The sequence below is a fragment of the Helicobacter cetorum MIT 99-5656 genome (assembly GCF_000259275.1).
GTDB classification, from domain to species: Bacteria; Campylobacterota; Campylobacteria; order Campylobacterales; family Helicobacteraceae; genus Helicobacter; species Helicobacter cetorum.
On the sequence record NC_017735.1, the window covers coordinates 173,014 to 230,684 of the forward strand.

Below are 57,671 nucleotides of genomic sequence, written 5' to 3' on the forward strand. Positions count from 1 at the left end.
GCCTTTCATATAATGATTCTCATTTAGTGTTTTTAGAAGACCCCAACCATTTTAATGTGTTTTTTAATTATGGGTGGGTGTTCTAATTTCTTAGAACACTCCTTCTTAAAACGCTTCCTTAATTTCTAAATACCCCTTAATGGCTAAATACTTTTTCGCATGCCCTTTTGTCTTTATTCAATAAACATGCTCTTTGCAACGCTTCAAAACGCTCTTTTCTTTCTTTGTCTGTTTCATTATGAATGGCAAGGCTCGTTTTCTTGGGGGAAGTGTCTTCTAACTTGCTTGCAATATAAAACGCCACAGCAGCGATAAAGATAAATATCCAGTCCGTTTTTCTAACCTTAGGGCAAAATTTGCATGCCATCACTTAATCCTTGAAACATTTAAAGTATAATACACTCTTATTGTAAAAACCTTGAATCGTGGAAAAACTGCATGTTGAGTTTCATTCAAAAAATCTTTAAGGCTCTAGTGGTTATGCCTTTGGATTTTATTACGAAGTATTTTAAGTCGTTTGTGTTTTTGTTTGTGGTGCTACTCGTTTTTAGCACTAAAGAAAGCACCCCAAAGACGCCGCCTAATTTAGCCAGACTCTATTTAAACGGAGCGATTTTTAGCACAGAGAATTTTGAAAAAGAAGTCAATAAGATTTTAAAAACCCCTAGTATTAAGGGCGTTTTACTCTTGATTGATTCGCCAGGTGGAGCGGTTTCTGCGAGTGTGGAATTGAGTGAAAAAATCTTTGAGTTAAGGCAAAAAATACCTGTTCTAGCATATGCTAGGGGGATTATGGCAAGTGGGAGCTATTATGTGGGTATGCAAGCGAATGAAGTCTATGCTTCTAAAGCAAGCTTAATTGGCTCAATTGGTGTGATTTTCTCTGGTGCGAATGCGGAAAACTTGCTTAATAAAATAGGCTTAGGAACGCAAGGCGTGCATGCGGGTGAGTATAAAGAAATCGGCACTTTTACTAGGGCTTGGAAACCTAACGAAAAAGATTTTTTACAAAATTTAGTGAATGAGCAATACCAAATGTTTGTGAATGATGTCGCTAAAGCGAGAAATCTCAACGCTAACAACTATAAGAATTTTGCTGAAGGGAAGGTCTTTAACGCTCAAAGGGCTTTGGATTTAAGGCTCATTGATAGAATCAGCACTATCAAAGAAGCTCAAGCTCGTTTAATGGAGTTAAGCAAAGTTAAAGAAGTCCATTGGTTGGAAAAAAGCTCTATGGAGCGTTTTATTGAAAAAGCCACACAATCTGTTACAAGCATACTCACTCAAGCGTTTAGCTACCAATTATTAATGAGATGAAAATGTTAGAATTTATTTTAAAAGTTCAAGCTAAAGACGCTAGAGGTTTGGTGAGTGCCATTAGCACCACTATAGCTAACAAGGGCTATAACATTGTCAAAAATGATGAATTTGTAGAGCCGTTGAAGCAACGCTTTTTTATGCGCTTAAAAATCCAAAAAGAAATCACCCCCTTGAATGCTGAGATTAAGGAACAAGAGGAGCGAGATTTAAAAAACGCTCTTTTTAAGGCTTTAGAAAACTTTGAAGAGCTACTTGTTGAAGTTATCTTAGTGCGTAAAAAAAACATTGTTTTACTAGCCACTAAAGAGAGTCATTGTTTAGGGGATTTGCTTTTAAGGGTGTATGGCAAAGAATTAGATGCTCAAATTTTAGGCGTTATCGCAAACCATGAGACTTTAGCCCCCTTGGTAGAGAAATTTGATGTGCCTTATTTTCATGTGCCTTGCATAGATAAAGCTTCGCATGAAAAAGAAGTTTTAGAGGTTATCAAACGCCTAGAGCTAGAGCATAAAACAAGCATAGATTTGCTCGTTTTAGCCAAATACATGCGGATTTTGAGCCACGACTTTACGAAGCGTTATGAAAATCAAATTTTAAATATCCATCATAGTTTTTTGCCAGCATTCATTGGGGCTAACCCTTATCAACAAGCTTTTGAAAGGGGGGTAAAAGTTATCGGAGCTACGGCTCATTTTGTGAATGAGAGCTTAGATGCGGGGCCTATTATTTTACAAGATACCTTGCCTATCAACCACAATTACAGCGTAGAAAAAATGCGTTTGGTGGGTAAGGATATAGAAAAGCTGGTTCTGGCTAGGGCTTTAAAGCTTGTTTTAGAAGACAGGGTGTTTGTGTATGAAAATAAAACGGTGGTGTTTTAAAGGGCATTGTTTTAATTCTTTTGGCTATAAGAGCGTCAAGCTTTTTACAAGATTTCAAAAGGGCTTAAGGATTTGTGAAAGAGATAAGATATTTAAAAACCTAGCTTAACACATTAAATGCATGCCGACTTGTAGGGGCTTATAAGACTGATAAATCTTAACTACCGCAAGATTTTATAACCCTGTGTTGCCCTGCCCTTCCTTATTGGCATAATCTTTTAATTGCTTGTAGAGTAGAGATTGTAGGCGAATGAGAGCAAAATTCCTATTTTTTTCATGCACTTCAATAATTCTACTCAATAAAGGTGTGCCTTGACAATCGCTCACATCTATGCTAACTCTAATGCGTTCGTTATCATTCTCTTTTTCTGTAAAAATCTTATTTTTTACTTGGTAGAGTCCTTGTTCGTTGCTAGGGGTTAGCACTCTGGCGTATGCACTCATTAAAGCGTCTTCAATCTCTGTATCATTGCTATTCTCAAAAATAATTTGTGCCTTAGGTTTAAGGGCGTTTTGGTAATAGGTGTTTTCATAGGGCTGTAAAGAACTAATAGGGATAGAATACGCTTTTAAAATCCTTTCAATAGGCGTGATTTGTGCTAGTAATTCGCTCATGCTTTTGGCTTGTTGCAAGAAAATGCCCTTACAAGCCTTAGGCATTAAGGTTGCAAACTGCTTGTAAAGGGTGTGGTATTTATCTCTCAAGCCTTGCAAAAACAAATCTTTATTAATCCTTAATCTCGTGTAGTAAATCCCCTTTTGTGCTTCTTGTTTGACTATTTCTACATTATTCAACTCTAAATCATTAGTTCTTAAATTAATCGCTTCTGAATCGCTAGATTTTAGCTTGTTATCCACACGGCTTTTTTGAATATGGATTTGCGAATTGATATTCACACTAATTGAAGCCACTAAATCTGCTAATGCTTTTTGCTTAGAAGCTTCCTTAGATTTGGCCGAACCATTTCCATAAAGGTAGCCTTTTTGGATAGCCGATGAGTTGTATGCCTTGCTATACCATTTAGGCTCGGCACTCAAACAAGTCGCTAGGCATATAAGAATAATCTTTTTCATTGTTGTTCCTATTCTAAAAGGTCAAAATTGTTCCTTGAAGCCATTATTTATTCTATCAATTCAACTGGGTTACTTCCACAAGCACATAAACTTGACTAGCACCGATAAAGGTGGCTTTGATTTTGCTTGCTTTAATCTCTAATCTATCGCTATTAAGAGCGTTCATAATCTTTTCTAAAGCGTTATGCTTAGCTAAAGACAAACTATAATCCATATCTGATGATAACGCCTCACTCACCCCACATGCTAGGATTTTTCCTTTTTTAATCTGTGCTTCTTCAACCTGTATCTTTTGAGAGCAATTTCTTACCCATTTAGGCAACGCCCTCCCCCATGCAATTTGTAGCATTAAGATACAAGCAAACCCACAAACAAGGCGTTTCATAGGCTAATTATTTTTTCTTTTTAACCATACCTAGTTCAGCACGCACCTTTTCTACGATTTCTTTGTCTAAGCCCACTAAAACAAAAACTCTATCCTTACCTATATAACGAGCAAGCATTTTAGAAGCGACTAATTCCTTATCCACTAATTGAGAAATTTTTTCACTATCAGTGCCACTCATAGACCTTTTACCTTCGGAATCCATAGTTCTAGTTTTTTCGTTTTGCAAATCTCTTTGCAAAGTGGCCTTTAAATTTGCCGCTAAATTAGCCCTAGCCTTTGCTGTAGCTTGGTTAGTAGAATAATCTACATCATTACTTGTGATAATGTCTTCAGCCCTGCCTAAAAATACACTTGAATATTTTTCATACCCTGCTACTTTTTCCAAATCCCCCATAACCCAGTCAGGAGCTCCTTTAATCGCTTCTTTATACTCTTTATTACTCTTGCTAACGCCTGATTTTGGGGCATGGTTACAACCCACAACCATCATTGTCGCTACAACACTCAATCCTAAAAGCTTTTTGACTTGATTTTTCATTGCTTATCCTTTCAAAAATATAAGATTAAAACGCCACATGTTTGTTGCTGGCGTTTTTTACAATGGGCTTAACATCGCTCCACACTTCCACGCCTGTTTTTCTATCAGTCAAGCTAAGCGTAAAATTATAGTCTAATCGCTGCCTAGCCTTATCAATAGAAGCTGCATTGCTAGACACTTTACCACTTAAAGATAAATCAGCAGCTTTTAAAGTGCCTTTTTCCATAGTGGTGTCTTGGTTATATTCTTCGCTCTCTCTTTCTTTTTGACGCTGTTCTATAATCCTACTATCTGCCGCAATGCCACTCCCACCGCTTGCCCTAGTTACATTAAATTTTCCTTGAGAGCGTAATCTCAATTGCTGTGTGATTTTGGTGCTAAGCAAGTTCATATCCAAATTAGGCTGAGTGGTGTCATTGATAATATCAGACACTTCAATAAGTCGTTTGCCTTTAAGTTGCACAAAATTAGGGTCATTTAGCATGGATTCTATCATCGCATTAGCTGTTAGCAATAAATCTGTGCTATTAAGACTTGAAGTCGTGTTCTTAGTCATATCATTGACATTTTGATAGGTCGCTACCCCACCTGAGCAACCAACCCACAATAAAGCACTCAAAGCCACTGAACCTATGATTTTTAACTTTGTTAAGAATGCCATAGCATAACTCCCTACTTAAGCTTAATTCAGGTATATTCATTCCTGTTTGTAAAGTCCTAATAAACACAAGGTTTTTGTATCGCTATAGATTTTACCATTTTGTGCGTCTGTTTTTCACATTTTGTAGAATTTGATTCCACAAATTTAGCCCCATCAACATAAAATCCTAGATTCACTTGCTTTTAGTTTGGCAGTATAAATTTTCAAACACGCTTAGAACCATTTCATAGCCTTACCAAAAAGTTTTAACCCTAACACTAACAACCCTACAGCATCGCAAAAAACAAGCTTTTATCCAAATATGGTGAGTATCTCTTGCTTTTTCACGCTTTCTAAAATTTTTCGCAACTAGAAAGCTCGTTACAAACACTTTTAAATAAATAGCCTTTTATTCAGATTTATCATCGTTTAGCAAGACATTCCCAGCGGTCTGATTGAAGAATATTTTTTATCACCAAGGCATAGAAGTCAAAATCTTTCTATCTGTAGTCGCCTTTTCCTTAGAATTTGTTATCAAAACTTTCACAGCACGCTAAAAGCTTAGGATAGATTACTGATAAGCATTCACGCTATGTAATAAATCCCTAAAAAGTAGCTAAAATCTTATCGGCTCCAATCAGTTTCTTTTGGAATCTTCATTCTTACTTGATTGATACAGAGTTCAAAAAACGATTTTTTATTACAGAAATTGATATTTAAATGTAACTAGCTATACCAAAAACAAGTCAAAAAGAAAAACCCTATTGCAACACCCCCTACAACAAAAGGGGGTTTATCATGCTTAAGAAGTAATTTTAACTACAACAACGCCTTTATAGCGTCTTCAATAGGTTTTTGAGAACCGGGTTCTACAAGTCTTTCGCCCACTTCTTTGGCATCTTTGTAAAAAATCAAAGTAGGAATTTTACGAATACCTAAGCTCTCTTTCAAATCTTCGCTTTCATCAAAAGAAACCTTAAAAAATTGCACTTTCCCTTCATAAGCCTTGGCTAGATTATCCATAATCGGCTCAATCTTCCTACAATCCGGACACCAGCTCGCTCCAATATTAACTACCACCGCTCCTTGAGCGATTTTCTCTTCATAATTATTTCCATTAATAATTTCTAACATAGTAATCCTTTAGATTTAATTTCCCCCAACAAGAGAGTATAACACATAGACTTTAATCAAAATGTTTATGACTTAATCTTTTATGCTACACTTACTAGAAATCTAATAATTGAGGTTTAATTCAATGGTTATTCCCGTAATTACTACTTTTGACAACAATTATGTATTGCCTGCAAGCGTAGCGTTTAGCTCTTTTTTGCACTGCATGCATTTAAGCCATCCATCTGATATTCCCCATAATTCCGAGTGTTTGATTCAATTTATTGTCTTACACAATGGCATTTCTCAAAATTCACAAGATAAATTACGCCAAACTCTAGCCCCCTTCAGTCTCGCTCCATTCAATCTCTCGTTTTCTTTGAAATTTATAGATTTAAACGATAGATTTTTGAACGAATGGGAGCTGATTACAAGCAAGCATCACTTTAAAAAAGAAGTCTTTTATAAATTGCTTATCCCTAATTTGTTTAAAGAATACGATAAAGCGATTGTTACTGATGTAGATGTGCTATTCTGCCAAGATGTAAGAGAGTGCTTCATCAATTTTGATTGTGAGAGTTCTTATCTTTTAGCAGGTGTTAGAATTATTGATTATGAACGCTATTTTGGTTGGGAGGGCTATAAAAAATTTAGCGAAAGCGAAAGAGAAGCCCTACACGCCGGATTTGATGCAGGGTTCTATGTCGCTAATTTAAAACGCATGCGTGAGACAAAATTTGAAGAAAAATGCTTAAAATTTATGAGCGAAAACATTTCCAAATTGCAAATGTGTGAATTAGATGTTTTAAATATTTGCCTAGACAACGCTAAAACAAATAGCATTTACCCTTTACCCCTAAAACACATGGTGTGCTTTTATTACCATGACCTATATGGTAAAGAATTAGAGAATTTAAAACCCCATGTGTATAGCGCCAAAGAAATTAAAGAAGCAGCATTAAAACCCAGCATGATTCATTATAGCTCCAATGAAAAGCCATGGCTATCTTTTGAACCTAAAAAATTCGCTCTGTATTATAATGCGTTAGCTGGGCTTTTCAAACATCCATCGCCTTTTTTAGTAGATTTTTTGCAACATTTATGCCTTAGATTAAAATCAAATGATGAGCTAGCAAATCGTAATCTTGATTTGGAAAATCGTAATCTTGATTTGGAAAATCGTAATCTTGATTTGGAAAATCGTAATCTTGATTTGGAAAATCGTAATCTTGATTTGGAAAATCGTAATCTTGATTTGGAAAATCGTAATCTTGATTTGGAAAATCGTAATCTTGATTTGGAAAATCGTTTGATACGCCTAGATAACTTGGGACGCTTAGAAAAATTATTCGTCAAAATTTATAGAAGATGCAAAAGATACGCTAAAGCTTTATTTAGAAAATAGCCCCTAGTTTTTATAAAAAAGTGGAGCTTAATTTTTTAAGCCCCACTTATATGACAAGTAAAATAACTTGATTTTGAAGAAAAACAAAATTCAAAAAAGATTGAATCTAATAATATTCTTTTAATCATGTTTGAATGCCAATATTGTTTATAAGCAAAACCATTTGCAACCAAGGTTGATAAATTTACTCACCCATACAAACCCACAAAAGATGCCTAAATAAGGCGTTTTTAGTTTTGTTTGCTTGTCTCACTTAACAACACTTTTAAAAAGAACGCTTGAATTTTAGCTTTTTTTTGCTTATTTTGTCAAGTCCTTTTAAAATTTTTTAATACCACTCTAGCAACGCATACAAGGGCATTCTAGCACCATATACTACACCTAAAAAACACAGCCGACAGAGATTACTCGCGCTTGCATATGTGCGGCATGCAAGCGTTTTTACACAATTCTAATCACTCTAAAAAATGTTTTTGATTTTTAGCTAAATTAAAACACAAAATAAAACTATCAACAATTTTAATCTATCTCTTTAAAAAAAGGGGGGCATTATCATAGGGGTAAAAAAGGGGGGGCAAAGCGTTTGGGCGTTTAGTATTAGTGTAGTGTGATAAACAAATAAACATGCTATACTAAACAAAAAGGCGTTTTTAATGAATTTGTATAACAAGATACAAGAATTTTTAAGCACTTATGAAACCTTACAAACAACACAACAAAAAGCCGTTAACAACGCACAAGACAATTTAAAAGACTTCTTAAAACAAGAGCTAGACAAACAATGTCAAGCTTTAAAAAAAGAGATTACCCTCTACCAGCAAAACCAACTACAAGATGAATTTAAGCAAATCCCCCTTAAAATTTCTACTATAGAAACTGAGCTTTTACAAAAGACTGAGGAAAAAATACAATCACAAATAGAGCAAGAGCTAAACACAACTAAAATAAAACAAACCGAATTAAAAGCTGAGTTATATCTGCAGGCATTGCTAGAAATCAACAAAATTAAAACCCTTCAAAATGTATTCATGCAATGTCAATGTGAAGAATTAAACGCCCTTAAATTACAAAATTTAATCAATTATGAAAAAGAGCAGGCAAAGCTTTTGAAAGAAAATCCGATTCAACATATTTATTTAAACCATTAGAGAGCATAAGATGGAATACAAAAAAAGCAAAGAATACACAAGCGATTTTAGAAAAAAGGTGCAAGTATTTTATGAGAGCCATTGCTTATCACAGGCACAAGTGGCGCAAAAATTTAACATAAGCCGTTACACTCTTATTAAATGGATACAAGCAGGCGAATGGAAAGCTAAAAACAACAAGGATAGTGTGCGTGCTTATTATGAAACGCACCACATATCTTTTAGAGAATTAAGCGGCATGTTTAATGTAACTGAAGCTACTATTAAAAAGTGGGCGAAAGAGGGCAACTGGCAGGAGGCTAAAGTCTTTGACAAAGTAGAGCAAGAAGTCCTAAAAGATAAAATCACTGAAAAAAATATCGGTTTGTTTTTAGACACAAAAAAAGATGAAGTAAAACAAAGTTTAAGAGAGAGTTTAGAAGGCTTAGATTTAGACCCCATCGTGTTAGAGTGTATTGTAGAAACAAGTAGTGATGAATTGCTACTAAAAGCTATGAATACCGCTTACATAAAAAAGCAGATTCTATTTTGTGCCATTGTAGCAAGGGGGGAGCTAATTAAGATGTTAAAGCTAGGAAGCTATGAGCCAAAAGACATGGCGGCCATAATTGTCGCCGCAGAAAAAGTATCAAAGCTATTTATTGATGCCGGCGTGTCTTTATTCGGTAAAGAGCAAATACAAGTGAGAGAGGAAAATAGCCAACAAAAAGATTTTACTAAGCTAAACATGAACGAACTCATGGCACTAGCAAATGCTAATGTTGAAAATTAAAACGCCCCTAAAATATCCTTGAAGCTTTTTAACTCTTTTTCGCATGTGCTGTTATTTATAGGTATTTTAATATATTTATCTTGTATTTTAATAATGGTTTTTTGTTTTGTTTTTAGGTATTCTTGCCTTGATTGTTTTAATTTTTCTATGCTGTCATTTTGGAGTTTTATTGTGGCATTAGTTTGCGATAGCTTTTCTTTTAAAATAGCGTTGTGCGTTTTTAAATGTAAAACCATAAAAAACAAAACAAGAGCTACAATATAAGGCGCTAAAAATTTAAAAGCGTTTAAATAAATAGCCATTTACATTCTATTAGTAGGTATCAATAGCGAAGGCTTTGTGTCTTTATTAGTGGGGCTTACTTTAGCTAATGGTTTAAGTAGTTCCTCATAACGCTTGACCTCTAATTGATTAACTCTGTTTTGTAGATTAGATGCTTGTGTGCTGGCGTTGTAGTTATTCACTAGAGCTTGGGTTTTTAAATTGTCAAAGGCTTGTCTATTTTTAGCAAACTCCATCTGCTTATTTTGTAAATTCAAGGCATCGTTATAAGCCCTTTCTTCTTTGAAGGCTTTTAATGCGTCTTGTTGTTTTTGATAATTTAGGGCATCTTGTTTTAGTTTAGCGTTATCAATAAAAGCGCCCGAATTGCTTATGCTTTGACTTAGATTAGCGATAGAGTTGCTTAAATTAGCGTTTAAGTTTCTAAAATGATTTAAACTTTCATTATAAAGCGCTAGACCCCCTCTGCCTGCTGTTATATCTGGGTAATAGTTAGCCATTGCTTTTTCCTTTTATTGTCTGTTTACTGGGCTAGTAAATGGGATGTATTTTTTAGCTGCTACTTCTATGTCTTGCTGGTTTTTTAGCCTTTCGGCTTCTCGCTTTTCATAGCGTTCGTTCTCTTTTTGGTATTGCTGTTCTGCCATCTGCATGCTTTTTTTAGCTTGCTTTCTGTTCTCAAAAAAATTAGCTAAATCCACTCCTAAACCGACAAGCCCTGTTACACCACCTAAAAGCATGCCCGCCCCGCCATAACCGCCGATGCTATTCATAAAGCCTTTAAAACCGCCCTCTTGATTAGGGGTCTCTAATTGTGGGGCGTTCATGCTAGTTAGCATGGGCTGGTTTTTTATTTGAGTTGTAAGGGGCGTTTGCTGTTGTAATAAAGGTTTGTTAAAAAAGTCGCTTGTATTATAGAGAGTTGGCTGTGTGTAAATGCTTTTAATATCAAATTCCATTTAAAACCCTTTAAAAATATAAATGCCATGTTAAACATGCCATAAAAAAGCAAAGTGCAAGAATAATGACTTGATTATCCATCTCTCTTTCCTTTCTTATTCAAAGCCGTTTAAGTCTTTTTAATCATACTCCACTTGAATTTTTGAAGGTAAGAAATAACAAACCCTTAAAATAGCCTCGGCTTTGTTAGTTGCATCTGGATTTGTAATGTTTGCGTTTATGGTCTGCGTGGTAGGCATCTCATATAGAACATTACTTTCATTAAATTGTGAGTATTTTGGGTCTGTTTTTAAAACCTTAATGCCGTTTAAAAATAACGCATCGCTTCCTTTAATACCCACGCTTAATGTCGTTGTGCCACTCTCTAAAGGCGTAATTATTTCTACATTACACTTAACTATAACCGCCCCTTGCGGTATAGCTGCTAATTCAATTGTTGGCTTATTTAAAAAAAATCTACTTTCTACCATATAGCTAACATTTCTTACTAATTGCTTCATGTCTTGCTCCTTTATTTTTTAGCCGCTGCTTTGCTTGGCTCTTGCATATTAGTTACTAAACCGATAACGCTGAAGTCTTGGTTATTGTAAAGGTTATTAGCCGCATTGCCATTTCCTACAAACCTTGCCTTACTAACGCCCATAATACAATCAATTCCAACTAATGACTTACGCCCTGCATCTTGATTTTCATCTATGTAAAAAGTAATCTCTGGGCTGTGTGCCATTAGCACACTACTAGCTCCGATTAAGCAACCGATAGATATTTCACTCTCGCCCATCTCTGTTGCATTCTTTGTTTTTAATGTCGCTTTCAAATCAGATGGCGTTACAATGCTTTCTACATTAGCCTTATTGATATAAGAGCTAAACTCTTTCGCATCAATAGTAGAATTGGGCATGCCACTATTTAAAGAGGTCCAAATGCCTGCATCAATTATCACGCAATTATCTATCACGCCACAAAAGCCCTTATATAATAGCCCTCTGTCTAGCCCTGCATAGGCGTAAATCTTTTGAATGTCTTTAAACTCTGGGTCGGCTTTTAGCTGTGAGGCTTGATAGCTATCTAGTAGCACGATATAGGAGCTATTTTGTGCTATAACCCCCTTACCTGCATCTTCCATGCTTGCCATAATCGGCTTAATAGGGAAGGTCTTTGTGCCGTCTGCTTTTAGTCCGTTCCTTGCGTTAAAAATCGCCTTTCTAATCGTTGCCACATTCATTTGAGGCGTGTAAAGCACATTTGAGAAATCATTAGTCATGGCTGCGATGATTCGTTTATCTCTTTCAAGCCCCATCCAGTTTGACAAGCTGTCGCATGTTTCTTTGATAAAGTCAGTATTCTCTAAATCTTCATAAGCCTTAATTTTTGACTTCGCACTATTTCCAAACGCTTCGGGGTAAATGGTTTGACTTAGTATCTCTAAATTATCTAAATTAGCTATAAAATCAGTATTACCTACCACGCCCCTACCCATTAGCGGTGTTTTTAATCTAGGCACAAAGGGGTTCTGCGTTTTTGTGGTATAGGTTCGAATCGCTCTGTCTTCGCCCTTTCCTGTAATGCTTTCAAATAATGATTTTTTCCAACTCGCATTTTCAATTTGTAATGCAACTTCTCTACCGATTTGTGGGTTACTTGAAATGTTATTAAAATCTACTTGATTTAAATTTAACATGTTTTATCCTTTCTTAATATCTATTAACAACGCTACTATTTAATGCGCTGTTTGTGCTGGCTACGCCGTTTCCTTGTAGCTCTTTAGGAAGGGGCTGTTCTTTTTGTGGCTGTTTGTCTTGTTGCGCTGGCTCTTGTGTAGCTTCAAAGAGGGTTAAAATCGCTTCAAAAAACGCCTCGCCTTCTAAGGTGTCAATTTCTTTCTTATATTTAGGTGGGATTTCATTGTTATAAAATTCTATTAAATCCTCCATGTCTGCGTCCGGATGTTTTTTTAAAAACTCGGCTTTAGCGGTTTCTACTTCTTGCTTTTTCTTTGAAGTGTGTATTTCTTCGCTTAGGCTTTTGGCTTTATCCACTTTGTCTGTTAGGCGTTCTTTTAAGTAATTGTTTTGGCTTGTCAAAACATATTTATAAAAATCCACCTTACTTTCAAAAAATAGGTTCTCTAGCTTTTCATCGGTATGTTCTGCCATATACTCTGCAAAATCGTTCTCATAGCTATTAGCAACCTGTTCTATTTCTTTCTCTAGGGCTTCTAGTTCTATTTCTTTTTTTGTAGCTCTTTATCCATTATCCTGCCTTTAAAAAAATATTTCTTATTAAAGCAAAAAAACCATTTTAAAAAAATGGTTATATTGCTTTTTTAATTTACAGAGTCAAAAACCCATGATTTAATTGCTTGTTGTGTGGCGTTTATTTTTTGCTGGTTTAGATCTTTTTGGAATGGGTCAATAAGCTTGTCTACTTCTTGGTTAATCTCTTTTGTTATATTTTGGTTTTGTTGGTTTATGCTATTTTGCATGCGGTTTATTTCATTAGTTTGGCTATTTTCAATGCCTTGTGAGATTTTATAAGGGTCTTTGAATATCTTTAATTTTAAGCCATTAGCATAATAGCTCTGTTGCTTTAAAAATAAAAATTTGCTTCTTGCTTGCATATCGCTTTTAAATTGAAACACGACTTCATAGGGCTTTAACGCTTTATTAAAGCTTATGTTATTAAAATAGTTGAAACTATCATTACCGGCGAGTCTCTTGTGGAAGGTATTGTTTAGCATTTCATTAAAATAGTTAAATTTAAAATCGTTGTTAATACCTTTCATAGGGTTGTAAGCGTTTAAGGGGTCATAATTGTTGCCCCCTGGGTTAAAGTATTCATATATAACCCCCTTTGGGTATATCGCATAGGGGTTTGCTAGAAATACATCGCTCACTCTTATGTTGTTATGGTTAAACAAATTCTTAAAAGGCATGTTAGGGGCTTTTTCTTGCTTGGTAAGATTAAGCCCTAGGACTTTAAATTCTTTTTTAAAATGCTCTTTAGTCCTTTTGTTTTGTTGCTTTAATTCTTCTAGTCTTTTCAAGCTCCTTTTAATGTCTATGATTTCATTTCTTAAATTAGGGTTATTGTTAAAAATATCATTAATTAATTGTTGTTTAGACTCTTGTTGTTGTTGTGGCGTTAAGTGAATGCTATCTGGGTTAATAGAATTTGGGTTATAGTTTGGTGTGATGTTTGGTGTGATGTTTGGTGTGTCTGCATCAGGTGGTCTTGTGCTTTGATTAGGGTTTATGGTTTGAGGGTGGTAGCCTGTGGTGTTGTTGTTAGTTTTGTTGCTTCCGAAAATATCTAAAATGCCACTCCATAAATTTTCTAAAAATCCCATGCTTATTCCTTAATCTTTTATGTTTATTTTTATCTCTTTTTAGTATAATACTAATCCTCCCCTACATACAAAACTCATTAGAGAGATTTACTCCTTACTCTCTCTAACTCCTTTTAAATCACAAGTTCGCTTATTTTAAAGCTTTCTAATGTTGTTAAGTCGTTAATCTCTGCTAGTCGTAGTTTCTCTGCTCCATAAAAACTTAGTATGCCTTGCTTGTATCTTAAGCCATCGTTAAAGACTTGTTTTAGTTGCTCTTTGGTGTGTGGTTTATACATTTTAATGCCCACTTCGCCTTTAGCATTAAGCTCTGCACATCTATAAGGTGCATCAATATTTGCACTCACTAGGGCAATTAGGTTGCTTTGGTCTTCTAAGGTGGCATCGTAGTTGTGGTAACTCCCTAACGCATTACTAGAGCAACCTTTCAATAAATTGTGCTTACAAATAGCGTTAATCTCGTTTTCTATTTCTTGCTTTTTAGTTTTTAAAGCCACTTCTTTAAATTTAGCCATTAAGGCATCTTTAGTGGGTAGTTCAAGCGTTACTTCTTGCTTTTTAGTTTCATCGTAGGTGGTGGTATTTAGTTCTAGGTTAATATTGTTTTCTTCAACTCTAAAAGAGCCTAAAAGATGCAACTCCTCTAAAACTAAGATTAAATACTTTTGATACTTAGCCATGTTTTCTAAAATCATTTTTTTGTCCTTTTGTTTTTAACTTAAATACCATGTAAAATCTGCTTGTGTTATGTTATAGGAATGTGGAAAGAAAGTCCCATTATTTGCTGGCATAACGAATACATAGTCTGTAATAGGCGGTATTTCTCTTATAATGGTGGTTATTCTTTTAGTGCTAAAACTCGCACTACTCCCATAACTAACCCCATACCATACATTGATATAGCCCTTAAAATACTTACCCCATAATTCTAAGTCCCCGCTTATTCCTGTAGCTAAAAATTTCACATGATAGATTTGGGTTTGTTGGGGGGCGGTGGTGGTGGTAAAACTTGGCATAATAAAGCCTTGGTCGCATCTTAAAGCTAAGGAGCTTTGAGGATTTACATTACTATCGGCGTTGTTGTATTGAAAAAAGACTTCTATTTCATAGGACTTCGTGCTATTCATTACAAAGTTACCACTGCTAGTGCTGGATAATTTAGTGATAAAATTCTGCCCCCCTGTGCTTACATAGAATTGTCCTAAAACATAATAAACTATAGAACGATAATTTTTTAAAGTATTGAGTTCGCTTTGTAGGGTTATATTCTGTTGTTTTAATGCTTGTATCTCTTTGACTTGCTGTGCGTTTAAATTTTCTAAACTTTCCACATGCGCTTTTATGCCACCATTCTCTGGTATCATAGCGTTTAAGCCTTGCCCGCCCCCATGTATTTCATAAAAAGTTTTGAGTGCTTTTATTCGTGTTGACTTCAATTTTAGCGTTTAAAGCTTGAGGCGCTTGTTACTTCTTGTATAGCTTGCGTCTTTGCTTGGGTTAATTCTTGCGTTAATTCTTGGGTTAGTGTGGCTTTAACATTGTTTTGAGCTTGCGTTAAAACGCCCTCAAATTCTTGTTTTTTTTGCGTTAAAACGCCCTCAAATTCATTTATTTTATTTTGTAACTCTTGCACGCCTTGTGTGGCGTTTTCTTGTTGTGTTTGGTTAAAGCTTTCAAAATAGCTTTTATATTCATTAAAAGCATTTTGTAGCTGCTTAAAGGTATCTAATACCCACTGCTGTTTAGCCTTAAAATTTTCATTATTTAGGCGTATCTCTTTATCAAAATTAAATGCAATGTCTATGGTGGTTAAGATTCTATTCATTCCATCAAGGCTTAAATAGACTTGTTCTTTCCAGTCTGTGGAATTATTTAAGGCTTTTTTCATTCTCTCTAATAGGGGGTCAATGGTGTTGTCTAAAACTTCCTTATTAGTCAAATCTTGGGGGCTTAATTCAATAGTTGGGGGGTTAATGATATTCATTGTTTTTGCCTTAACTTGTCTTGTATAACGCTTATTGTGATAGATTTTGATACATTCGCTTGGCCTATGCTTGCTTTGAAGGTTATTGTATGCTGTCCTGCTATGTTGCTACTAAACAAAAAGGAGTTACCGCTTGCTAGTAATTCATTATTCGCATTATAAAAGCCTTCAGTCGCATTGTTTAAAGTAGAAAAGCCCCAGATTTCTGTGGGTTCATTCACTAGCACTTCTAATTCATTACTGAATAACTGAATGCTCTCTTTATCCCCTAATGCGTTTAATTTGTCTAGTTCATTACTAAGCTTATTAAGAATTGTATTAAGCTCGTTTTCTTCTGCTGTGCCGTTGTATTGTATGCCATTATTATTCACGCTTGAGTGGGTGTATTCTATGCCGATTTGATTGATAGTTTCAACTACATTAGCGAAATTATTCGCCCCCACGCTTCCTGCTACTTGTAACAAGCTTACATAAGCGTTGGCTCTGTTTATAGCGGCGTTGTCTTTGAGAGATTTAAGCATGCTTTGACATTGTATCAATGCGTTTAATGTTTGGGCTTTTTGGCTTTGTAGTTGCATTTGCATGCTTAAAAACTCTAATTCCATTCTAGCCTTGGCTTGCTCTTTTGCAAATTTGTTTTGGCTCTCTTGTAAAGCGATTTGTTCGCCTTGAATAGCGGCCTGTAAGCAAATCGTATTTAATTCCTTGTTATTGAAGTTTTGCGTTTGTAAAGCTTCTTTGAAGGTTAAAAAGTTTCTTATAAATCTTGTTGTATTCATTTAGTTGCCTTTCATGTAGTTAGAGTATGCGTTGTTATAAGTATTTTCTAGCTCTTTGGTGTTATAGTTGCCTTCATTCTTGTTTAGCATTTCTACAATTTTAAGGGCTGCGTAGTTTTTAGCTTGAAACTCTTTTGGGTTAATACCATTTAGCGCTAATAGCCTTGTATCGGCGTTTTTATTTTTATCCACTAGGGCTTGTAATAATTGGGCGGTTTTGCTTCCTAACTCTTTTTGCCCCCTAAACCATAAGGCGATGCTATCCTTTGCATCTCTTTTGTCATACTCGCTGGGCGGTTTTCCGCCTGCGTTAGACTTTGCGACTAATGCAACCATATTATTTTCGCTTTGTTGTAGCTTAGAGTTGCCATGCGTCATGCCTAATAAGCCGTAGCTAATCTTATTTAAAAACTTGTTAGCCCCATATAAGATGCCCGCTTGATTGTCTGCGGTCTTTAAAAATCTAATCGCACCATCTATGCTGTCTGCGTTGGCGTTAATGGCTTCAATAGGTTTAGAGGGGTTCTTTAGGGTCATGTCGTTTTTTAGGTTTAAATTGCCGTTTAGTGTAACATTTAAATCTATTCCTAAATACTTCTTAGCCACTAAATAATCTAATGCATCGAGCTTATTTTGTGCGATTTTTTGGTCTAGCCTTGCGATTCCTGTCTTAGGTAGGGTGGCATCGTTTGTGGTGGCTTGGTTTTGATTGTTTAGGATATTTAAAGGCTTTGTTAATGGCTCTTGTGTATTTAGGGGGGCATCTTGGGTGGCTTGTGGTAGGGGGGCATCGTTTGTGGCTTGTGGCTCTTTTATGGTGCTATTATTTAATGCGCCTGTGCTATCTATTAAATAATTGCTTAAGTCCCCTTGTGTGCCGTTAATTATGCTTTTAATCTCGTTTAATTGCTTTTGTCTTTCTTCCATGTTAATTCCTTTCAAAAAAAGTTAATACTAAAAAACTAAACAAATATGCCACAAAAAAACAGATGGGCATCTTGCTTTCAATAGTAAAAAATAGTTTAAAATTTTTATTTTTTTCTTGCATTAAATACCACTCATAACTAAATAGATTAACGCTTAAACTATTCTCTAACTGCGTAATAATCTCAAATTTAATGCTATTAACGGCTTTTGATTTTTTTAATATCTCTAACCATACGATACACAAAATTAAGCCCACGCTTATAAACACGCATGCCTTAAACCCCCCTAAAATTAAAGCTACGCTTAAACAAATCAAATGAAAAGCTATAAAACAAAAATTAGTATTAGTGCGTCTGTCGCTTATGTGTCTTGCTTCTTCTACCATTAAAAGATATTGATTAAGTATTTCTTGCTGTGTTTGATTTTCATTTAAAAGGCTTTTGTTTTTTAACATTTTTAATCCTTTGGGTTAAGTTTTATGTTGTTGTTTTTTGTGCTATAATCCGTTTGCGGTTCACTCCATGATTTTTAATCATGTTTTGCCTGCTCTGTCCGCATAAAAGAGTGGATTACGGCGGACTTTTTAATCTTGTTTTTAATGCTCCCATCTCTTATAATTGTTCCTGTAATGAATTTATTATCTTTGTCTTGTGTTACCACCATAAAATTCATGGTTTTAGAATTTTCTTTAATGAATGGTTTAAAATAATGCTTTCTTAATGCTCCATTAATGGTCTCATAAGTAACGATTAAAGGCTCTTTGAGTGTCGGCTCTATAAGATGCAAATTAGCAAGCCTAACATTACCATCCGTTCTAGTTCCTAAATGTTTTAAAAAATTCTCTTTGTTAATCGCATTGTTAAAGGATTTTAAAAATTCTTGTTCGTTTAATTCTTTAGGAATACGCACGGCATATTCCTTTAAATTTTTATCTAAACCATTTAAAAAATTTTCTTTGTCTTTTATTACTTCATAGGGGCTTGTGGCTTGCTCTGTTATTTCTCTCGCTGGCTCTTGTGCATTTAGTGGGGCATCGTTTGTGGCTTGCTCTGTAACTTCTCTCGCTGGCTCTTGTGTATTTAGGTGGGCTTCTTTTGTGGCTTGTGGTAGATTAGCATCGTTTGTGGCTTGTTTCTCTAAGCTCTTATAATAATCTTTCTGTAAGCCCTTAATGTTTCTTGTTAGCTGGTTTAGGGCTTGGTTGTTTTCGTTGGGTTTTCTATCGTGCTTTAAGAGATAATGCGTGAAGTCGTATATATCAATATCATTAAAAACCTTTCTATCGCTTCCTAACAAGTCTTTTGTATCATCTGCTATGTTATGCTCTCTTAAACCTTTCTTAATGTTATCACTTCTTAGGGCTTCAAATAAGGCGTTGCTTGGGTCATCAAGTCTAGCAAATCGCGCTAAGGCCGCTCCTAAAATTTCGCTTATATCGCTCTTGTGCTGGCTTTTTTCATATTCTGTAAAACCTAGTGAACTTGCGCTGTGTTTATCAGCAAGGGCTTTTAAGCTCTCTGTTGTGCTTTCATAGTCTTTGATAGATTTAAAGGCTCTGTCTAGTGTATCGCTTAAATAAGCGTTTAAACTCAGTTTAGGAAAATTTAAATCGTGGATTAGATTGTGAAAACTCCCTGCATTATCTATAAACATTTTTTTAACTTTTTCATAGCTCTTGGGGTCATCTTTAAATTCTTTGTGCCACTTGTTTAATAATTCTATGCCTTGGGTTTCACTCCGTGGCATGTTATACATTAGCAAAGCTAAATTACTATCGCTAACATTTGGGCTTGTGGCTTTGTCAAAGTTTAAATCTCTAGCAACTAAACGCTTTAAGGAGTGGATGGTGTCTGCGTTTAGCTTTTTATCAAGCTCTTTTAATTTAGGTGTATAGTGGCTTAAAACGCTCAACGCCTTGTCGCTCTCACTATTAAATCGCCCCGCATTGCTTCCTGCTGCTAAGTTGTTAACCTCTGTATTATTAAGGTTTTTGTGTGGCACTCTAATTAGGAGTTCATCTGGCTTTAGTGTGATATTATAATAGTCTTGTATCGCTTTATCGTAGGCGGCTCGGCTCTTATTCGTAAAATTTAGCATGCCTTGTATTCTATGATTACCGCTTATCACTTGCCCGTCTTGTAAAATAATCGGCAAATCTTCAAAGCCCCCGCTCCCAAAAATCTTTTGTGGGTCAAAGTTCTCTGCAATGTTTTTAATCTGTTCTTCATTCATATGCGTGCGTTTTTGCGTTCCGCCTGTGGTAAAACTGGGTTTTAAGTCTTTAGCCTTAACTATCGCATAATCTAGGTCAAAAATCTCGCCGTCATTTAACCTAACTCTGCTCTTAGCTAAATCTAGTTTTTTTAAGGGTATATCTTGCCCCACTTCAATTTTAGTCTCGCTCTCTAAATTGCCGGCATTACCCCTCTCAAATGCTAGTTTTTGTTTTAGGGCTTCTTCTCTTTTAAGGGCATCTTCTTTGTAGCTCTCATAATCTTGTAAGGCTTTTTCTTTTTCTAGGGCTTGCTTTTGTAGTTTTTCTTGCTCTGCTAATTGTAGGGGTGTTAGGGCTTTTTCTTGTTTTATTAGTTCTTTTTGGGTAGGATTAGCTCCGTTAGAGTTTAAGGGCTGAATCTCGCTCTTTGTAATTAGTGGAGATGTGTATAAACTTCCGCTATTCTCTAATTCATAGCTTGTTACTATCCACTTGTTAGCTAGTTTTTCGCCTTGCCAGTTATCTTTCAACCCCACTCTTTGATTTTCATACACTACAGACAAGCGGTTTAAGTCATCTTTTAAAACTTTTCCTTTCTCAATCACTTCTGGTATTTTTTTGACTATTTCTAAAGCGTAGGTTTTAGCTTCTTGCTCGCTTAGTCCGTTATTAAGTGCTTGTTGCTCCCTTCGTTGTAAAATGTGTTCTAGTCCGTACTTAGAATTACCATAGACTAAATCAATATCCCCTAAACCTTCCTTGTGAAATGCCCCCGTAACATAGCCTTCTTTAGTTTCTAGTAGCTTCTCAATTGCTCCTAAACCATTCCCTTTAAACTCGCCGTAATTTGTTCCCCACTCTCTTGTGGCTTTATCTGTGATTTCTTTCGCTGGCTCTTGTGTGGCTGGCTCTTTTGTATTTAGGGGGGCTTCTTGGGTGGCTTGTGGTAGATGGGCATCGTTTGTGGGTGCTTTTAATGGCTCTTGTGTGGCTTCTTTTAATCTCTCTTGTGTGGCTGGCTCGCTGGCTTGTTTAAAATCTTGTTTAGCTTGATTTAAACCGCCTTGTAATTCATCTATAATCTTAAGGGTATCATTTGAAAATTTAGAATTTTTAGCGCTTAATTCAAGGTTTTTACTAAACTCATCAACGCTTGTGCTTCTCTCTAACGCTCGCTTAATGTGGTATTTTAAAGCAGCTCCTGCGGTGCTTTCGTTTAGGGCTTTGGGTAGCTTTAAACCTAGAAATCTATCGGGGGCATTTCTATAGAGTGTCCCTAAAGCAAACTTAGTCCATAAAAACTTAGCCGCCCCGCTTAGGGTTGTAGCTAGTCCTTGGTTAATGTTTTTGGTAGTAGCGGCCTTTAGGTTGTTAGCTATTTCAGAATCGTTTTTAAAAAGCTTATGAAATCCGTTTGCTATGTCTATGTATTCCTTAGCCTTTGGGGTGTTAAAAACGCCGCCCTTAAATTCATTTAACTTGTTAAAAAAGTTATGACTATCAAAAACTTTTAAATCGCCTTGTGTGCTATCTTGCATTATGCGATTTAGCATGCTTAATTCAAGGCGTTCTCTGTCTTGTGTGTTTAAGCCTTTAGTTAATACTTCGTAATTGCTTAAATCTTTCTCGCCTTGTCCTTGTATAACTTTCATTAAGGATTTAATAGCGTCTTGTTCTTTAATGTTTCTGTCTCTTATTTTAGCGGTGTCTATTAAGTCCATGGTGGCTTTCATGTTTCTGTAATCGTTTATAGCCGTATGGTGTAGCTCTTTGATTTTTTCATAAGCACTCTTATTTTGCTTCAATATATTGTCAATGCCGTTGTCTATGTCGTTCTTTAAAAACTTAGCGCTGGCTTTTTGGATATATCCTAAAGTAGAGGGGTCTTTTACATTTCGTTCATAAGCATTTACCATTTGCCTTGCATTTCTTAGTTGCTCGTAAGTTACGCCATTCTTGTTGTAGATATTTCTTTCAACTTGGTTTAAAAAGCTTTTAGCGCTTGGGTCAATCTTGCCCTGGGCTTTTAAATCATTCTTAAAACTCTCAAAGGCGGTTATATTGCTTAAATTGTCGTTTAAATTAGTCTTGTAGCTGTTATCATATAGTTTAGTTATAACGCCATCTAGGGCTTGATTATAGCTGTCTTTTGTGCCTGCTTCTAGCTTGTCAAACACGCTCTTAACCTCATAATCTTTTAAATCGTATTCTTTTAAAGAGTTTCTTAAATTTTCGCTAGTTTGTCTTAAAATGTTTTTTAGGTTGTTGTTAGCTCTTGGGCTGATATTAGCGGCTTCACTTAAGAATGCGATAGTGTTTCCTGTATCATCGGCTCGTATAGCTCTTAAAAAGGCTTGTTGTTGCTCCTTGTTATTGTCTAGGATTATAATGTCTTTTAGGGTGTCGTAAGCTTTTAATTTATTGCTATCATTATTAAAAGCTTTGGCGATTTTTTCTCTCAAAAAGTCGCTACCCTCTTGGTTTGGTTTAACATTGCCTCCGAAACTATCTGCAAACTCTTTTAAGCTCTCTTGTTGCTCCTTGCTTAAAGTGTTCTCTATGATTTCGCTCGCTCTTTTAGCATTGCCTGTAAAAAAGTTTCTTGTAAATTGATAGGGCATGCTCATGCTGGCTAGTTTTAAGGGGGCTTTTATGGCTGGCTTTGCTAATTTTGCCGCTGCTCCTATAGCAACATCGCCGGCTAAACTTAATAACCCCTCTTGTATGCCATGTTTTAAAGTCTCTTTTAGGTTTTGCTCTCTGTTTAGATAGTGGTTGGTTATGACTGCATCTGTAATGCCCCCTAACCCACTTCCTATCGCTCCTCCCACTCCTGCTCCTATAGCAACGCTTAAGGGGTTAATCTTGCCTTTCTTAATCGCATTTTTAGCGCCTTCAACACTTCCTATTATGCCACCGCTTATGCTAAAGGCGTTCGCTTTCAAGCTATCTAAAAAATTATTAAAAAAGCCATCGTTTACTTTGTAGCTCTTGTTATCTTTAGAAACAAATACATCGCCCTTCTCGTTGGTTGTGGCGTTGTCAAATCCTTGTAGCCTTGCTAATGTGTTAAGGCTTTTTAAATAGTCTTGTTTCTCTGTTTCGCTCGCTGTGTTTAATAAGTTAGCAATAGACTTGGCCTCATGGATATTGTCTAAGAATGCCTTTTGCTTTTGAAATTCTTTTGTAATATCTTTGGCTCTTGTGTTTTCTTTCCACTCGTTGTAGTTTTTCTCATTGAAGTTATCAAAAAAACCTAAATCACGCTTAACTAATTCTTGCTCTTTATCGCTTAAGCTCTCAAAGGGTTTATTATTTTTTGCGATTTGGTAGAGATTCTTTTCATCGTTGTAGGCTTTTTCTGTGGCGTTATTTGTAACGCTTTCTTGTATGGCGTTAATGGCTCCACTTAATAGCCCATCATCGTTTCTCTCTTGTTTTAGGCTCTCTTGCATTTGTTTGGGTAGGTCTTTGAAGTCTATATCATTCTCTTTAGCTAGTGTTTTAAGCTCTTGTAATTTGTTAGCATTCTCTTTGTAGCTCTCAAATTGTGGTTTTTTTAATAATACGCCCTCTAATGTATTGGCGGTTTTTTCTGCTAATCTCTCAAAAAAGCCCTGTTCTTTTAATTCCTTTGATTTGTTTTCTAAAGTGTTTAAAACTCTTTCTTTCTTAAGCTCAAATTCATTTATTGGCATGCTCTGTAAATTTAGGGGGGCATCGTTTGTGGGCGTTTTAGGTTTTATAGAAATTTGTAAGCCTTTTGTATTTTTTAAGTCTGTGTATAAAGCATTAGTTAATGCATCATCTTTTAGCCCTTGCTGCTTATAGTAGCTTTCTAGCTCGTTGTAGTTGAAATTACTATCATTATTTTTTACAAAATTTAACACGCTATTTGGGGATATATTGTCCTTGCTTAATCTCTCAAAATCTAAAGTTGCCATTAGATATACCTCTTAAAAAATATTGCATAAATTTAACCTATTTTTGATTTTTTTAAAATGGTTACATTGTAATTTTTTCAATATAACCATTTATTAAAAAAGGTTTTTTTGCTTTAATATTCAAAAATGATTAAAAGGCGTTTGAATGTATAGCATTTTTTTAAAAAGAGAGAAGGACTTAGAAGAAGTTACAAAAGACAATAAAAAAGAGGCTGGCATGCTTGGCTCTTTTAGAGTGTTTGAAACCATACATGACTCTCAAAGCTCTTTAAACGAAGTTTTACAAGCTTATGAGAAAATAGACCCCTTGTTCGCTTGCTTTTCTTTAGAAAATAGCGGCACTCCCACTAGTGAAAGAAACAAAGACAAGCCCATATTAAGTGGCTCTTATAAATTAGAGTGGTGCGAAACAAGTTGCACCATGCCTAGTGAATATGAAAAATGTTTAAATGGTAGAAATAAGGGCATTTTGCTATCTAATCCAAACGATGCAAGTTTTAGAGATAGAAAGATACTTATTCATGTAGGTAACACGGCGCATGATACTTTAGGATGCATCCTGTTAGGCACACAGCATGACGACAAAATGATTTATAAAAGCAAAGAGGCTATAAAACGCTTTTTTGATTTTTTAAGCGATAAAGGTGTAGAAAATTTTACCCTTTACATTATAGACAAGTAAAGGTGGAGTTTATGCTTCAGTGTGTTAGCATATATAAAGCTGCTAAAATAGCAACTAATACTATAACAAACAATGTTAATAGGCGATTTTTGTCGGCGTTTTTTTGTTTGTTTGCTTCTTGTTTTAAAACTAAGTCTACAAACATTTCGGGGTTATTCTTTGCTAGGGTTTCCATGGCTTTGTCTCTCTTTTCATATTCTAGGCGTTCAATCGTAACTAATGAATTTTTATGCATTAATGGTGGTAATTGTAAAAGGTTCTTGTTGTCATGTGTTGTGCCTCAAATTTCTTTAAACTCAAAAGCATTTAATCAAAAAATGCTTAATATGTCAATAAAAGGATTTTAAATGGATAAAGAAACCATAATCAAACCACGATGCAAATATGCGTTTTTTATGAGTGTTGTTCTATTTACTATTATTAACATTTTAGAGTTATGTTTAAGCATTTATCATAGCTACAGGTTAGAGACTCTAGAGTATGCGTTCAAAGAGAATTTAAATGAGCTTGAAATATCACTATTGAAGAGTCAAGAGCATTTAGCAAGTATGAGGAAAGACACTCAAATGGCCGTAAAACATACTGAAGAATTAAAGCAACACTCAAAAGAATTACAAGCCATGAAAACTGAAATTAAAAAAGAGTTACAAACAAGAGAGAAGTAAAAAAAAAAAAAATGAAAGATGCAATTGTAACTGGGTTTGAAGTTTCAAAAATTGCCCCTTATATTTTACTCGGCGTTGTGGGCGTTTATGTGGGGGTTTTGTATATGCTTAGAAGTATAAGAATTGAAAAATTTAAATCTAAAAAAGAAAAATTTTTTTACATTATTCAAGCGGTAGGCTCTAGCATGCTCTCTACTTGGATTAGCTATGAAATTGTTACATATTTCTTTCATTTACCCACTTCACTAAGCGTTGCCATCGCTGGTGGTATAGGATATTTGGGCGCTGAGAGTATCTCAACTCTAGCTATTAAACTCTTAGAAAAAAGGCTTTAAAAAATGCTTAATCAATGTTTTAAAATATATAATGCTGCTAAAATAGCTATAATAAAAAATAAGATAATTTGTCTTATTAGTGAGCGGTTTTTATTCCTATCATTGAATTTTTTATCTTCTTGTTTTAAAACTAAGTCTACAAACATTTCAGGGTTATTTTTTGCTAGGGTTTCCATGGCTTTGTCTCTCTTTTCATATTCTAGGCGTTCAATCGTAACTAATGAATTTTTATGCATTAATGGTGGTAATTGTAAAAGGTTCTTGTTGTCATGTGTTGTGCCTCAAATTTCTTTAAACTCAAAAGCATTTAATCAAAAAATGCTTAATATGTCAATAAAAGGATTTTAAATGGCATTTAGGTTAGTAGAATTTGATGCGCCTTTGGGCGTTTTAAAATCTTTTGATAGTTTCAAAAACCTTTTAAATGAGAAAATACTAGAAACTAATACATGCTCTTTAAATGTGAGTTACAAAAATTTTTACACTTACAATGACTTTAAGTTCTATGTCTGCGATGGCGAAGGCACTCTAAATTTTAAAGACTACACAAAAAATCTTAATTTAATAGACTTAGAATTAATCACTTTAAAAGAGCATCTTTTTGAAAATAAAACTACAAAAAACCCCTATCAATTAAAACTCTTAAATGAGTTTTTACGCCTTTATGATTTAAACATATCAAAAGGCTGTTACTACTTAAACCCACCATACTTTAAACAATTAGAAAAGGAGCTTATATTATGCTAGAAGTTAGCGATATTATTTTAAAGGTTAGAAAGCGTTTAAACGATAGCGATACCGATTTCTTAATGTTTAATGATTCTGAGTTATTAGATGCTTAAATGCATCCTTAATTGATTTAATACTAGAATTTAGGCTTAATCCTGTCCTTAAAAAACAAGAATTAAAACAAGATTTTAAAAATTTAGAAATACCAAATCTCTTGGGCGTTTTAAAAGCAAAATTTAATAACATTGAATTAGACAAGAGAGTTAGCTATGAAAAAACGCATGGCGAAACTAGTTTGTTAATTTTAGGTAATTCTTTAAGCGTTACGCCCTTTAAAAGTGGCGTTTTAGAAGTCTTAACGATTAGCTATGCTCCTGTAACAAGCCTTGATACTTCACTAGACTTGCCGCCCATGTGTCTTAACATTTTAATGTATGGCATGCTTATTAATCTTTTAGAAGTTCCCACAAATGAAATGAATTTTCAAAAAATATCTAATTATAAGCAACTTCAAAATCAAGCTAAAAACAATTTAACAAATTATTTAAATTGTATGTATTCAAAAAGCATTACTTATTCAAAGGTGGTAAGAGTTTAGTTAATAATCTAAGTTCATGCTGCTTGGGTATTTTCGCCATGTAGTTTGGTCGCTTGTTTTTAGATTAGTCTCTGGCACTTTGCCTTGCTGAATGCTATCAATAGTTAAAGCTTGGTTAATTTGTTCGCTTTGTAATGTAGTTTTTGACAAATCACCTTGTGCATTGTATTTATTAGCTTTAGATTCTAGCTCTAAAATTTGGGCTTTTAGCTTTTCAATTTCTAGGGCTTGTAATTCTTGTTGTCTGCTGGCTTGTGCTTCTTGATTTTTAGCTACTAAGGCGTCGCTATTTTGTATAACCTCTAATACATCGGCGGTTATTGGGCTGTCCATGTCTTGTAAGATTAAAGGCACTAATTGCGGCACAATATCTGGTCTAATTTGTGCAAGGATTTTTAAGAGTTCATTCCAATTGCCCCACTTTTGGTCTTTAGATTCGGTTTTTAACTGCGTTTTGTAGATTAAGTCAAATTGTAAGGGTCGGATTTTATTTGTTTCATTTGTGTTAGCTTCAAAATACCGGTCGCCCACTTTCTTATCTACTATGCGGTAAATTTCTGGCTTAGTGAAATAATAGCAAATGAAATCAATCGCTAAATGGTAAATGAGTTTATCCATATCATCGCTTGCTTTTAAAAAGGTTTGTAGGCCCATTAGCCCACTCTCTTGTCTTTGTGCGATAGCCACACCGCTTTGGCGGTTAATTGCCATGCCCATGCTTTCATCATTCACGCCTGCTAATATCCTTAAAAGCTGGCGTTTCTGCTCTGCTTTTTGGCTTAAGGCGCTTAAATCGGCTTGATTATTCATAAATTCTATTTTTTTCTGGCTTAAGGCGTTTGGCCTGACTTTTACAATAGCATTGTCTAAGCTCATGGTCTCTACAAATTCATCTATATTAGCCACGGCATCCTCTTCAAACATCGCTTTGAAACTTCCCATCATGTTCCCCATGCGGTTTTCTGCGTAGTTAATATAGTCTTGTAGGGGTTTCATGTCTCTAAAAATTCCATAATAATTGTTATATTCATCAATGTATAGCTTAGAGACTACAAAGGGGCATAAACCATTCTTAAAAGGCTTAAATTCTATCTTATAGATACCGGCTTTATCATTCCACAGGTATCTATTCCACACCATTTCGCCCTCTATCTCTTCTTTAATCCATGTTTCTATAATAAGGGCGGTTTTTTCTTGGGCGCTAAAATAGGCGTTACTTGTAGAATACAAAATCGCGCTATCATTAAAAAAAGTTTTAGCCTCCTGTTCTGTAATATGCATTATTTTGTGAAACCGCCTTGAATCTAGGGCATTCTTATCGGTTGAAAAGTGAAACACCCCTCGCTAAAGCGAGGAGCTTCCTAACTAAAGCACCCTACTGAATGCTAATACGAAAGGCTTTGCTCTTTAAAGTCTGCAAGGCTATTTCCTAACCCAAGAAGACTTAACCCTTTGCTTAAAATATTACTTGCGGCGTTTATATCTCTATGCTCTATATATCCGCAATTTTGACACAGATATTCTCTATGATTTAATTTAAGCTCGTGGTTGATTTGCCCACAACTATGACAAGTTTTACTCGTATATTGTGGGGGAGCTTTCACTAACAATTTGCCATTATGCTGTTGTTTGTAGTCTAAAAAAGAGATGATTTGATAGAATGAAGTATTTAGTATAGACTTATTAAGCCCACTCTTTTGTTTAACATTTTTGAGTTTGGCTCTTTTGGTCATGTTCTTAATTTGTAAGTCTTCAACTACTATCAATTCAAATTGCTTTGAAAGTTCGCTTGTGATTTTATGGTATCTGTCTAGTTTTTGATAGCTTGATTTATCAAAGGCTTTGTTTAATTTTTTTTGAGTTTTGTAAAAATTACCTCCTAGTTTGATTTTATTTTGTTTAGATTTTAAAACCCTACGGCTTTGTTTTCTTTGTAGTCTTTTAAATTCTTTAGAGTATTTTTTAAAAGAATGTAGTTTAGAATAAGTAGGAATAAGTCGTTTTAGATTGATATTTTCATCTACTTTTAAACCTAGTTCTTTCATGTCTTTTTGGTATTGTTCTAGGTCGGTTAGTTTTTCATATTCTTTTAAATCAACGCTTAAAGCTATATCATAGATATTTAAGTCCACACCGACACAATTTCTAGGCTCTTTAATAGTGTTAAGCTCTTTTTCGTATTCTATGCTAAAACTAACAAAATATTTTTGATGAGAGCAAGAGACTACGATTTGTTTAATCTTAGCATTAAGGGGTAAGTCTCTATGCATACGCATTTTTAAGGGCATTTTCATTAAGTTAAACATCTTAAAGCGTTCGTTAAAGTCTTTGATAGAAAAGCCTTGATTATTCCAAGTAAAACTTTGTTTAGCAAATTTAGAGTTTTTAAATTTAGGAAAGCCCCTATTTTTGACTTTAAAGGCATCTCTTAAGGCTCTTTCTGCATTCATGCGTGATTGTTGAGCGACTACACTACTAAAACTTAAATTCCTAGCTTTTAAATGGTGCTTAATCGCACTATCTAATTCGCTTGATTTTTGCCATTTTCTTTGTTTAGTGGGTAAATCTTTGTTTTTTTCGTATTGCTCTTGTTGTAGATTTAAGCAAATGTTATAGGCTTGGTTATAGACAAAAAAAGAGTGTTGTAATTTGGTCTGTTGCTCTTTGGTAGGATACAAACGAAATTTAAAGCCCTTATTTACTTTCATAGAAAGATTTTAGCATAATTTAGTTAAACTTGGTCTATGAAACAAATTGATAATATTAGACATGGCAGACATTGTGTTTTTTTAATGCATGTGCATTTAGTATTTGTAACTAAATATAGGCGTAAAGCATTCAACAAAGAAGTTATAGACTTTTTAGGTTCTGTATTTGCTAAGGTATGCAAAGACTTTGAAAGCGAGTTAGTAGAATTTGATGGGGAAAGCGACCATGTGCATTTACTTATCAATTATCCACCAAAAGTTAGTGTTAGTAGGTTAGTTAATTCTTTAAAGGGTGTTAGTAGTCGTTTGGTTAGACAACAAAATTTTAAAAATGTTAAAGCTACTTTGTGGGGCAATCATTTATGGTCGCCTAGTTATTTTGCTGGAAGCTGTGGGGGTGCTCCTTTAGAAATCATTAAGCAATATATCCAAGAGCAAGAAACACCACATTAGATTTGCTAACCTTTTGTTTTTAGGTTAAATGACACTAAAAAATAGCCTAACGGCTATTGACGCTTACATCTCCGCCCTAAAGGACGGAGTTTTTCGCTTTGTTGGGATAAACATGCTTACCTAAGTGTAATAAAAAGAAGCCCTGTAAATGACCTAGAAATCAAAACACTTTTAAAAGCCAACTTAAGCAATGATATTTTCAATAAGCAAACCTTAATTAAAGGTGTCATTCAATCCTATTACTACGAAAGCTTAGAAAAATCTCATTGAAAATAAGTTTTACACAAAAAATGAAATAGCACAGTGATAAAACTTAAACACCCTTATATTACAAACCAATTGCTTCGTTTTTTAACCATGCGTTTTTTAACAAAACCATATCTTATTTTAAAGCTCTTTAATATTTTTATGAACCAAGCCCACAAGAATAGAACCACTATTTCAAACCATATTTTAAACAAGAGAAATGAAAATAAAACTAAAAAATTTCAGCTAGTTTTAATCGCTATTTTGCTAGGACCAAGCGACACATAGTTATTGTTACCATACACATACACCAACTTAGTGTATGTGTAAACGCAGGCACACTTACCAATGAAATGAACGCCAGCTATACTAATAATATCAGCTCTAATCAAGGGTTAAATCTTCACAATACTTCCTACTACTATATGTTTGAATAATGAGCTATCCTAGTAGTGTAGAGTATTTTTACAAGCGATGAATACTATCTTGGTGATAAAAAAATCATAAGACGAGTCAACAAAATGATAAAGTCGCAGTCGCTTACCAACTACAACCTTTACTAATAGCGGTGGTTCAAGCACTCAAACTGCTCAAACCAATTCAGTATTTAACACTCAATATGTGGAGTTTCTTAAAAAAACAAACCACAAATCTTAATACCGTTGCTAAAGATACTTATAAATGCCATTCAAACTTTAGGCGAAAAATAATACCAATAATACAGCAAGATTCACCAATCAAGAAGTGGCTTCTTTAGCTAATAGTGTCATTGATGTGAGCCGACAAGCTTTAAGTATTTTGAGTAGCAATTTCTAGTTTGACAACAGGAATTTCAAGAACAAGTAATGTTTCTAGTGTCTTGAATGGTTTAGATATTACAAACAATTCTTAAGCATAATATCGGCATGCGTTATTATGGCTTCTTTTCTTATAATGGAGCGAATGTGGGCTTTAAAAACATCTGCAGCACCATAGACTTATTCACTTATAGGGTGAGAGCGGATTTGCTCTATAACATTTTTGAGCGTTCTTATACCAACAAGTCCTTGAATCTAGGGCTTTTTAGCGGTATCAAACTAGCAAGAGAGCTCTTTAGCTCAACGCTTAAAAAGACCCTAATTTAGTGGCTAAAGTCCAAAACACGCATTTTCAATTTCTCTTTGATGTGGACATGCGTATGAGCTTTGGAATCTTGAAGAAAGATTTGAAAAAGCACAACTAACATCTCTATTGAGATTGGCATTCAAATCCCTACTATCTATAACACCTATTATAGTAATGGTGGCACCGAAGCGAAATACTACCGCCCCTACTCTGTGTATTGGGTTTATGGGTTTGCTTTCTAAGGGGCTTAAAGCTTTTTTAAATCAAAAACCAATCATTTTCACTTTAAAACCAACTCAATTAATGGAATCTAAAAGCGTTTGGCTTTCTTTTTCTAATTGTTTAAAGCCTTCTACAAGCTCATGCATGTTATCTTGTGTATAGCCGTCTAAACAACGAGCAATGAAAGTTTTTAAATAATTTAGAAGGGTTTCCACATGGTGATTTTTCAAAACTTCATTGATATGCTCCAAATCAGTTTCAACTTGCTCTTTGTTTAAACTGGAATGGATAGTCTCTCTATAAAGACGCACTTTAAACGCCATGAACTGACAAGTAGCTACAATTTTAGTTAATTGTGTGTTAGCTTGAGCAGCTAATTGTGAACCTTGCTGGCTTTGGGTATTAAAAGAATGGAGCGTTTGAGAGAATGCCTGAATCGTTTCTAAAGCACTTTGTAGAAGCTCACTAGATTCGTTAAAGGCTTTTAAGAGTAGGTTTGTTTGCTCATTGAAAATTCTAAAGGTTTTCTGTACACTCTCTACTGATTGCGAAGTTTTTTCGCTTAATTTTCTCACTTCATCAGCTACAACTGCAAAGCCCCTACCATGCTCACCCGCTCGTGCGGCTTCAATAGCGGCATTTAGGGCTAAGAGATTGGTTTGACTAGCGATTTCATCAATACTAGAGACTACTTTTGAAGCTTCTTGGAGCTCTTGATTTAAAGTGTTTAGAGTGTTGCTAGAGTGCTTGTTGGTCTCATCTAGAGTATTCATATATTTTTGCATAAGTGTAAAATCTTTTAAAGCTTGTTGGCTATTTTGAGCCACCTCAGCACATAACGCATCAGATTGAGTGAGCAAGCTACAGCTACTGCGAAGTCCAGCTAAAATATTTTGCAAGCCATTAGCACCCATACCAAGTTTTTCAAATTCATTATTTAACTCATGCATTACTAACGCCTGTCTAGCATTTAAAATTCCACTCACACCTTTTTTAATCGCTTCTATATTTTGACGAAAAGACTTACGAAATCCTGAAGTAAACACATGGCGGTATGCCACACCCTTTTGGGCTAAACTCGTGCAAGTAGACACTTCTCTTTGGAAAGCTTCTACCTGGTCTAGCAAGTCATTAATGCCTAAGGATAAGGTATAACACATGCTATTTTCACTAATACCTACAATGCGTGCTTCTAATTCCCCCTTAGAAGCAAGATTGACTACTTTCTCTATAGCTTTTAGTTCTTTTAAATGCGGTTTTTGATTGAAATTAAACATTTTAAAGAGCCTTTAAGAGTTTTGTAACGCATTCATTAATGCATCAAGAGTAGTGTTATTTTCTTTTAAAAGTCCTTCTAAAGTCTTTTGGGCAAGCGCCACCCCATTTGCTTGATGCTCGCATTCTAAAAGTCTTTGATAAATCTTAGAAATTTCACTCACACCTTTAGGATTAGGCTTACGCCTAACAGAATAATAACCCACAATATTACCTTGCATGTCTAGTGAAGGGGTAATATTTGCAAACACCCAGTAAAAATCCTTTTTATCCAAACTCACATTTTTTACAAAAACATTCGCTTCATTTTTAGCCTGAATGGTATCCCAAAGATATTTAAAGGCAATTTTTGGCATATCTGCATGACGGATAATATTGTGGGGTTTACCGAGTAAATCCTGCATGCTTTTAGCCCCTACAATTTTAACAAAGGACTCATTCGCATAAGTAATCACACCCCTAGTGGTTGTTTTAGAAACCAAAAACCCTTCTTCATCAACAAAGCGTTCCATATAATATTCCCTTCCTAAAAAGATGCAACATGTTAGCAATTCTTTATTAAAAAAACACTTAATTGATAATATATATATATATATATATATATATATTAAATGATAAAGATTAGATTTTTGATTATAGGGGCTATTCTAAGTCAAATTCTTTGGCTAAGAATTTTGCTGTATAGCTTTTAGTGAGTTTATAATTTTGTGCGACTTCTAGGGGCGTGCCACTTGCAATGACTTGTCCGCCTTTATCCCCCCCATCAGGTCCCATGTCTATAATATAATCAGCGTTTTTTATAATGTCTAAATTATGCTCAATCACTAGCATAGAATTTCCTAACGCCACTAAGGAGTGTAAAACTTGTAAGAGATTATTCACATCTTCAAAATGTAAGCCGGTGGTTGGCTCATCTAAAACATAGAGCGTTTTTCCGGTGTCTTTTCTACTCAATTCTTTAGCTAATTTAATCCTTTGGGCTTCGCCCCCACTTAGAGTGGTAGCGTTTTGTCCTAAAGTGATATAGCCTAAGCCCACATCTATAAGCGTTTTTAATTTCACAGCGATTTTAGGAAATTTAGCAAAAAACTCATAAGCTTCTTCTACGCTCATGCTTAATACATCAGCAATGGATTTTCCCTTAATTTTGATTTCTAAGGTTTGGGGGTTGTATTTAGTGCCTTTACAGCTATCACATTGCACTAACACATCAGGTAAAAAATGCATTTCTATTTTAATATCCCCATCGCCTTGGCATTTTTCACACCGCCCCCCCTTAACATTAAAGCTAAAGCGACTCGCACTATAGCCTAAAACCTTAGCTTCTTTTTGCTCGGCAAATAAAATCCTAATTTCGTCCATAATGCCTGTGTAAGTTGCAGGATTACTTCGTGGGGTTTTTCCTATAGGGGCTTGGTCTAGATAAATCACTTTATCCAAATGCTCCAAACCTAAGATTTCTACCCCATTTAAGCTCTTAGCTTTTTTAGCATGGTTTAAGAGAGTTTGAGCGGTAGGTAAAAGAGTTTGTAACATTAAAGAGCTTTTACCGCTCCCACTTACCCCTGTAATACACACTAATTGCTTTAAAGGAATAATGGTGCTTAGGTTTTTAATGTTATTAATATTCACATTTTTAATTTCTAAAAAATGTTTTTCTTTAGGCAGTTCAAATTTAGGGCGTTCAATCTTTTTAGTGCCATTGAGATACAAGGCAGTAGAATGCTTGTTTTGTAATAATTCTTTCACGCTCCCACTAAAGATGACTTCGCCCCCATGCCTTCCAGCCTTTGGTCCTATATCTACAATAAAATCCGCATGCTTAATGGTCTCTTTGTCATGCTCTACTACAATGAGTGTGTTGCCTTTTTTTTGTAAATTCCTAAGGGTATTAATAAGTTTGAGCGTATCTTTTTCATGCAGACCAATACTAGGCTCATCTAAAACATATAAAACCCCTGTCAAGCCACTCCCGATTTGACTAGCGATTCTTATTCTTTGGCTCTCCCCCCCACTAATGGTTCTTGCATCTCGCCCTAAAGTTAAATACCCTAGCCCCACATCATATAAGAAAAACACCCTTTCTAAAATTTCTTTTAAAATCGGTTCAGCGATTTGCTTTTCTTGCTTCTTAAGATAGTTAAAATGGTTAGGTTCTTTGAAAAAGTGATAGACTTCTTCAATGGGCTTAGTTAAAAAATCTGCCATTTTCAAACCAGCTACCTGAACGCTCAAACTTGATGCTTTTAAGCGATGTCCCTTACAAGTAGAACAAGTTTTCTCGCTCATATAATCGCTTAAATCCTTTTGCTCTTTAAACATATCATAGGCGATTTGGATAATGCCTTTCCAAGGGCGTTTTAAGGGGCTATTTTTAAAATTAAAGCTAATTTCAGTGCCATTCCCGTATAAAAGAGCGTCTTGTTGTTCTTTGTTTAGTTCGTTAAAAGAAAGCGTCATATCAATGCCATTACTCTCACAAAAGCCTTCAAACATTTGAGCGTAATAATTGCGGTTATACCCAAAAATCACCTTGATAGCCCCATTATTTAAAGGGGTGTTAGGCTCTAAAATCTTACCTACATCTAGGCTAAATTTCGTCCCTAAGCCTAAGCAACTCTCACACGCCCCCTTAGGCGAATTGAATGAAAAACTGAGTGGCTCTAATTCTTCAAAACTAATCTTGCATTTAAAGCATGCCTTATGCTCACTATAATGCTTTTTGATACTAGGAGCGTTTTCTTGTAAGATTTCTACTTCTAATTCGCCATAGCTTTCTTTAAGGGCTTTTTCTACAGCACTAGCGATTCGTGAATGATTTTCATTATTGACTACAACTCTATCCACTACAACCTTAATGGTGTGTTTTTTGGTTTTGTGTAGATTGATTTCTTCATCTAAACGCACCATCACCCCATCAATGAAGGCTCTTACATACCCCTTTAAGCGTAAGCTCTCTAATTTGTCATTAAAAGTGCCTTTTTTATCCTTAATAATAGGGGCTAGAATAATGATTTTAGAGTTTTCTTCTAAGTTGCAAATTTGAGAAATAATATCTGTCGCACTCATAGAGCTAATAGGCTCTAAACATGTAGGGCAAAATTGCTCTCCTATTCTTGCAAATAATAACCTTAAATAATCATAAATTTCAGTGATAGTGCCAACAGTTGAGCGAGGGTTTTTAGAAGTGGTTTTTTGCTCAATAGCAATGGCAGGGGTTAGCCCATCAATTTTATCCACATTAGGCTTGCCTACTTTGTCTAAAAATTGTCTCGCATAACTAGACAAACTCTCTAAATACCGCCTTTGTCCCTCAGCGTATAAGGTATCAAACGCTAGAGTGGATTTACCCGAGCCACTTAGTCCTGTAAAAACAACAAACTGATTTTTAGGGATTTCTAAAAAAATATTTTTAAGATTATTTTCCTTAGCCCCTTGAATAATGATTTTATCTTGCAAGAGTTTCCTTAAACAGAGTGGATTAAAAGGGGCTATTATACTTCAAAAAAGGTTTGGTTTTATTATAATTTGTCTTTATTAAGAGTTAAAATTGTTTGCTTGATTAAAGATAAAACATGCTATTATTTTGTGAGATAATTTTAAAGATAGGAAATGTAAAGGAATGGAATTAATGAAAAAGTTTGTAGCTGTAGGGCTTTTATCTTCAGTCTTAAGCTCGCCTTTGTTAGCAGAAGGCGATGGCGTTTATATTGGGGCGAATTACCAGCTTGGTCAAGCTCGTTTGAATAGCAATATTTATAATACTGGGAGTTGTAGCGGAAGCGTGGTGGGTTGTCCGCCTGGTTTGACTGCTAATAGAACAAACCCAGAAGGCACTAATATCAATTGGCATGCTAAATACGCTAACGGAGCGTTAAATGGCTTTGGACTGAGCTTAGGCTATAAGAAATTCTTTCAATTTAAATCTTTAGGTATGCAAAGCAAGTGGTTTGGCTTTAGAGTGCATGGGCTTTTTGATTATGGGCATGCCACTTTGGGTAAGCAAGTGTATGCACCTAATAAAATTCAATTAGACATGGCTTCTTGGGGTGTGGGGGCTGATTTGTTAGCGAATTTTATTGATAAGGATAACGCTTCTTTTGGTGTCTTTGGTGGGGTAGCCATTGGGGGTAATACTTGGAAAAGTTCGGCAGCGAATTATTGGAAAAGCCAAATCATTCAGGCAAAAGGTCCTAATGTCTGCCATCCGACGAATAATCCTAATTATTGTAACCCTAACGCCCCTTATAGCACCAACACTTCAACCGTGGATTTTCAAGTGTGGTTTAATTTTGGCGTAAGGACTAATATCTACAAGCATAATGGCGTGGAGTTTGGCGTGAGGGTGCCTATGCTGATTAACAAGTTTTTGAGTGCTGGGCCTTCTTACTCTAATCTTTACTACCATTTGAAACGAGATTTTTCACTTTATTTAGGCTATAACTACACCTTTTAACCCTTTAAAGGGTGTCTTTAAATGCTTTTTAGTGTTAATTTTATGAAGTAAGTATTGTTTTTTAATCTTTAAAAAAGGATTTTAGTTTGAATTTACACACCTTAAAAAGCAAGATTGTTATCGGTTTAATCGCAAGCTTTTCGGTTCTCCTAATTGCAGTTTGGTTTTTTCTAAAAAAAGATTATAGAAGTGTCGCCCATGAGCAAGGTTTACATGTAACTCAAATGCTAAACCAAAGTATTCTTAACACCATCGTTCAAGCCATTAACATTGGCACCAAAGAGGCTATTCATCAGGCAGTTGAAGACAGCAACAAAATTGAAGGCGTCAAGCTAAAATTCTTTCCGGGCGAAGGCGATATTAGGCTTTTTAAGTATAATGTAAAGTTTGGCGAAAATTACCCCAAAGAAGTTTTAGAGTATTTCAAAGATGTTACCAAACCTCAATATAATGTTGTTAATGAAGAAGAGGGCTATGTATGGCTTTTACAACCTTTAGCGAATGCTAAGTCTTGTATGGTTTGTCATGTCAACAATAAAGAAAACGAAATGCTAGGGGTTATGGAGCTTAAATTAAATTTAAACAATATTTATACCTCTATATCTCATCACCAGTATAGCACTATTATTACCATTATTGCTGTAGTGGTAGCATTGCTGTTTGTTTTACTCTTTATGGTTAAAAGAGACTTATTTAACCCCTTGAATAAGCTTATTGAGTTGAGTAATGGTTTTGTCAATACTGCTAAAGTAGATTTAAGCAAACGCTTAGGCATAAAAACTAGAGATGAAATCGGAATTGCTGCACAAAATATTGATGGCTTTTTGGATAAAATCCAAGAAGTGATTGTAGAGAGTGGAAAAATTTTTGAAAAGGATAAAATTCTTTATAGCGATTTAGGAAAAGTAAGCAACGAATTAGTCGGCATGGGTCAAACCCAAGTAGAACATATGAATAACATGAATGAAGCGATTGTTAATAGTAACGAGTTGCTTTCTCATGCACAAAATAATCTCAATGAAAGCACGGAAAATCTAAATAATTCCTTTAGTGTTTTACAAGAGTTTCAAACTGAATTAGAAGCTATTGTCAATACAAATACGAGCATGAATGAGAGACAAAATATGGTTAGAGAAAGCTTTAGTCATCTACAAACTCAAGCTAATGAGATTAAAAATATCGGTGCGATTATTAATGATATTGCGGACAGGACTAATCTCTTGGCCTTAAATGCCGCTATTGAAGCTGCACGAGCGGGTGAGCATGGTAGGGGATTTGCAGTCGTGGCTGATGAGGTGCGAAAACTCAGCGAGCAAATTAAAAAATCGCTAGGTGAAATCAATGTTTTAGTAGGCACACTCAATGAAAGCATAGGTTCTAATGGAGCGAGTGTAAACGAGATTGCCGAGGAGAGTAATCAGGCAAATGAAAAAGCAAAAGAAGTGGTTCAAAAAAGCCATGAGGTTATTCGTATTTTAGAAGAAAGTCGCAGTAAGATTGTAGGTGGTATTGAAGAAAACAATGAAGTTTCTAGCAAGATTAATGGCATTAAAGACTTGAGTGCATCTGTGTTAGATACATTCAATGTAGTTAAAGAAACTCGTGAGCGTTTGGATAACAATATCAAACAATTGCAAGATAATACCATTCTTTGGGGTAAGGAATTTGATAAATTCAGTTAAGTCTGTTGGGGGGATTTTTTGCAAACGATAGAGAATCTACACCAAAGCGTTTTATTACAAGAAGTTTTACAAGCCTTTAAGCCGTTAGAAAGTGGGGTGTTTATAGACTGCACTTTAGGATTAGGGGGGCATTCTAAATCTATTTTATCTCAAAACCCACACCTTAAACTTGTAGGCATTGATAAAGATAAATTTGCTAGAGAATTAGCCAAAGAGCGTTTGAAAGAATTTGAAAACCGCTATAGTATTATGAGTGGGGGGTTTTTGCAATGCTTTAAAAAAGCCCTAGAATTTTATGGTGAGCAAATTAAGGGTGTTTTGGTGGATTTGGGGGTGAGTTCCTTACAGCTTGATGATGAAAATAGGGGTTTTGGTTTCCATTCGCACACTTTGGATATGCGTATGGATTTAGAGAGTGAGCTGAATGCTAAAAAAGTTATCAACTCTTATTCTGTGGTGGCTTTAGAAAAAATCTTTAGAGATTATGGCGAAGTGAGAGACTATAAAAAAATCGCTCACCACATTGTAGAACGCCGAGCTAAAAAGCCTTTTGAAGATGCTAAGGATTTAAGCTCTTTTATTAGCTCTCTCTCTAAGAATAAGAAAATCCACCCAGCTACTTTGATTTTCCAAGCGATTCGTATAGAAGTGAATAATGAACTAGAAGAATTAAAAGGGTTTTTAGAAAGTGCGAAAAATCTTAAGGGAGCGATTTTGTGCGTTATATCGTTCCATTCCTTAGAAGATGTGTTGGTAAAAAACGCCTTCAAAAACTATGCGAAAAATTGCATCTGTGATGTTTCAAGTTTTAGATGCACTTGCTCTAACAATAACGCACTTGGTGAAATACTCACTAAAAAGCCCATTGTTCCAAGTGCAAAAGAAATTGCAGAAAATAGGCGTTCAAGAAGTGCCAAAATGAGAATTTTTAGGTTTAAGTCTTGAATCCTTTAGAAGAACCCTTAAAATCTCAAGAACACTTTGTGCGTATAGAAGATTACGAAAAGAAAGAATTATTTGCCGAAACTACAAATGAAAATTCACATGGACTCTCATTAATGGTTTTAATAGGAGTATTAGTTGTGGGGGGAATCTTTTTAGCTCTATTAGTGCCTAAAGTCTATTTAAGCAACAATATTTATTATACAAGCCGTAAAATTAATGCCTTAGAAGACCAAAAACGCTTGCTTTTAGAGGAACAACAAATTATAAAAAATAAATTAGAAAAAGAGCGTTTTAAATACTACATAGAAAATAGTGAGAATATTGGCGATATTGCATTTTAATTGATAGCAAACATCTCCTAAAAACAAAGGCTTGTCTTTAAAATTTTGTTTCAATTATGAAATATCAAGCCTTTTTAATCCCTTTTAAAACTCTAATTTCAAAAAAAAAAAACAATTTCTTTGTATTGTATAATGAGAACTCTACGGACTAACAAGGATAACAATGAAAAAATTATACACTTCGCTTTTATTGTTTGCTACCTTACAAGCCCACCAAAAAAGCGGCTTTTTCATAGAGGGGGGTTTTGAAACTGGGCTTTTACAAGGCACCAAACAGCAAGAGAATCAAGTTAAGAGAGAATATATTGATGCGGTTACACACAATACCTATGCCGACTATTTGCCTCTAAACACGATTTTAAAGGGGGCGACTAATTTATTTGGCGATGCTAACGCCATATCACAATTACAATTTTCAGCTTTACACCCTATTAAAGTGAGTATGAAAAATAATGAACTCACAATAGAAAATTTTCTGCCTTATAATTTGAATAATGTTAAGCTTTCGTTTAAAGACTCTCAAGGCAAACTCATTGATTTGGGCATGATAGAGACCATTCCTAAGCAAGCCAAAATCGTTTTACCTGAAAGATTATTTGATAATTTCAAGCAGATTAGCCCTAGTGCCACTTATTCTGATTTTGAAGTCTCTAGCACAAAGTTTTCTGATGAAAATACACAGAGATTGTTTAGGGCTTTAGATACCATGACGACAAATTTAATGGTGCAGTATATGAATTCGCCCCCACTTCACACTTGCTATTACCAACCCAGAAAAAATGATTGTTGGCAAGGCTTTACCCCAAAGACCGCTGAAGAATTTACAAACTTACTCCTAAACATGTTTGCAGTATTTGATTCAAAATCATGGCAAGAAAATATAAAAAACGCTCCCTTTGATTTTGTGAATAGTTGGAGTCCTGGAGATTGTTGGTTTGGGCATGAAAAATGCGTGGCTCCCCATAAAGATGGTTTGGTTAATCCTAAATTTAAAAATGATATAGTTTCCCCCAATAAAGTCATAAGCGATTTTACGAGCCACATGCTACTTAAAATCATCATCTTAAAAAACTCTAGTGTGCAAGGCTTAGGAAGTGGTAGTATTACTCAGGGTAGTTTAGGAGTAGAAGCTTATGCTATTAATCCTACCACACTTTTTGGTAACGATTTGAAAACGCTCAATCTTAACGGCATAACAACCATTTTACATGAATTTAGCCACACCAAACACTACAGCCATAACGGAAACATGACTTATCAGCGAGTCCCAAAACCTGATGGCAAAGGCGATTCTGATGGCATTCCTTATGATGTTTGCTCTCGTTTTAATGGCGAAGGTAAGCCTACATATCCAGGCAATTTTCCTGATTCAGTTTATCCTGACTGCCACCATGTCCCAGCCGGATTTTTAGGCATCACCACGGCTGTGTGGCAACAACTCATGGATAAAAACGCTCTGCCGATAGATTACGCTAATTTAAGCAGTCAAAAAAGCTATAACTTAAATGCGACCCTTGATACCACAAGTTTAGCAAACTCTATGCTTAGCACACTCAAGCAAAGTTTTTTAATTTCTAGTTCCACTGCCACCCAAAAATCTTATATTTTAGAAAATGCAACCACTTCAAAAAATTTTAACGCCCCTATACTAGGGGCTAATTTAAAAATAGGCTACCAACACTACTTCAATAACTTTATAGGGTTAGCTTATTATGGCATTGTGAAATACAACTATGCCAAAGCAACTAGCAAAAAAATAGAACAATTAAGCTATGGTGGGGGAATAGATTTATTACTAGATTTTATCACTACTTATACTAAAACTTCAAAAACTACTAAGATGAATAAAAGCTTTTCTTCATCTTTTGGAGTGTTTGGTGGGTTAAGGGGGTTATATAATGGCTATCACGCATTTAATCAAGTCAAAAGAAACGCTAATTTAGATGCAGTTACTGGATTGAATTATCGCTACAAGCATTCTAAGTATTCTGTGGGTATTAGTGTACCTTTAATAGAGAGAAAGGTTAGTATCGTTTCTAATGACAATACAACAACAAACACCATCCTTTTTAATGAAGGCTCCAGCCATTTTAAGGTATTTTTTAATTATGGGTGGGTGTTTTAACCCCATTAACCCTCTTTTAAAACCTTGAAATTAACAAAAAAAAAAAACGATTTTTTTGCTTGTTATAATAACTCTTAAAAACTAAAAATATTTAAAATAATGCACTTTTTAAGGAATATTGATGAAAAAAACCTTTATTTCTTTGTATTTAGTCAATTTTATTGCACCTATTGAAGTCTTTAGTCATCCTAAAGATGGCTTTTTTATAGAAGCAGGGTTTGAAACAGGGTTGTTGCAAACTAAAGAAAGATTAATCCAAAAACCTAACAACCCTTTTGATTCTAACGCACACCGCTTGAATGGGATTGGAAAAAACGAAAAGAAACAAGAAAACAATAAAGAAAAACCGATTAAAGCCACGCAAACAAATACTCAAAAGAATGAAAAACAAGGTAATGAAAACACCGAAACCATTATTGATGTTCCTAAAGATAGCGTTATTATAGATGAAGCCCCTACTAAAAACAATCCTAATGGCGAAAGCATTATTGAAGTTCCAAGTAATGATGGCAAGATTAAAACAAATACTAAAATTGATATTGATGGCAAAGAAATGCAAGCTGAGAAAATCGCTCCTAATGTGGTGGAAGTAAATGGGGGGGACATGACGCAAAATGATGTTCCTAATGATTCACCTACTCAAAGTGCGAGTGAAGGGGCGAGCAAGGATACTTATCCTACTTTAAACAATTCAAATAGTAATACTCTAAATCATACAAGTCATTTCACAAGCCCAGACTTAAGCCAAAAAACCACGCAGCTACTCACGGATAGCAATGTTACTGATTACTACAATGCTTTCACTACATTACGACCTATAAAAACGATGTTGCTTGATAAAAGTGCCAAAACAAACTTACCCCAAGAAACCACATGGTCTACTAACGCTAATTCCTTAGATAATACCACTGCATTAAATAAAGACAATTTGGTTAATCAAGATATTGTGATACAAAATTTCTTGCCTTATGATGTGAATAATGTTGTATTAGTCATTCAAGCCAAAGACAATCAAGGCAATATTAAAGAAATACCCCTAGCTAATTTTGATAGCATTTCTAAAAACACGGAAATTAAAATTGATGCAAGCATGCTTAAAAATTTAGAGCATTTAAACGGAAGTGTAGATATTTATGACTTTAAATTTAAAACCACCACTAATTCAAACGAAGAGACTAAGCGTATTTTTACAGCCCTTGAAGGCATTAAAACCAATATTCAAGGGCGTTTTAATGACGACCCAATGGTCTATGGTTACCAACGCTATTGCGGTGATAACTGCTATACTAAAATCAATCAAACGAGCGCACAACACTATGTAAATGCCCTGCTGAATATGGCGTATGTGATTGACTCACCTGAATGGAAAAATGCCATTGACAATGCTACCTTTAGCTTTATTCATAGGGGACATTTAGTAGAACATCAAGAAGTAGTAGATAGCTTTAGAAAAGATAGCAACTTTTTTAGATTTAAGGCCTTGCGTAATGACACAGAAACCACAACGCTTTGGGGATTAGCTACACCCACAATGCTTTCTGTTACAGAAAAAGTTTTAGACCCCACTTATACCAGCATTCATGTTGACCCCAAATTAGCTCATAATGACCCCTATGCAAGCTATGGCACGCTAAGTGAACGCTTTAAATTCCATGTGCTTTTGCATGAATATTCGCACACCAAAGGCTACTTCGGGCATAGTGCTAGTATGACAGGCTATGGTGCCAATAGTTTTGCTGGCATTTCGACTAATGTGTGGACAGCCCTTAATGAAAGCAATAAATTACCCATAGATTATAAAGGCTTACAAGCAAGGGGAGAAAGAATAGGCAAGTATGGAGCTATCCAAAACCAATTTGCTCTACTCTCAACCCTAGACACTAATTTAAACCAATTTATGAGTGCCATATCTAGTTTTAGCAACAGAAACAATCCCATTCAAAACCAAACCTACTCAAATGTAATGCTAGGCTTTAACGCTAAAATGGGGTATCAAAAATATCTCAATAATTATGTGGGCTTTGCCTACTATACCATCATAAAATACAATTACTCTAAAAGTTCTGGTTATGCTGGAGTGATTCAACAAGTGGGTGCTGGGGGTGGGATAGATTTGCTATTAGATTTTCATACCAAGTTTAGTGGTAAGAGTATTAAAAGCACATTAGGTGTATTTGGCGGTTTAAGGGGGTTATATAATGGCTATAGTTTGCTTAAAAATGTGTTTAATACAGGAAATCTAGATGTGGTAAGTGGATTAAACTATCGCTACAAAAAATCTAAATATTCTGTAGGCATAGCCATTCCTTTGGTACAACAAAATTTAAAACTATCTTTAAATGATAGTGTAGGAGTAAAAGAAATCACTTTAAAAGAAGGTTCAAGCCATTTTAAGGTGTTTTTTAATTATGGGTGGGTGTTTTAGTGCGGAATAAATTGATAAAAATAATATTTTTTAAATAAAAGCGTTATTTTTATTTTATTTTCGTATAATAAAATTTTAAGTTAGTGTTGATGACCATACACTAAAAATTTATTAATCTTAATGGTGTGATAAAATCAACTATTCTTAATAAAACCAATAACCTTAAATATTCAAAACAATACAAAAAGGGAAATTATGTATGGAGCTTATCCTATAAAAACCAATCTTTTTAGTCCTTTTACCCCCTTAAAAACCCCTAAACTCCAAGCTAAATTCTTAAGGCGCATGTTTGTAAGCGCTTCTATTAGGCGTTGGAATGACCAATCATGCCCTTTAGAGTTTGTAGAATTAGACAAGCAAGCCCACAAAGCCATGATTATGTATTTGCTCGCTAAGGATTTAATCCATAGGGGTAAAAAAATAGATTTAGATATTTTGATTAAATATTTTTGCTTTGAATTTTTAGCTCGGGTGGTGCTTACTGATATTAAACCCCCTATTTTTTACAGGCTTCAAAAAACCCACAATAAAGAATTGGCTCATTATGTTGCAGAAAGCTTGAAAGATGAGATTAAAGACTATTTTTGTTTAGAAGAATTGCAAAATTATTTGAGAGAGACCCCTAACCATTTAGAAGCCCAGATTTTACAAAGTGCACATTTTTACGCTTCTAAGTGGGAGTTTGATATTATCTATCATTTCAACCCTAACATGTATGGTGTGAAAGAAATAAAAGAAAAAATTGATAAACAACTCAAAAGCAACGAACATTTATTTGAAGGGCTTTTTGGCGAAAAAGAAGATTTAAAAAAAATGGTGAGCATGTTTGGGCAATTGCGTTTTCAGAAGCGTTGGAGTCAAACCCCAAGAGTGCCAGAAACGAGTGTGTTAGGGCATACACTCTGTGTAGCTCTGATAGCCTATTTACTGAGCTTTGATTTAAATACTTGTAAAAGCATGCGAATCAATCATTTTTTGGGCGGGCTTTTTCATGATTTACCTGAAATTTTAACACGAGACATCATTACCCCCATTAAGCGAAGCGTTGTAGGGCTTGATGATTGCATTAAAGAAATTGAAAAAGAAGAAATGCAAGAAAAGGTCTATTCGCTTGTCTCACAAAGCGTGCAAGAAGATTTAAGGTATTTCACCGAAAATGAATTTAAAAACCGCTACAAAGACAAATCTCATCAAATTGTTTTTACTAAAGACGCTAAGGAATTATTTGCACTTTATAATCAAGATGAATATGAAGGGGTTTGTGGGGAGCTTTTAAAAGTGTGCGACCATTTGAGTGCTTTTTTAGAAGCTAAAATCTCTCTTTCTCATGGCATTTCTAGCGCCGACTTAATCAATGGTTTTAGGAATGTTTATAAACTCCGTAAAGACACACAAATTTGTGGCTTAGATTTAGGGGCGTTGTTTAGGGATTTTGAATAGATTAAGCACGCATTAAATAGAGCTTTTTTCTCTCGCTTGAAGAAGCAATATTGAGCAATTGGCGGTATTTTGTAATGGTTCTTCTCACCATTTTTAGATGGAATTTTTCTTCAATGAGTTCTAAAATCTTAGCATCGCTCAAAGGCTTTTTCTTATTTTCATTATTAATCAATTCCAAAAGATAGTCTTTAATCACAGCGTTTGAAGTCTCACTATTGTCTAATGCAATGCTAAAGAAACTCTTAATAGGAAAAACCCCCCTTTCACATGCTAAATATTTATTAGAAATAGCCCTTGAAATCGTGCTTACAGAATGGTTAAATTCATTGGCTAAATCCAGTAGTCTTAAGGGGCGTAGCTCTTTACCCTTAAAAAAATCGTATTGATACTCTAAAAGCATGAGCCCGATTTTATAGATGGTGGCTTTTCTCAAATTCAAGGCATCAATCAAATCCTTGGCTTCTTTTAATTTTTCTTTCAAATAATTTGTGTCTTTGAAATGCGTTTCTTCTAAGCTAATCACAGGGTAGCTCTCATCATTCAACCGCACCACTATTTCATTATCCACTTCCATAATAAAAAGCTCAGGAATGACTTCTTTTTCTCTTTCTAAAAACTCAATAGCTGGGGGGTTTTTAAAGGATTTTAAAATTTTTAAAGCTTTTTCATAATAAAAATCTTTAGAAAATTCATGGTGCTTTTCTAAATGCAAAATAATCTTTTGAACTTCTTCATAAAGCTCGTTATTCTCTAGCTCCCTACTCTCTAACTGGAATAAAAAACTTTCTTTGACACTCTTTGCCCCAACGCCAGCTGGGGTAAGATAGCTAAAACGCTTACGCACTTTCTCATACATTCCACTCTCAACGCCTAAAATCCTAGCCCTTTCTCCAACGCTCTCTTCAAAATACCCTTCGCTATTTAGCCCACCGATAATATCCATTGCGATTTTCTGAGAGATTTCGGTAGGAAATAGGGGGGCGATAATTTGAGCTTGCAAGGTCTCAAAAAGGCTTTTTGGTGCGATACTAAAATTCTCTAAATTATCGCTTGAACTCCGCAAACTAAATTGCTCGCTAAAGCTTTTAACCCGCTTGTTTTCAATTTTGATTAAGGGGTTAGTGAGTGCGTTTTCTTTTAAAACTTCTTCTAAGTCTTCAAGCTCGCTTTGTAAAATAGGAAGCCAGCTTTTCAAAGTAGCGTTTAATTTGCTTTTAGGAGTAAGGTTTGTGCGTAAAATTGCCATTGACTTATGCCTTAAAATGCTCCCCTAAGTAATACTTACGCACCAACGCATTCTCATAAATTTCACTAGCATTTCCGCTCGCTAGAAGCGTGCCACTTTTAATCACATACGCTCTATGGCACACGCTCAAGGTCTCTCGCACATTATGATCTGTGATTAACACGCCGATGTTTAATTCCACTAAGCTTTCAATAATTTTTTGAATATCAATCACCGCAATGGGGTCTACCCCAGCAAATGGCTCATCTAGCAACACAAACTTAGGGTTTTTCATCAAAGCCCTTGCGATTTCTACACGCCTTCTTTCTCCCCCACTCAAGCTCATGCCTTTGCGTTTTCTAATGGCTTGGATATTAAAAGCATCAAGCATTTGCTCCATCTTTTCTTCGCTTTCTTTGGAACTCTTAAAGGTGGTCTCCCCTGCTAGGGCTAAATTCTCTTCTACGCTTAATTCTTTAAAAATACTTGATTCTTGGGGTAAGTAGCCTATGCCTAAGTTAGAACGCTTGTGTAAAGGGTATTTAGCGAGATTTACATCGTTTAAAAAAACATTCCCCCCACTAGGCTCTAAAAGTCCGCATATCATGTAAAATGTGGTTGTTTTACCCGCTCCATTAGGTCCTAGAAGCCCCACTACTTCGCCACTTTTGACTTCCAAAGAAACATCTGAAACAATCTTAGTTTTTTTGATTTGTTTGTTTAAATGCTCTGCTTTTAAAATATCCATTCAAGCGACCCTTATTGTATAAAAGCGGTTTGTTAGCTCTGTTTTGATTTCTACAACCTTAATAGCTAAATCGTATTTTTTTAAAATTTTTTCTAATTTTTCATCGCCCCATTCTACAAAATGAATCCCTTTTTCTAACAAGCACTCTAGCATGCCAAGTCTCAAACAAGTTTCTAAATCACGCATATAAAAATCATAATGAAACACGCTTTCACTATAAGCGTGCATTAAACTAAAGGTCGGCGAAGTAGCCTGCTTGTCTAAACCCAAATATTTTAAGCAAGCTTGAACTAAGGTCGTTTTACCGCTTCCTACAACGCCTTTTAAAAAAACCACCCCCATAAAATTATCTTTCAAAATTTCAGAAGCAATCTTATCTAGCTCATCTAAATTCGCTCTCATAGTAGCTCCACGCTTTTAACCCCAAACTCACTCTTAATCTCTTCAATGAGTTGCGAATGATGAGTAACAAATTCTTGTAATTCTGTAAGGGGGGTTTCTTTTTCTATCGTTTGTGCTTCAACTTCCTTATTCTCAGTGGCTTGTCGTTCAGTAGCTTGTAGTTTCTCTTTAACTTTATTTTGTGGCTCCATTAAGGGGGGTCTAGCACTTTGATTTTTTTGAATTTCATTTTCTACACTCTCTTTTTGAGTTTTTAGAGCGACTTTAACCTTACTACCCTTAGCATAGATTTCATCAACAATATTTTTTACAACCACAAAATGCTGTTTTAAAAGCTCTTTGTCTTTACCAGTTGCTAGAGACTCCCAAGTGAGTGTTTTAGTATTACTATCAAAATCCACAAAACAAATATTTTTTTCAAACACAGCCCCTAATTCATAGTTTCGCTCATAAACTAATTTTTGAACTTGCTTGAATAAATTCTGAAAAATTTGTTCTTTGGCTGATAGCGTAGAAGCTTGTAGGGTTTTTTCTTGTGAAGTTTCTAAAATTTTGGTTTCTAAGCTTTCTTTTTCTATTCTTGGAGTTTCCTTTTTAGGGGCGTTATGGTTTATTGTAGGGTTTTGATTTAAGGGGGATTGAGAGATTTTTTCTTTAGTTTGTTCTAATTCTAAAATCGCATCATCTAAGGCTTTAAGCTTCAAGGCTTCTTTAAATTTCATTTTTAATAATAACAGCACAAAGCTAGAATTTGCCCCTTCTTTTAAAAGACTCAAGCTACTCATAATGATTTTAAAAAACCGCTCTATCAAAATTAACGAATAGGAGCTAGGACTTAATAACTTTGCTTTCAAAAAAAGCATCATTTCTTCTAAAACGCCTTCTGTTTCATAATTTTCTAAAATTTCATAACGCTCTTGCAATAAGGCTTCATCTTGATTGATTAAACTTTGAAAAAAGTCTTCTAATACGCTTCTATCAATCGCCCCTAACATTTCAGCCACTTTGCTCTCTGTAATAGAATTATCACAATAATTTATGGCTTGTTCTAAAAGAGTGAGCGTATCTCTCAAGCTTCCTTGTCCACTGTGAGCTAGTTTTTCTAACGCACTCTCTTCATAACCCACTTTTTCTTTTTCTAAAATGGTTTTTAAATGGGCTATTACAGAATTTTCAGGGATTTTTTTAAACCTAAAATGCTGGGTGCGACTGAGTATGGTAGCGGGTAATTTCAAAGCATCAGTAGTCGCTAGAAGAAATTTCACATGACTAGGGGGTTCTTCTAAAGTCTTTAAAAGAGCGTTAAACGCTTCTGTGGTAAACATATGCACTTCATCAATGATAAAGATTTTATAACGCCCAAAGCTTGGTTTGTAGCGGGTTTGCTCTATGAGATTACGCACATCATCAATCCCCCTATTAGAAGCCCCATCCATCTCTATAATATCAATATGATGGTTGTTTAAAGCACTCTCACACTGAATGCAAGTATCACAAGGCACAGCTTTTGGTCCCACTTCACACATCAACGCTCTGGCAAAAATCCTAGAAGAGCTTGTTTTACCAGAACCTCTTAACCCACTAAATAAATAAGCGTTAGCCAAACGCTTATTATCTAGGGCTAAAGAAAGCGTTTTGGCTACACTATCTTGTCCTACTAGCTCGCTAAAATGTTTGGGGCGGTATTTTAACGCTAAGACTCGCATGTCTATTATCATCCTTAACTTAGAACTCATTTAGAGATATTGTAATGCAAAATGACTTAAAACTCACAAAGCCCCCCCCCAAAGCAAAACCATGAAAGCATAATGTGAAAGCAAATAAGGATAAAAACTATAAAACTAACGGTGCAGTAATAAAACCTAGTGCCACACTCAAAGACACGATTAAAACCCCAGGAATCAAAAACGAATGGTCAAACACATAACGCCCCATTTTCGTGGTGCCGGTATTATCCATAGCAATCGCTCCTAGCAAGGTGGGGTAAGTAGGTAACACAAATAATGCCGAGACGCTTGCAAAAGAAGCCACAATAATATACAAATGTTCTGTATTATTTGCACTAATACCCAAAGCCATAATCACGCTTGGAATGAGTGCTTTAGAAGTAGCGGCTTGTGAATATAAAAGCATGGAAGCAAAAAAGAGTGCCACTGCAAGCAAAAACGGATAATCCGCAATCAAAAAAGAAGCGTAATGCTTGATTTCATCTATATGATTACTCACAAAAGTATCGCCTAGCCATGCAACTCCTAGCACGCATACGCATGCTTGCATACCGGATTTAAACACACTTGTTTGTGAAATATCATTAGGGTTTAGCTTGCATAATAACACCATTAAAGTAGCCACACTCAACATGAAACACACAATCGCATAATCTCTACCTAAAATCACTGGCTCAATTAGAGCGATATTTTTAGAAATCGCACTCGCATAACAAACAATCGCCACAACCCCACCTATAAAAATCCATACCGACAATTTGGCACTCTTAGACACTTCTTTTTCTGCTTGAATAGTGGGGGGCGAAATTTTACCCTGTTTTAGACGCTTCAAATAAATGGGGTCGCTATCTAATCTCAAATTCGTAAAACTCATCATAAAGGCGGTGAGTATGCATGCTAAAAAAGTCGTAGAAATCCAAATCATTAAAAGCGTGAGATAGCTTGCCCCTAAAGGCTCTAAAATGCCACTCATAAACACCACAGCCGCACTTACAGGGCTTGCTGTAATGGCTACTTGACTAGACACTACCGCTAAACTTAAAGGCACTTTGGGTTTGATATTTTGACTTTGGCTCACTTCAACAATTACAGGCATCAAGCAAAATGCTGTATGCCCTGTACCAGCTAGAAGGGTTAAAAAATACGCCACGCTTGGAGCAAAATAATTGATTTGCTTGGGGTGTTTTTTTAAAAATTTTTCAGCGATTTTGACTAAGTAATCTAAGCCCCCAGCACTTTGCATCGCACTTATAGCACTAATGACTGCCATAATCACTAAAATCACATCAAAAGGAATCCTGCCAGGATTTAGTCCTAAAAATAAGCAAAGCACAAGCACGCCCAAGCCCCCCGCATAGCCTACCCCTAAGCCCCCAAGCCTAGCCCCTAAAAAAAGTGAAAAAAGTAACACTACAATTTGAAAAAAGGTATCCATGAGTTAACCCTTTTTAAATTTATTTTAGCAACAATCTACTATACTACAAAAATCTTTAAATTTCAAAAGGTGGTCTATAATGAGAAGGTTTTTGAAATTTCTAATTCTTTTACTTTGTTTTAAGGGGCAACTTATGGCTCAAAATCTACCTACAATTGCTTTACTAGCGACAGGGGGAACTATTGCTGGGAGTGGTATAAGTGCGAGTGCGAATAGCTATAAGAGTGGTGAATTAAGCGTTAAGGAGCTTATTAGTGCCATTCCTAATCTCAATAAACTCGCTCATATTAAGGGGGAGCAAATTTCAAATATCGGTTCACAAGATATGAATGAAGCCATATGGTTCAAGCTAGCCAGACGCATTCAAGAGCTATTAGAAGATAGCCGTATTCAAGGCGTAGTCATTACGCATGGCACAGATACCTTAGAAGAGAGTGCATATTTTTTGAACTTGGTTTTACACTCCACAAAACCCGTTGTATTAGTGGGAGCGATGCGTAATTCTACTTCTTTGAGCGCTGATGGCGCTCTTAATTTATACAACGCTGTGAGTGTGGCTATTCATAAACAGAGTGCGAATAAAGGCGTTCTAGTGGTAATGGATGACACCATTTTTAGTGCTAGAGAAGTTGCTAAAACACATACCACACACACTTCCACTTTTAAAGCCCTAAATAGCGGTGCTATAGGAAGCGTGTATTACGCCAAAGTGCGTTATTACATGCAACCTTTAAGAAAACACACTATCAAGAGTGAATTTTCTATTCACGAATTGAAAAAACCCCTACCTAGAGTGGATATTATCTACACGCATGCTGGCATGACTTCAGATTTGCTTCAAGCAAGTATCAATTCGCATGCTCAAGGCATAGTTATTGCTGGGGTGGGCAATGGAAATGTGAGTGTTGAGTTTTTAAAAATGATGCGACAAGCAAGCAAACTTGGAGTGGTCATAGTGCGTTCAAGCAGGGTGGGAAGTGGCGAGACTACATCAGGCGAAATTGATGACAAAGCTTATGGCTTCATCACAAGCGATAATCTCAACCCACAAAAAGCTAGAGTGCTTTTACAACTAGCCTTAAGCAAAACAAAGAATAAGGAAAAAATCCAAGAGATGTTTGAAGAATACTAACTTACTTCAAACAAATGAGAGTATCAAAGCCTTAACTCTCTCATTTAGAAGCTTTGTCTTTTGACTCGTCATGCTTTTTTGTGGCATGTTCTTCGTGTTTGTCTGCAGTTTGATTGTCATGTTCATGGTGCTTGTGTTTTTCATGCTCATCATGTTTTTCATGTTTATCGTGGGTGTGGTGCTTATGCTCGTGATGTTTGTGTTTGTTCTTGCAACCACATGATTTGAGTCCAAGCTCTTTATCCATGCTTTTCATACCATGCTTATCAAGCTCTTCTTGAACCGCCTTTTTATGTGCTTCAAACTCTGCCACGGTCATATTATCGGTGTTTTTAATTGCATATTCATGCAATTGCTTATGAAATTCTGCACGCTTTTCTTTAGACATCTTTTTCATACGCATTCTCAATTCTTTTTTGTAATCTACAATATCCTTTGGAGCGACAATTCCAGCCATTTTTGCTAAATCTACATCGCTAGTCTTACTAAAATCTGTCGCATTTAAAGCTACAAATAACAAAGCACAAACCGAAAGGGTTCTTAACATTTTCATTCTTGTATCCTTATTTTAAAATTTTTAAAACTCACTTACTTGGGAGAGCAGTGCTTTTCTTTCTTTTTGGCTTTACACCAAACTTTTCTCACATCACCACTACAAACGCTCACATTAAGCCCTTTTTCCTTAATTTCTTCAGTACTTAAAGCTTTGGTTTTTTCTTCTAGTTCTTTACGCACTTCTTCACGCATTTTTTTAAAATCTTCTTCACTCATTTTTGAAAGATTTTTTTTAGCCATTCTACTGAAACTCGCCCGAAATTTCTTAGCATCTTCAGCGTTCAAGACCTTAAGGCGTTTAGATACCTCCATACGATAATCAATCGCTTCACTAGAAGGGAGAGTTCCAGCTAATTTCAAAAGCTCTTTGTCCTTGAGAGTTGAAAAATCTCTAGCCCCTAAGACTTGTAACCCCAAAATGGCTATGCAAAAAATCAAGCCCTTTTTCATGCCAAATCCTTATGCTGTTAAAATTTTTGCCCATAATAAGCAAATCGCTCGCATTTTAGCATGTTAATTTTAATCCGCTCTCAAAAAGCCCTAGAAACAAGTAGGATTTGAAATTTTTTAGCCCTTTTTAAAAAACTTATTTATTTGTTTTTAAGAAGTTTTATTGGATTATAACAAACGATAAACTAACAATTTGAAGCGAATCATTTGGAGATTATTATGGATTACCATAAAATAAGAAACTATGGCCTAGGCTTGTTAATTGTCGGTGTCATTACCGCCCTAGCTCTTTATATCGCACAATTTTCTTTTTTAAAAACAAATCATATTTCCGCTCTTTTAATAGGGGTTTTATTAGGGTTAATAGGCTCTTTCATTTACCCTAAGTATTCTCATCATATGAATAATGGGGTGCAATTAAGTGCGAAAAAACTCTTGCGTTTGGGGGTCATTCTTTATGGTTTTAAAGTGAGTGTAACAGAGATTTTAAGCTATGGTTTTTCGCCCCTATTTATCGCTCTTTTTGTAGTGGTTGCAATCTTTTTTATGGGGGTCTTGTTGGGTAATAAACTAGGGCTTGATAAAGAAACTTCCATGCTTGTTTCTATAGGTAGTGCAATTTGTGGGGCAGCGGCTGTGCTTGCGTTAGAAGGGGTGTTAAAATCCAAACCTTTTAAAAGCATTGTAGCTGTAGGCACGGTGATTGTCTTTGGATTATTCTCTATGTTTTTATACCCTTTTGTTTATCATCTAGGCATTATTCCTTTAAACCCCATGCAAGAAGGCGTGTATATCGGTGCGACTTTACATGAAGTGGCAAATGTTGTGGGGGCAGCTAGTTCTGTTTCATTAGAAGCTGAAAAAATAGCCATTACGATTAAAATGGTGCGTGTGATTTTACTTATTCCTCTATTGCTTGGCATTTCTCTTTATTTAGCTAAAAGCAACCAAAACACAGAAAAAACAAAAATACAAATCCCGTGGTTTGCATTCATGTTTTTAGGCATGGTCATTCTTCATTCTTATTTACCTTTATTCACAAAGGGCGTTATAAACCCCCAAATTTTAGAAAAAACTTTTGAAACTTTACGCCAAATTTCAGAAATTTGTCTCATCATGGCTATGAGTGCTTTAGGGCTTCAAGTAGATGTAAAGAATTTTCTCTCTAATGGTAGCAAGGCATTTTTGTTAGCTTTCATTTTGTTTATAGGGTTAGTTATAGGGGGGTTATTTTTAGTGAAAGGACTTGTATAAAATGTGGGTGATTTTTATAAAAGGGTTTAGTCTAGCTATCTCTTTATGTGCAGCTGTAGGGGCACAATCCTTATTCATTATAGAGCAAGGCATGGCTAGAAATTATGTGTTTTTAATTTGTGCTTTGTGTTTTATGTGTGATATTTTGCTTATGAGTATGGGGGTGTTTGGTGTAGGGGCTTATTTTGCTAAAAACCTTTATTTAAGCTTGTTTTTAAACTTATTTGGAGCGGCTTTTACAGGATTTTATGCTTTTTTAGCTTTTAAAACCCTTTTTCAAACTTTCAAAAACAAGCAAGTTCAAACCCCAAGAAAACTATCCTTAAAAAAGACCTTGTTATTTACTTTAGGCGTTACCTTGCTCAATCCGCAAGTGTATTTAGAAATGGTGTTTTTAATCGGAGCAAGTGCCTTGTCTTTTAATTTCACTCAAAAATTTGTCTTTTTAATAGGCACATTATCAGCAGCTTTATTTTGGCTTTCATTATTATGCACCCTATCCTTACGCTATGGCTCTATACTCTTAAACAATCAAAAAATCTTTATGGGTGTGAATCTCTTAGTAACAGCCATTATGGGAACTCTCAGCGTTACTTTATTCAGAGCTTTCTTAGCTACGCTAAGTAAAATCTAAAACAAAAACGCATAGCTTACAAAGAGTTCTTTATTCCTAAAAACGCTGAAATTTTGCCGAATAGTTTGTTGCTGCCATGCGTTGCTAGAGCCAAAATTCTTCCAGCTTTGAGCGTTCAAACTATAATAGGGTATCTTTAGCCCCACATTCAGGCGGTTGTGCTTACCCACATACAAAGAACCCCCAAAATTCACAAAAAACCCCCCACCAGCCGCAAAAAATTTATCATTTTGCTGTGTGTTTTGATTTTTCCACTGAGGACTCCATAATATTGCGTATTCCACCCCACCCCCAGCAAATATACCTATCTTTAAAAACAGCATTTTTTTTGTTTTCAAAGCATGTTTTAAGAGTGTGTCTATAGGCAAATTAACAAACACATTCATGTTTAAACTAAACGCCATAAAATGAGCGTTATTAAAAAGGAAGTTTTGGGGGCTTGGGGTTTTTTGTAAAATTAAAGAGCCTTGTTGTTGCGATTTAGGGTCATAGGTTTTAATCGTGTTTGGGTCATAATTCTGTTTTTCTAAAAGGGTATTAGACCCCACTTTTTGACCTAATTGAGCCTTAGCGTATTCTACGCCCCCCCACACCCTTAAACCCAAAATGTGGTATTTGTCTATGGATATTTCATCACCTATTTGACCTGTATAAGATAAGTTCTTACCCCCCTTATAATGGGCTTGTAGTTTCTCTTCATAACACACGCTATTAGGACAAGTAGGGTTATCTTTGTAGGCTTGTTGGGTCATTGTGGTATGTGTGCCAGCTCCTGTGCCTAGTCTAAAGCCTAAATAAATATGATTTTTAGTTTTAAAAAAAGGGGTTTTTTCAGCAGCATTAACCCCTAACACCCCCAAACTAGCTAAAAAAATAACCGCTTTTAAACGCTTTTTTGATTCAATTCTACCCATAATGGCACTTCACTTTGTAACATCTCTTGACTAAAAAATTCTTCTATACTCTCTCGCATGCTTTTTATCTCTGTAAGGGTATTGACGCAATTACGAAAAGCACTCGCCCCCATTTCGCCCTTAGCATAAGCATGCAAATTCTTCCTAAACATTATAACCCCCCTTGCCCCATAAAACTCCACCATTTTATCAAAATGCTCTAAAACCAAGTCCTTTTTCACCACAGCGGGCAACTCGGTGGTGTTGTTTCTAATCTGCCAAAATATCCATGGGGCTCTTAAGGCCGCTCGCCCTATCATAAGCCCATTAGCGTTGGTCTTTTCTAAAACTTCAAAAGCTTTTTTAACGCTGTCAATTTCGCCATTTGCCATAACAGGCACTTTTAAAATTTCTTTCATTAAAGCAATGCTTTCATAATCAATCTTATCTTTTTGATACCTATCACTTCGCGTTCTTCCATGCACGACTACATAATCAATCGGAGCGTCATTTAAAGCCTGAGCGATTTCTGTAGGAATTTTTTTATCAAAGCCTAAACGCACTTTCACGCTTGTGATTTTTTTAGTCGTGTTTTCTCTAATCACTTTGAGCAATTTCACCAGATGATTTAAATCTTTTAATAACCCGCTACCATTACCATGATTAGCCACCTTAGGAGCAGGACAACCGCAATTAAAATCAATCCCACTTACATGTTCTAAGGCATTGATTTTTTCAACCGCTTCTTTAACAACACTTTCTTTAGAGCCTGAGATTTGTGCCATAAAGTTGTCTTCTAAGCTAGATTTTTCTAACATCTTAGAAGTTTTATCAAACGCATACACTAGCGAATGCGAACTAACCATTTCACTTGTGGTAACATCGACGCCAAACTTTTTCACCACACTTCTAAAAGGCAAGTCTGTATAACCAGCCAAGGGGGCTAAAAAAAGCCATTTTTTAGGATTATTCTTAAAGTCCATAAATTCTCGTATAAAAGTTTTTCGTTATATTGACACAATTAAGGTTAAAAAGTGCTTTAAAAATTACAACCATTTTAAAAGCA

At 35.3% G+C, this 57,671-nt stretch carries 58 protein-coding genes and 2 pseudogenes (1 of these 60 running past the window's edge); 24 read left to right on the plus strand and 36 right to left on the minus strand.

The window, feature by feature from the left end; all coding sequences use genetic code 11:
- On the plus strand, positions 1-86 hold the 3' end of the coding sequence (locus HCD_RS00855) for a porin family protein (protein WP_014658729.1). Its footprint begins 1,870 nt before the window's first position; only the last 86 of its 1,956 coding nucleotides appear in the window; its start codon lies beyond the left edge, outside the window; its stop codon occupies positions 84-86.
- A 50-nt stretch (positions 87-136) separates the two neighbouring features.
- Here HCD_RS00855 and HCD_RS00860 read toward each other — a convergent pair whose 3' ends face one another.
- Positions 137-367: a hypothetical protein gene (locus HCD_RS00860; RefSeq protein ID WP_014658730.1), complete on the minus strand. Its 231-nt coding sequence runs from the start codon at positions 365-367 to the stop codon at positions 137-139.
- Between the two features lie 71 nt (positions 368-438).
- Here HCD_RS00860 and sppA point away from each other — a divergent pair, with 71 nt between their 5' ends.
- Positions 439-1,317, plus strand: a complete 879-nt coding sequence (gene sppA / locus HCD_RS00865; protein ID WP_014658731.1) for a signal peptide peptidase SppA — start codon at positions 439-441, stop codon at positions 1,315-1,317.
- Between the two features lie 2 nt (positions 1,318-1,319).
- Positions 1,320-2,201, plus strand: a complete 882-nt coding sequence (gene purU, locus HCD_RS00870; RefSeq protein WP_014658732.1) for a formyltetrahydrofolate deformylase — start codon at positions 1,320-1,322, stop codon at positions 2,199-2,201.
- Between the two features lie 174 nt (positions 2,202-2,375).
- On the opposite strand, the gene HCD_RS00875 is transcribed toward purU, so the two are convergent.
- The 5 genes from HCD_RS00875 to HCD_RS00895 form a co-directional block, all read right to left on the minus strand.
- On the minus strand, positions 2,376-3,275 hold the full coding sequence (locus HCD_RS00875) for an LPP20 family lipoprotein (RefSeq protein WP_014658733.1): 900 nt from the start codon (positions 3,273-3,275) through the stop codon (positions 2,376-2,378).
- A 55-nt stretch (positions 3,276-3,330) separates the two neighbouring features.
- Complete coding sequence (locus tag HCD_RS00880) at positions 3,331-3,660, minus strand: hypothetical protein (RefSeq protein WP_014658734.1); 330 nt, start codon at positions 3,658-3,660, stop codon at positions 3,331-3,333.
- Between the two features lie 7 nt (positions 3,661-3,667).
- Complete coding sequence (locus HCD_RS00885; protein ID WP_014658735.1) at positions 3,668-4,201, minus strand: LPP20 family lipoprotein; 534 nt, start codon at positions 4,199-4,201, stop codon at positions 3,668-3,670.
- Between the two features lie 25 nt (positions 4,202-4,226).
- Positions 4,227-4,862, minus strand: a complete 636-nt coding sequence (gene lpoB / locus HCD_RS00890) for a penicillin-binding protein activator LpoB (protein ID WP_014658736.1) — start codon at positions 4,860-4,862, stop codon at positions 4,227-4,229.
- Positions 4,863-5,660: 798 nt separating this feature from the next.
- Positions 5,661-5,975, minus strand: coding sequence for a thioredoxin family protein (locus HCD_RS00895; protein ID WP_014658737.1), 315 nt, complete (start codon positions 5,973-5,975; stop codon positions 5,661-5,663).
- A gap of 124 nt (positions 5,976-6,099) precedes the next feature.
- Between HCD_RS00895 and HCD_RS00900 the strand changes: the two genes are divergently transcribed.
- The 3 genes from HCD_RS00900 to HCD_RS00910 all read left to right on the plus strand — a co-directional run bounded on the left by HCD_RS00900 (position 6,100) and on the right by HCD_RS00910 (position 9,279).
- On the plus strand, positions 6,100-7,359 hold the full coding sequence (locus tag HCD_RS00900) for a glycosyltransferase family 8 protein (protein WP_014658738.1): 1,260 nt from the start codon (positions 6,100-6,102) through the stop codon (positions 7,357-7,359).
- 653 nt (positions 7,360-8,012) lie between these two features.
- Positions 8,013-8,507: a hypothetical protein gene (locus tag HCD_RS00905; RefSeq protein ID WP_014658739.1), complete on the plus strand. Its 495-nt coding sequence runs from the start codon at positions 8,013-8,015 to the stop codon at positions 8,505-8,507.
- A 10-nt stretch (positions 8,508-8,517) separates the two neighbouring features.
- Positions 8,518-9,279, plus strand: coding sequence for a hypothetical protein (locus HCD_RS00910; protein ID WP_014658740.1), 762 nt, complete (start codon positions 8,518-8,520; stop codon positions 9,277-9,279).
- Here the strand turns inward: HCD_RS00910 and HCD_RS00915 are convergent.
- The 14 genes from HCD_RS00915 to HCD_RS09500 form a co-directional block, all read right to left on the minus strand.
- A complete protein-coding gene (locus HCD_RS00915; protein WP_014658741.1) occupies positions 9,276-9,581 on the minus strand; it encodes a hypothetical protein in 306 nt (101 codons plus the stop codon). The genes HCD_RS00910 and HCD_RS00915 overlap by 4 nt on opposite strands.
- Positions 9,582-10,061: a hypothetical protein gene (locus HCD_RS00920; RefSeq protein ID WP_014658742.1), complete on the minus strand. Its 480-nt coding sequence runs from the start codon at positions 10,059-10,061 to the stop codon at positions 9,582-9,584.
- A 12-nt stretch (positions 10,062-10,073) separates the two neighbouring features.
- Complete coding sequence (locus HCD_RS00925; RefSeq protein WP_014658743.1) at positions 10,074-10,520, minus strand: hypothetical protein; 447 nt, start codon at positions 10,518-10,520, stop codon at positions 10,074-10,076.
- Between the two features lie 120 nt (positions 10,521-10,640).
- Positions 10,641-11,021 (minus strand): hypothetical protein, encoded by a 381-nt coding sequence (locus HCD_RS00930; RefSeq protein WP_014658744.1) that lies wholly within the window; start codon positions 11,019-11,021, stop codon positions 10,641-10,643.
- Positions 11,022-11,032: 11 nt separating this feature from the next.
- Positions 11,033-12,202, minus strand: coding sequence for a phage capsid family protein (locus HCD_RS00935; protein ID WP_014658745.1), 1,170 nt, complete (start codon positions 12,200-12,202; stop codon positions 11,033-11,035).
- A gap of 13 nt (positions 12,203-12,215) precedes the next feature.
- On the minus strand, positions 12,216-12,677 hold the full coding sequence (locus HCD_RS00940) for a hypothetical protein (RefSeq protein ID WP_014658746.1): 462 nt from the start codon (positions 12,675-12,677) through the stop codon (positions 12,216-12,218).
- Between the two features lie 170 nt (positions 12,678-12,847).
- The gene (locus tag HCD_RS08710; protein WP_014658747.1) at positions 12,848-13,870 is read right to left on the minus strand and encodes a hypothetical protein; all 1,023 of its coding nucleotides are present in this window, start codon (positions 13,868-13,870) and stop codon (positions 12,848-12,850) included.
- Positions 13,871-13,983: 113 nt separating this feature from the next.
- Positions 13,984-14,565, minus strand: coding sequence for a hypothetical protein (locus HCD_RS00950; protein ID WP_014658748.1), 582 nt, complete (start codon positions 14,563-14,565; stop codon positions 13,984-13,986).
- 18 nt (positions 14,566-14,583) lie between these two features.
- Positions 14,584-15,306 carry a Med9 domain-containing protein gene (locus tag HCD_RS00955; protein ID WP_014658749.1) on the minus strand — a complete coding sequence of 241 codons (723 nt, stop codon included), beginning with the start codon at positions 15,304-15,306 and terminating at the stop codon, positions 14,584-14,586.
- Positions 15,307-15,308: 2 nt separating this feature from the next.
- Positions 15,309-15,854 (minus strand): hypothetical protein, encoded by a 546-nt coding sequence (locus HCD_RS00960; RefSeq protein ID WP_014658750.1) that lies wholly within the window; start codon positions 15,852-15,854, stop codon positions 15,309-15,311.
- Complete coding sequence (locus HCD_RS00965) at positions 15,851-16,633, minus strand: hypothetical protein (RefSeq protein ID WP_014658751.1); 783 nt, start codon at positions 16,631-16,633, stop codon at positions 15,851-15,853. The genes HCD_RS00960 and HCD_RS00965 overlap by 4 nt, the downstream gene beginning before the upstream one ends.
- On the minus strand, positions 16,634-17,560 hold the full coding sequence (locus HCD_RS00970; RefSeq protein ID WP_014658752.1) for a hypothetical protein: 927 nt from the start codon (positions 17,558-17,560) through the stop codon (positions 16,634-16,636). It lies immediately after the preceding gene.
- Position 17,561: 1 nt separating this feature from the next.
- Entirely contained in the window at positions 17,562-18,014 is a 453-nt protein-coding gene (locus HCD_RS00975; protein WP_014658753.1) for a RipA family octameric membrane protein, read from the minus strand.
- A 74-nt stretch (positions 18,015-18,088) separates the two neighbouring features.
- Complete coding sequence (locus HCD_RS09500) at positions 18,089-23,719, minus strand: putative barnase/colicin E5 family endoribonuclease (protein ID WP_014658754.1); 5,631 nt, start codon at positions 23,717-23,719, stop codon at positions 18,089-18,091.
- A 145-nt stretch (positions 23,720-23,864) separates the two neighbouring features.
- On the opposite strand from HCD_RS09500, the gene HCD_RS00985 reads away from it, so the two are divergent.
- Complete coding sequence (locus HCD_RS00985) at positions 23,865-24,401, plus strand: DUF5675 family protein (protein ID WP_014658755.1); 537 nt, start codon at positions 23,865-23,867, stop codon at positions 24,399-24,401.
- Positions 24,402-24,417: 16 nt separating this feature from the next.
- On the opposite strand, the gene HCD_RS08860 is transcribed toward HCD_RS00985, so the two are convergent.
- A complete protein-coding gene (locus HCD_RS08860) occupies positions 24,418-24,636 on the minus strand; it encodes a hypothetical protein (RefSeq protein WP_014658756.1) in 219 nt (72 codons plus the stop codon).
- Positions 24,637-24,748: 112 nt separating this feature from the next.
- Between HCD_RS08860 and HCD_RS00990 the strand changes: the two genes are divergently transcribed.
- Both HCD_RS00990 and HCD_RS00995 read left to right on the plus strand, forming a co-directional pair.
- On the plus strand, positions 24,749-25,066 hold the full coding sequence (locus HCD_RS00990) for a hypothetical protein (protein ID WP_014658757.1): 318 nt from the start codon (positions 24,749-24,751) through the stop codon (positions 25,064-25,066).
- Between the two features lie 11 nt (positions 25,067-25,077).
- A complete protein-coding gene (locus HCD_RS00995) occupies positions 25,078-25,401 on the plus strand; it encodes a phage holin family protein (RefSeq protein ID WP_014658758.1) in 324 nt (107 codons plus the stop codon).
- An 11-nt stretch (positions 25,402-25,412) separates the two neighbouring features.
- On the opposite strand, the gene HCD_RS08865 is transcribed toward HCD_RS00995, so the two are convergent.
- On the minus strand, positions 25,413-25,637 hold the full coding sequence (locus HCD_RS08865; protein WP_014658759.1) for a hypothetical protein: 225 nt from the start codon (positions 25,635-25,637) through the stop codon (positions 25,413-25,415).
- A 112-nt stretch (positions 25,638-25,749) separates the two neighbouring features.
- Here HCD_RS08865 and HCD_RS01000 point away from each other — a divergent pair, with 112 nt between their 5' ends.
- Both HCD_RS01000 and HCD_RS01005 read left to right on the plus strand, forming a co-directional pair.
- Positions 25,750-26,148, plus strand: a complete 399-nt coding sequence (locus HCD_RS01000) for a hypothetical protein (protein WP_014658760.1) — start codon at positions 25,750-25,752, stop codon at positions 26,146-26,148.
- Between the two features lie 196 nt (positions 26,149-26,344).
- Positions 26,345-26,728: a hypothetical protein gene (locus HCD_RS01005; RefSeq protein WP_014658761.1), complete on the plus strand. Its 384-nt coding sequence runs from the start codon at positions 26,345-26,347 to the stop codon at positions 26,726-26,728.
- Here the strand turns inward: HCD_RS01005 and HCD_RS01010 are convergent, their stop codons facing one another.
- Entirely contained in the window at positions 26,729-28,066 is a 1,338-nt protein-coding gene (locus tag HCD_RS01010) for a portal protein (RefSeq protein ID WP_411269448.1), read from the minus strand. It lies immediately after the preceding gene.
- 47 nt (positions 28,067-28,113) lie between these two features.
- Positions 28,114-29,436, minus strand: coding sequence for an RNA-guided endonuclease InsQ/TnpB family protein (locus HCD_RS01015; protein WP_014658798.1), 1,323 nt, complete (start codon positions 29,434-29,436; stop codon positions 28,114-28,116).
- Positions 29,437-29,472: 36 nt separating this feature from the next.
- On the opposite strand from HCD_RS01015, the gene tnpA reads away from it, so the two are divergent.
- The 3 genes and pseudogenes from tnpA (at position 29,473) to HCD_RS08875 (ending at position 31,481) form a co-directional block, all read left to right on the plus strand.
- Positions 29,473-29,889 (plus strand): IS200/IS605 family transposase, encoded by a 417-nt coding sequence (gene tnpA / locus HCD_RS01020; RefSeq protein ID WP_014658764.1) that lies wholly within the window; start codon positions 29,473-29,475, stop codon positions 29,887-29,889.
- Positions 29,890-29,994: 105 nt separating this feature from the next.
- A pseudogene (locus HCD_RS09505) lies at positions 29,995-30,159 on the plus strand (cell filamentation protein Fic); the annotation flags it as partial.
- Between the two features lie 875 nt (positions 30,160-31,034).
- A pseudogene (locus HCD_RS08875) lies at positions 31,035-31,481 on the plus strand (outer membrane beta-barrel protein).
- A gap of 54 nt (positions 31,482-31,535) precedes the next feature.
- Here the strand turns inward: HCD_RS08875 and HCD_RS09740 are convergent.
- From HCD_RS09740 to uvrA, 3 genes are all read right to left on the minus strand, one after another.
- Positions 31,536-32,738, minus strand: coding sequence for a methyl-accepting chemotaxis protein (locus HCD_RS09740; protein WP_014658767.1), 1,203 nt, complete (start codon positions 32,736-32,738; stop codon positions 31,536-31,538).
- A gap of 12 nt (positions 32,739-32,750) precedes the next feature.
- On the minus strand, positions 32,751-33,248 hold the full coding sequence (locus HCD_RS01040) for a PAS domain-containing protein (protein WP_014658768.1): 498 nt from the start codon (positions 33,246-33,248) through the stop codon (positions 32,751-32,753).
- 130 nt (positions 33,249-33,378) lie between these two features.
- Positions 33,379-36,231, minus strand: coding sequence for an excinuclease ABC subunit UvrA (gene uvrA / locus HCD_RS01045; RefSeq protein ID WP_411269450.1), 2,853 nt, complete (start codon positions 36,229-36,231; stop codon positions 33,379-33,381).
- A gap of 127 nt (positions 36,232-36,358) precedes the next feature.
- Here uvrA and HCD_RS01050 point away from each other — a divergent pair, with 127 nt between their 5' ends.
- The 7 genes from HCD_RS01050 (at position 36,359) to HCD_RS01080 (ending at position 46,150) form a co-directional block, all read left to right on the plus strand.
- Positions 36,359-37,192 carry an outer membrane protein gene (locus HCD_RS01050; protein WP_014658770.1) on the plus strand — a complete coding sequence of 278 codons (834 nt, stop codon included), beginning with the start codon at positions 36,359-36,361 and terminating at the stop codon, positions 37,190-37,192.
- Positions 37,193-37,278: 86 nt separating this feature from the next.
- Positions 37,279-38,874 (plus strand): methyl-accepting chemotaxis protein, encoded by a 1,596-nt coding sequence (locus HCD_RS01055; RefSeq protein ID WP_014658771.1) that lies wholly within the window; start codon positions 37,279-37,281, stop codon positions 38,872-38,874.
- A gap of 18 nt (positions 38,875-38,892) precedes the next feature.
- Positions 38,893-39,819 (plus strand): 16S rRNA (cytosine(1402)-N(4))-methyltransferase RsmH, encoded by a 927-nt coding sequence (rsmH, locus tag HCD_RS01060; RefSeq protein ID WP_014658772.1) that lies wholly within the window; start codon positions 38,893-38,895, stop codon positions 39,817-39,819.
- Positions 39,816-40,160 carry a hypothetical protein gene (locus tag HCD_RS01065; RefSeq protein WP_014658773.1) on the plus strand — a complete coding sequence of 115 codons (345 nt, stop codon included), beginning with the start codon at positions 39,816-39,818 and terminating at the stop codon, positions 40,158-40,160. The genes rsmH and HCD_RS01065 overlap by 4 nt, the downstream gene beginning before the upstream one ends.
- Before the next feature lie 163 nt (positions 40,161-40,323).
- Positions 40,324-42,285, plus strand: coding sequence for a porin family protein (locus HCD_RS01070; protein WP_014658774.1), 1,962 nt, complete (start codon positions 40,324-40,326; stop codon positions 42,283-42,285).
- 121 nt (positions 42,286-42,406) lie between these two features.
- Positions 42,407-44,710 carry a putative outer membrane protein gene (locus HCD_RS08715; protein WP_014658775.1) on the plus strand — a complete coding sequence of 768 codons (2,304 nt, stop codon included), beginning with the start codon at positions 42,407-42,409 and terminating at the stop codon, positions 44,708-44,710.
- Between the two features lie 195 nt (positions 44,711-44,905).
- Positions 44,906-46,150: an HD domain-containing protein gene (locus HCD_RS01080; protein WP_014658776.1), complete on the plus strand. Its 1,245-nt coding sequence runs from the start codon at positions 44,906-44,908 to the stop codon at positions 46,148-46,150.
- Position 46,151: 1 nt separating this feature from the next.
- Here the strand turns inward: HCD_RS01080 and HCD_RS01085 are convergent, their stop codons facing one another.
- From HCD_RS01085 to HCD_RS01105, 5 genes are all read right to left on the minus strand, one after another.
- Positions 46,152-47,396 (minus strand): RNA polymerase factor sigma-54, encoded by a 1,245-nt coding sequence (locus HCD_RS01085; RefSeq protein WP_014658777.1) that lies wholly within the window; start codon positions 47,394-47,396, stop codon positions 46,152-46,154.
- Between the two features lie 4 nt (positions 47,397-47,400).
- The gene (gene lptB / locus HCD_RS01090; RefSeq protein WP_014658778.1) at positions 47,401-48,123 is read right to left on the minus strand and encodes an LPS export ABC transporter ATP-binding protein; all 723 of its coding nucleotides are present in this window, start codon (positions 48,121-48,123) and stop codon (positions 47,401-47,403) included.
- On the minus strand, positions 48,124-48,525 hold the full coding sequence (gene tsaE, locus HCD_RS01095) for a tRNA (adenosine(37)-N6)-threonylcarbamoyltransferase complex ATPase subunit type 1 TsaE (protein WP_014658779.1): 402 nt from the start codon (positions 48,523-48,525) through the stop codon (positions 48,124-48,126).
- The gene (locus HCD_RS01100; protein WP_014658780.1) at positions 48,522-50,231 is read right to left on the minus strand and encodes a DNA polymerase III subunit gamma/tau; all 1,710 of its coding nucleotides are present in this window, start codon (positions 50,229-50,231) and stop codon (positions 48,522-48,524) included. Before HCD_RS01100 ends, tsaE begins: the two co-directional genes overlap by 4 nt.
- 127 nt (positions 50,232-50,358) lie before the next feature.
- Entirely contained in the window at positions 50,359-51,687 is a 1,329-nt protein-coding gene (locus tag HCD_RS01105; protein WP_014658781.1) for an anaerobic C4-dicarboxylate transporter, read from the minus strand.
- Between the two features lie 79 nt (positions 51,688-51,766).
- Between HCD_RS01105 and HCD_RS01110 the strand changes: the two genes are divergently transcribed.
- Positions 51,767-52,819: a type II asparaginase gene (locus tag HCD_RS01110; RefSeq protein ID WP_041594805.1), complete on the plus strand. Its 1,053-nt coding sequence runs from the start codon at positions 51,767-51,769 to the stop codon at positions 52,817-52,819.
- 40 nt (positions 52,820-52,859) lie between these two features.
- On the opposite strand, the gene HCD_RS01115 is transcribed toward HCD_RS01110, so the two are convergent.
- Positions 52,860-53,372 (minus strand): DUF1104 domain-containing protein, encoded by a 513-nt coding sequence (locus HCD_RS01115; protein ID WP_014658783.1) that lies wholly within the window; start codon positions 53,370-53,372, stop codon positions 52,860-52,862.
- Positions 53,373-53,407: 35 nt separating this feature from the next.
- Entirely contained in the window at positions 53,408-53,824 is a 417-nt protein-coding gene (locus HCD_RS01120; protein WP_014658784.1) for a DUF1104 domain-containing protein, read from the minus strand.
- A gap of 219 nt (positions 53,825-54,043) precedes the next feature.
- On the opposite strand from HCD_RS01120, the gene HCD_RS01125 reads away from it, so the two are divergent.
- Positions 54,044-55,078, plus strand: a complete 1,035-nt coding sequence (locus tag HCD_RS01125) for a YeiH family protein (RefSeq protein ID WP_014658785.1) — start codon at positions 54,044-54,046, stop codon at positions 55,076-55,078.
- Position 55,079: 1 nt separating this feature from the next.
- Positions 55,080-55,712: a LysE family transporter gene (locus HCD_RS01130; RefSeq protein ID WP_014658786.1), complete on the plus strand. Its 633-nt coding sequence runs from the start codon at positions 55,080-55,082 to the stop codon at positions 55,710-55,712.
- Here the strand turns inward: HCD_RS01130 and HCD_RS01135 are convergent.
- Together HCD_RS01135 and HCD_RS01140 are read right to left on the minus strand one after the other, a co-directional pair.
- Entirely contained in the window at positions 55,709-56,626 is a 918-nt protein-coding gene (locus HCD_RS01135; RefSeq protein WP_014658787.1) for an outer membrane beta-barrel protein, read from the minus strand. The two genes, HCD_RS01130 and HCD_RS01135, sit on opposite strands and share 4 nt — an antisense overlap.
- Positions 56,596-57,588 carry a tRNA dihydrouridine synthase gene (locus HCD_RS01140; RefSeq protein WP_014658788.1) on the minus strand — a complete coding sequence of 331 codons (993 nt, stop codon included), beginning with the start codon at positions 57,586-57,588 and terminating at the stop codon, positions 56,596-56,598. Before HCD_RS01140 ends, HCD_RS01135 begins: the two co-directional genes overlap by 31 nt.
- Between the last annotated feature and the right edge of the window lie 83 nt (positions 57,589-57,671).

Bases quoted from the DNA above. Each gene is read 5' to 3' on its own strand.
- HCD_RS00915 (WP_014658741.1), bottom strand. From the start codon at position 9,581: ATGGCTATTTATTTAAACGCTTTTAAATTTTTAGCGCCTTATATTGTA.
- HCD_RS01070 (WP_014658774.1), top strand. From the start codon at position 40,324: ATGAAAAAATTATACACTTCGCTTTTATTGTTTGCTACCTTACAAGCC.
- HCD_RS08860 (WP_014658756.1), bottom strand. From the start codon at position 24,636: ATGCATAAAAATTCATTAGTTACGATTGAACGCCTAGAATATGAAAAG.
- HCD_RS01140 (WP_014658788.1), bottom strand. From the start codon at position 57,588: ATGGACTTTAAGAATAATCCTAAAAAATGGCTTTTTTTAGCCCCCTTG.
- HCD_RS00970 (WP_014658752.1), bottom strand. From the start codon at position 17,560: ATGGAAGAAAGACAAAAGCAATTAAACGAGATTAAAAGCATAATTAAC.
- lptB (WP_014658778.1), bottom strand. From the start codon at position 48,123: ATGGATATTTTAAAAGCAGAGCATTTAAACAAACAAATCAAAAAAACT.
- HCD_RS00875 (WP_014658733.1), bottom strand. From the start codon at position 3,275: ATGAAAAAGATTATTCTTATATGCCTAGCGACTTGTTTGAGTGCCGAG.
- HCD_RS00975 (WP_014658753.1), bottom strand. From the start codon at position 18,014: ATGTTAAAAAACAAAAGCCTTTTAAATGAAAATCAAACACAGCAAGAA.
- HCD_RS00860 (WP_014658730.1), bottom strand. From the start codon at position 367: ATGGCATGCAAATTTTGCCCTAAGGTTAGAAAAACGGACTGGATATTT.
- HCD_RS08715 (WP_014658775.1), top strand. From the start codon at position 42,407: ATGAAAAAAACCTTTATTTCTTTGTATTTAGTCAATTTTATTGCACCT.
- HCD_RS00905 (WP_014658739.1), top strand. From the start codon at position 8,013: ATGAATTTGTATAACAAGATACAAGAATTTTTAAGCACTTATGAAACC.
- HCD_RS01085 (WP_014658777.1), bottom strand. From the start codon at position 47,396: ATGGCAATTTTACGCACAAACCTTACTCCTAAAAGCAAATTAAACGCT.
- HCD_RS00985 (WP_014658755.1), top strand. From the start codon at position 23,865: ATGTATAGCATTTTTTTAAAAAGAGAGAAGGACTTAGAAGAAGTTACA.
- HCD_RS01115 (WP_014658783.1), bottom strand. From the start codon at position 53,372: ATGAAAATGTTAAGAACCCTTTCGGTTTGTGCTTTGTTATTTGTAGCT.
- HCD_RS09500 (WP_014658754.1), bottom strand. From the start codon at position 23,719: ATGGCAACTTTAGATTTTGAGAGATTAAGCAAGGACAATATATCCCCA.
- HCD_RS01120 (WP_014658784.1), bottom strand. From the start codon at position 53,824: ATGAAAAAGGGCTTGATTTTTTGCATAGCCATTTTGGGGTTACAAGTC.
- HCD_RS01125 (WP_014658785.1), top strand. From the start codon at position 54,044: ATGGATTACCATAAAATAAGAAACTATGGCCTAGGCTTGTTAATTGTC.
- HCD_RS08865 (WP_014658759.1), bottom strand. From the start codon at position 25,637: ATGCATAAAAATTCATTAGTTACGATTGAACGCCTAGAATATGAAAAG.
- HCD_RS01040 (WP_014658768.1), bottom strand. From the start codon at position 33,248: ATGGAACGCTTTGTTGATGAAGAAGGGTTTTTGGTTTCTAAAACAACC.
- HCD_RS00960 (WP_014658750.1), bottom strand. From the start codon at position 15,854: ATGAATATCATTAACCCCCCAACTATTGAATTAAGCCCCCAAGATTTG.
- HCD_RS00920 (WP_014658742.1), bottom strand. From the start codon at position 10,061: ATGGCTAACTATTACCCAGATATAACAGCAGGCAGAGGGGGTCTAGCG.
- HCD_RS09740 (WP_014658767.1), bottom strand. From the start codon at position 32,738: ATGTTTAATTTCAATCAAAAACCGCATTTAAAAGAACTAAAAGCTATA.
- HCD_RS08710 (WP_014658747.1), bottom strand. From the start codon at position 13,870: ATGGGATTTTTAGAAAATTTATGGAGTGGCATTTTAGATATTTTCGGA.
- HCD_RS01080 (WP_014658776.1), top strand. From the start codon at position 44,906: ATGTATGGAGCTTATCCTATAAAAACCAATCTTTTTAGTCCTTTTACC.
- HCD_RS00925 (WP_014658743.1), bottom strand. From the start codon at position 10,520: ATGGAATTTGATATTAAAAGCATTTACACACAGCCAACTCTCTATAAT.
- HCD_RS00990 (WP_014658757.1), top strand. From the start codon at position 24,749: ATGGATAAAGAAACCATAATCAAACCACGATGCAAATATGCGTTTTTT.
- HCD_RS00885 (WP_014658735.1), bottom strand. From the start codon at position 4,201: ATGAAAAATCAAGTCAAAAAGCTTTTAGGATTGAGTGTTGTAGCGACA.
- lpoB (WP_014658736.1), bottom strand. From the start codon at position 4,862: ATGGCATTCTTAACAAAGTTAAAAATCATAGGTTCAGTGGCTTTGAGT.
- HCD_RS00895 (WP_014658737.1), bottom strand. From the start codon at position 5,975: ATGTTAGAAATTATTAATGGAAATAATTATGAAGAGAAAATCGCTCAA.
- HCD_RS00900 (WP_014658738.1), top strand. From the start codon at position 6,100: ATGGTTATTCCCGTAATTACTACTTTTGACAACAATTATGTATTGCCT.
- HCD_RS01130 (WP_014658786.1), top strand. From the start codon at position 55,080: ATGTGGGTGATTTTTATAAAAGGGTTTAGTCTAGCTATCTCTTTATGT.
- HCD_RS01110 (WP_041594805.1), top strand. From the start codon at position 51,767: ATGAGAAGGTTTTTGAAATTTCTAATTCTTTTACTTTGTTTTAAGGGG.
- HCD_RS00950 (WP_014658748.1), bottom strand. From the start codon at position 14,565: ATGATTTTAGAAAACATGGCTAAGTATCAAAAGTATTTAATCTTAGTT.
- HCD_RS01050 (WP_014658770.1), top strand. From the start codon at position 36,359: ATGGAATTAATGAAAAAGTTTGTAGCTGTAGGGCTTTTATCTTCAGTC.
- tnpA (WP_014658764.1), top strand. From the start codon at position 29,473: ATGAAACAAATTGATAATATTAGACATGGCAGACATTGTGTTTTTTTA.
- HCD_RS01105 (WP_014658781.1), bottom strand. From the start codon at position 51,687: ATGGATACCTTTTTTCAAATTGTAGTGTTACTTTTTTCACTTTTTTTA.
- HCD_RS01000 (WP_014658760.1), top strand. From the start codon at position 25,750: ATGGCATTTAGGTTAGTAGAATTTGATGCGCCTTTGGGCGTTTTAAAA.
- HCD_RS00880 (WP_014658734.1), bottom strand. From the start codon at position 3,660: ATGAAACGCCTTGTTTGTGGGTTTGCTTGTATCTTAATGCTACAAATT.
- HCD_RS01100 (WP_014658780.1), bottom strand. From the start codon at position 50,231: ATGCGAGTCTTAGCGTTAAAATACCGCCCCAAACATTTTAGCGAGCTA.
- HCD_RS00965 (WP_014658751.1), bottom strand. From the start codon at position 16,633: ATGAATACAACAAGATTTATAAGAAACTTTTTAACCTTCAAAGAAGCT.
- HCD_RS00930 (WP_014658744.1), bottom strand. From the start codon at position 11,021: ATGAAGCAATTAGTAAGAAATGTTAGCTATATGGTAGAAAGTAGATTT.
- HCD_RS00995 (WP_014658758.1), top strand. From the start codon at position 25,078: ATGAAAGATGCAATTGTAACTGGGTTTGAAGTTTCAAAAATTGCCCCT.
- tsaE (WP_014658779.1), bottom strand. From the start codon at position 48,525: ATGAGAGCGAATTTAGATGAGCTAGATAAGATTGCTTCTGAAATTTTG.
- sppA (WP_014658731.1), top strand. From the start codon at position 439: ATGTTGAGTTTCATTCAAAAAATCTTTAAGGCTCTAGTGGTTATGCCT.
- HCD_RS01135 (WP_014658787.1), bottom strand. From the start codon at position 56,626: ATGGGTAGAATTGAATCAAAAAAGCGTTTAAAAGCGGTTATTTTTTTA.
- HCD_RS01015 (WP_014658798.1), bottom strand. From the start codon at position 29,436: ATGAAAGTAAATAAGGGCTTTAAATTTCGTTTGTATCCTACCAAAGAG.
- HCD_RS00935 (WP_014658745.1), bottom strand. From the start codon at position 12,202: ATGTTAAATTTAAATCAAGTAGATTTTAATAACATTTCAAGTAACCCA.
- purU (WP_014658732.1), top strand. From the start codon at position 1,320: ATGTTAGAATTTATTTTAAAAGTTCAAGCTAAAGACGCTAGAGGTTTG.
- HCD_RS00940 (WP_014658746.1), bottom strand. From the start codon at position 12,677: ATGGCAGAACATACCGATGAAAAGCTAGAGAACCTATTTTTTGAAAGT.
- HCD_RS00910 (WP_014658740.1), top strand. From the start codon at position 8,518: ATGGAATACAAAAAAAGCAAAGAATACACAAGCGATTTTAGAAAAAAG.